The organism is Pseudomonas sp. P42, assembly GCF_017973755.1.
GTDB lineage: Bacteria > Pseudomonadota > Gammaproteobacteria > Pseudomonadales > Pseudomonadaceae > Aquipseudomonas > Aquipseudomonas iridis.
In genome coordinates, this window is record NZ_JACOPU010000005.1 from 343,682 (window position 1) to 401,352 (window position 57,671).

General features: G+C 60.1%; 48 protein-coding genes and 1 riboswitch (2 of these 49 running past the window's edge). Of the genes, 35 read left to right on the top strand and 13 right to left on the bottom strand.

Annotation, left to right across the window (positions count from 1 at the left end):
* Nucleotides 1–679, bottom strand: the start of a protein-coding gene (gene aceE / locus H8B20_RS18330; RefSeq protein WP_042557322.1) for a pyruvate dehydrogenase (acetyl-transferring), homodimeric type. 1,967 nt of this gene lie to the left of the window's left edge; the window shows 679 of its 2,646 coding nt (coding positions 1–679); it begins with the start codon at nucleotides 677–679; the stop codon falls past the left edge of the window.
* A 384-nt stretch (nucleotides 680–1,063) separates the two neighbouring features.
* On the opposite strand from aceE, the gene glnE reads away from it, so the two are divergent.
* From glnE to H8B20_RS18385, 11 genes are all read left to right on the top strand, one after another.
* The gene (gene glnE / locus H8B20_RS18335; protein WP_210624114.1) at nucleotides 1,064–4,003 is read left to right on the top strand and encodes a bifunctional [glutamate--ammonia ligase]-adenylyl-L-tyrosine phosphorylase/[glutamate--ammonia-ligase] adenylyltransferase; all 2,940 of its coding nucleotides are present in this window, start codon (nucleotides 1,064–1,066) and stop codon (nucleotides 4,001–4,003) included.
* Between the two features lie 327 nt (nucleotides 4,004–4,330).
* Nucleotides 4,331–5,365 carry a lipopolysaccharide heptosyltransferase II gene (waaF, locus tag H8B20_RS18340; RefSeq protein WP_210624115.1) on the top strand — a complete coding sequence of 345 codons (1,035 nt, stop codon included), beginning with the start codon at nucleotides 4,331–4,333 and terminating at the stop codon, nucleotides 5,363–5,365.
* A gap of 1 nt (nucleotide 5,366) precedes the next feature.
* Nucleotides 5,367–6,428, top strand: a complete 1,062-nt coding sequence (waaC, locus tag H8B20_RS18345; protein WP_210624116.1) for a lipopolysaccharide heptosyltransferase I — start codon at nucleotides 5,367–5,369, stop codon at nucleotides 6,426–6,428.
* Nucleotides 6,428–7,549, top strand: coding sequence for a glycosyltransferase family 4 protein (locus H8B20_RS18350; protein WP_210624117.1), 1,122 nt, complete (start codon nucleotides 6,428–6,430; stop codon nucleotides 7,547–7,549). Before waaC ends, H8B20_RS18350 begins: the two co-directional genes overlap by 1 nt.
* Nucleotides 7,550–8,356, top strand: a complete 807-nt coding sequence (gene rfaP / locus H8B20_RS18355) for a lipopolysaccharide core heptose(I) kinase RfaP (protein ID WP_210624118.1) — start codon at nucleotides 7,550–7,552, stop codon at nucleotides 8,354–8,356.
* Entirely contained in the window at nucleotides 8,356–9,090 is a 735-nt protein-coding gene (locus H8B20_RS18360) for a lipopolysaccharide kinase InaA family protein (RefSeq protein ID WP_210624119.1), read from the top strand. Before rfaP ends, H8B20_RS18360 begins: the two co-directional genes overlap by 1 nt.
* Nucleotides 9,087–9,839, top strand: a complete 753-nt coding sequence (locus tag H8B20_RS18365) for a lipopolysaccharide kinase InaA family protein (RefSeq protein WP_210624120.1) — start codon at nucleotides 9,087–9,089, stop codon at nucleotides 9,837–9,839. The genes H8B20_RS18360 and H8B20_RS18365 overlap by 4 nt, the downstream gene beginning before the upstream one ends.
* Nucleotides 9,839–11,290, top strand: coding sequence for a lipopolysaccharide kinase InaA family protein (locus H8B20_RS18370; RefSeq protein ID WP_210624121.1), 1,452 nt, complete (start codon nucleotides 9,839–9,841; stop codon nucleotides 11,288–11,290). Before H8B20_RS18365 ends, H8B20_RS18370 begins: the two co-directional genes overlap by 1 nt.
* A gap of 346 nt (nucleotides 11,291–11,636) precedes the next feature.
* Nucleotides 11,637–13,391, top strand: a complete 1,755-nt coding sequence (locus tag H8B20_RS18375; RefSeq protein ID WP_047299460.1) for a carbamoyltransferase family protein — start codon at nucleotides 11,637–11,639, stop codon at nucleotides 13,389–13,391.
* Nucleotides 13,384–14,292: a glycosyltransferase family 2 protein gene (locus tag H8B20_RS18380; protein ID WP_210624122.1), complete on the top strand. Its 909-nt coding sequence runs from the start codon at nucleotides 13,384–13,386 to the stop codon at nucleotides 14,290–14,292. Before H8B20_RS18375 ends, H8B20_RS18380 begins: the two co-directional genes overlap by 8 nt.
* Nucleotides 14,293–14,366: 74 nt before the next feature.
* On the top strand, nucleotides 14,367–15,806 hold the full coding sequence (locus H8B20_RS18385) for a hypothetical protein (protein ID WP_342345712.1): 1,440 nt from the start codon (nucleotides 14,367–14,369) through the stop codon (nucleotides 15,804–15,806).
* A 3-nt stretch (nucleotides 15,807–15,809) separates the two neighbouring features.
* On the opposite strand, the gene H8B20_RS18390 is transcribed toward H8B20_RS18385, so the two are convergent.
* Entirely contained in the window at nucleotides 15,810–16,463 is a 654-nt protein-coding gene (locus H8B20_RS18390) for a protein kinase family protein (RefSeq protein ID WP_042557334.1), read from the bottom strand.
* Between the two features lie 124 nt (nucleotides 16,464–16,587).
* On the opposite strand from H8B20_RS18390, the gene msbA reads away from it, so the two are divergent.
* From msbA to H8B20_RS18425, 7 genes are all read left to right on the top strand, one after another.
* Entirely contained in the window at nucleotides 16,588–18,408 is a 1,821-nt protein-coding gene (gene msbA, locus H8B20_RS18395) for a lipid A export permease/ATP-binding protein MsbA (RefSeq protein WP_210624124.1), read from the top strand.
* Nucleotides 18,402–19,298, top strand: a complete 897-nt coding sequence (locus H8B20_RS18400) for a GNAT family N-acetyltransferase (RefSeq protein ID WP_210624125.1) — start codon at nucleotides 18,402–18,404, stop codon at nucleotides 19,296–19,298. Before msbA ends, H8B20_RS18400 begins: the two co-directional genes overlap by 7 nt.
* Before the next feature lie 4 nt (nucleotides 19,299–19,302).
* Complete coding sequence (locus H8B20_RS18405) at nucleotides 19,303–20,703, top strand: PIG-L deacetylase family protein (protein ID WP_210624126.1); 1,401 nt, start codon at nucleotides 19,303–19,305, stop codon at nucleotides 20,701–20,703.
* Between the two features lie 64 nt (nucleotides 20,704–20,767).
* Nucleotides 20,768–22,189, top strand: a complete 1,422-nt coding sequence (gene hldE / locus H8B20_RS18410) for a bifunctional D-glycero-beta-D-manno-heptose-7-phosphate kinase/D-glycero-beta-D-manno-heptose 1-phosphate adenylyltransferase HldE (protein ID WP_042557338.1) — start codon at nucleotides 20,768–20,770, stop codon at nucleotides 22,187–22,189.
* 130 nt (nucleotides 22,190–22,319) lie between these two features.
* On the top strand, nucleotides 22,320–23,294 hold the full coding sequence (locus H8B20_RS18415) for a glycosyltransferase family protein (protein WP_210624127.1): 975 nt from the start codon (nucleotides 22,320–22,322) through the stop codon (nucleotides 23,292–23,294).
* Complete coding sequence (locus tag H8B20_RS18420; protein WP_210624128.1) at nucleotides 23,295–23,981, top strand: hypothetical protein; 687 nt, start codon at nucleotides 23,295–23,297, stop codon at nucleotides 23,979–23,981.
* Between the two features lie 52 nt (nucleotides 23,982–24,033).
* Complete coding sequence (locus H8B20_RS18425) at nucleotides 24,034–24,834, top strand: hypothetical protein (protein ID WP_210624129.1); 801 nt, start codon at nucleotides 24,034–24,036, stop codon at nucleotides 24,832–24,834.
* 7 nt (nucleotides 24,835–24,841) lie between these two features.
* Here H8B20_RS18425 and H8B20_RS18430 read toward each other — a convergent pair whose 3' ends face one another.
* The 4 genes from H8B20_RS18430 to H8B20_RS18445 form a co-directional block, all read right to left on the bottom strand.
* Nucleotides 24,842–25,804: a hypothetical protein gene (locus tag H8B20_RS18430; protein WP_047299465.1), complete on the bottom strand. Its 963-nt coding sequence runs from the start codon at nucleotides 25,802–25,804 to the stop codon at nucleotides 24,842–24,844.
* A 31-nt stretch (nucleotides 25,805–25,835) separates the two neighbouring features.
* Entirely contained in the window at nucleotides 25,836–26,648 is an 813-nt protein-coding gene (locus H8B20_RS18435; RefSeq protein WP_210624130.1) for an aldo/keto reductase, read from the bottom strand.
* Nucleotides 26,645–27,820 (bottom strand): NAD(P)/FAD-dependent oxidoreductase, encoded by a 1,176-nt coding sequence (locus H8B20_RS18440; RefSeq protein WP_042557344.1) that lies wholly within the window; start codon nucleotides 27,818–27,820, stop codon nucleotides 26,645–26,647. Before H8B20_RS18440 ends, H8B20_RS18435 begins: the two co-directional genes overlap by 4 nt.
* Before the next feature lie 201 nt (nucleotides 27,821–28,021).
* Nucleotides 28,022–28,354, bottom strand: a complete 333-nt coding sequence (locus tag H8B20_RS18445; protein WP_042557345.1) for a DMT family transporter — start codon at nucleotides 28,352–28,354, stop codon at nucleotides 28,022–28,024.
* Between the two features lie 102 nt (nucleotides 28,355–28,456).
* Here H8B20_RS18445 and H8B20_RS18450 point away from each other — a divergent pair, with 102 nt between their 5' ends.
* Together H8B20_RS18450 and waaA are read left to right on the top strand one after the other, a co-directional pair.
* Complete coding sequence (locus H8B20_RS18450) at nucleotides 28,457–29,359, top strand: LysR family transcriptional regulator (protein ID WP_210624131.1); 903 nt, start codon at nucleotides 28,457–28,459, stop codon at nucleotides 29,357–29,359.
* A gap of 11 nt (nucleotides 29,360–29,370) precedes the next feature.
* Nucleotides 29,371–30,645 carry a lipid IV(A) 3-deoxy-D-manno-octulosonic acid transferase gene (gene waaA, locus H8B20_RS18455; protein ID WP_210624132.1) on the top strand — a complete coding sequence of 425 codons (1,275 nt, stop codon included), beginning with the start codon at nucleotides 29,371–29,373 and terminating at the stop codon, nucleotides 30,643–30,645.
* 84 nt (nucleotides 30,646–30,729) lie between these two features.
* On the opposite strand, the gene H8B20_RS18460 is transcribed toward waaA, so the two are convergent.
* On the bottom strand, nucleotides 30,730–32,163 hold the full coding sequence (locus tag H8B20_RS18460; RefSeq protein WP_115145951.1) for a TolC family outer membrane protein: 1,434 nt from the start codon (nucleotides 32,161–32,163) through the stop codon (nucleotides 30,730–30,732).
* A 196-nt stretch (nucleotides 32,164–32,359) separates the two neighbouring features.
* Nucleotides 32,360–32,465, top strand: a riboswitch (TPP riboswitch).
* A 146-nt stretch (nucleotides 32,466–32,611) separates the two neighbouring features.
* On the opposite strand from H8B20_RS18460, the gene thiC reads away from it, so the two are divergent.
* Together thiC and cytX are read left to right on the top strand one after the other, a co-directional pair.
* Entirely contained in the window at nucleotides 32,612–34,501 is a 1,890-nt protein-coding gene (gene thiC, locus H8B20_RS18465; RefSeq protein ID WP_042557350.1) for a phosphomethylpyrimidine synthase ThiC, read from the top strand.
* Between the two features lie 139 nt (nucleotides 34,502–34,640).
* Entirely contained in the window at nucleotides 34,641–35,933 is a 1,293-nt protein-coding gene (gene cytX, locus H8B20_RS18470; RefSeq protein ID WP_047299470.1) for a putative hydroxymethylpyrimidine transporter CytX, read from the top strand.
* On the opposite strand, the gene H8B20_RS18475 is transcribed toward cytX, so the two are convergent.
* Nucleotides 35,902–36,648 (bottom strand): RsiV family protein, encoded by a 747-nt coding sequence (locus tag H8B20_RS18475; RefSeq protein WP_042557352.1) that lies wholly within the window; start codon nucleotides 36,646–36,648, stop codon nucleotides 35,902–35,904. The two genes, cytX and H8B20_RS18475, sit on opposite strands and share 32 nt — an antisense overlap.
* 228 nt (nucleotides 36,649–36,876) lie before the next feature.
* On the opposite strand from H8B20_RS18475, the gene H8B20_RS18480 reads away from it, so the two are divergent.
* The 10 genes from H8B20_RS18480 to H8B20_RS18525 all read left to right on the top strand — a co-directional run bounded on the left by H8B20_RS18480 (nucleotide 36,877) and on the right by H8B20_RS18525 (nucleotide 47,662).
* Entirely contained in the window at nucleotides 36,877–37,494 is a 618-nt protein-coding gene (locus tag H8B20_RS18480; protein ID WP_115145950.1) for an NUDIX domain-containing protein, read from the top strand.
* A complete protein-coding gene (locus tag H8B20_RS18485; protein ID WP_210624133.1) occupies nucleotides 37,485–37,937 on the top strand; it encodes a DUF1249 domain-containing protein in 453 nt (150 codons plus the stop codon). Before H8B20_RS18480 ends, H8B20_RS18485 begins: the two co-directional genes overlap by 10 nt.
* A gap of 163 nt (nucleotides 37,938–38,100) precedes the next feature.
* Complete coding sequence (locus tag H8B20_RS18490; protein WP_210624134.1) at nucleotides 38,101–39,393, top strand: FAD-dependent oxidoreductase; 1,293 nt, start codon at nucleotides 38,101–38,103, stop codon at nucleotides 39,391–39,393.
* 80 nt (nucleotides 39,394–39,473) lie between these two features.
* Nucleotides 39,474–40,289 carry a 3',5'-cyclic-AMP phosphodiesterase gene (gene cpdA / locus H8B20_RS18495; RefSeq protein WP_414704606.1) on the top strand — a complete coding sequence of 272 codons (816 nt, stop codon included), beginning with the start codon at nucleotides 39,474–39,476 and terminating at the stop codon, nucleotides 40,287–40,289.
* Between the two features lie 146 nt (nucleotides 40,290–40,435).
* Complete coding sequence (locus H8B20_RS18500) at nucleotides 40,436–41,044, top strand: YqiA/YcfP family alpha/beta fold hydrolase (RefSeq protein ID WP_210624136.1); 609 nt, start codon at nucleotides 40,436–40,438, stop codon at nucleotides 41,042–41,044.
* A gap of 41 nt (nucleotides 41,045–41,085) precedes the next feature.
* Nucleotides 41,086–42,990: a DNA topoisomerase IV subunit B gene (gene parE, locus H8B20_RS18505; protein WP_042557357.1), complete on the top strand. Its 1,905-nt coding sequence runs from the start codon at nucleotides 41,086–41,088 to the stop codon at nucleotides 42,988–42,990.
* Nucleotides 42,990–43,979 (top strand): esterase-like activity of phytase family protein, encoded by a 990-nt coding sequence (locus H8B20_RS18510; RefSeq protein WP_210624137.1) that lies wholly within the window; start codon nucleotides 42,990–42,992, stop codon nucleotides 43,977–43,979. The genes parE and H8B20_RS18510 overlap by 1 nt, the downstream gene beginning before the upstream one ends.
* A complete protein-coding gene (locus tag H8B20_RS18515; protein WP_042557359.1) occupies nucleotides 43,976–44,500 on the top strand; it encodes a retropepsin-like aspartic protease family protein in 525 nt (174 codons plus the stop codon). Before H8B20_RS18510 ends, H8B20_RS18515 begins: the two co-directional genes overlap by 4 nt.
* Nucleotides 44,501–44,507: 7 nt before the next feature.
* Nucleotides 44,508–46,772 (top strand): DNA topoisomerase IV subunit A, encoded by a 2,265-nt coding sequence (gene parC / locus H8B20_RS18520; protein WP_047299474.1) that lies wholly within the window; start codon nucleotides 44,508–44,510, stop codon nucleotides 46,770–46,772.
* Between the two features lie 176 nt (nucleotides 46,773–46,948).
* A complete protein-coding gene (locus tag H8B20_RS18525; RefSeq protein WP_042557361.1) occupies nucleotides 46,949–47,662 on the top strand; it encodes a PqiC family protein in 714 nt (237 codons plus the stop codon).
* Nucleotides 47,663–48,016: 354 nt separating this feature from the next.
* Here H8B20_RS18525 and H8B20_RS18530 read toward each other — a convergent pair whose 3' ends face one another.
* Nucleotides 48,017–49,528, bottom strand: coding sequence for an AhpA/YtjB family protein (locus tag H8B20_RS18530; protein WP_210624138.1), 1,512 nt, complete (start codon nucleotides 49,526–49,528; stop codon nucleotides 48,017–48,019).
* A 134-nt stretch (nucleotides 49,529–49,662) separates the two neighbouring features.
* Between H8B20_RS18530 and serB the strand changes: the two genes are divergently transcribed.
* Nucleotides 49,663–50,877: a phosphoserine phosphatase SerB gene (gene serB, locus H8B20_RS18535; RefSeq protein ID WP_047299476.1), complete on the top strand. Its 1,215-nt coding sequence runs from the start codon at nucleotides 49,663–49,665 to the stop codon at nucleotides 50,875–50,877.
* Nucleotides 50,878–51,006: 129 nt separating this feature from the next.
* Here serB and H8B20_RS18540 read toward each other — a convergent pair whose 3' ends face one another.
* The 4 genes from H8B20_RS18540 to H8B20_RS18555 all read right to left on the bottom strand — a co-directional run bounded on the left by H8B20_RS18540 (nucleotide 51,007) and on the right by H8B20_RS18555 (nucleotide 56,186).
* Nucleotides 51,007–52,758, bottom strand: coding sequence for a molecular chaperone (locus H8B20_RS18540; protein WP_210624139.1), 1,752 nt, complete (start codon nucleotides 52,756–52,758; stop codon nucleotides 51,007–51,009).
* Nucleotides 52,759–52,910: 152 nt separating this feature from the next.
* Nucleotides 52,911–53,771 (bottom strand): archaetidylserine decarboxylase, encoded by an 861-nt coding sequence (gene asd / locus H8B20_RS18545; RefSeq protein WP_210624140.1) that lies wholly within the window; start codon nucleotides 53,769–53,771, stop codon nucleotides 52,911–52,913.
* 18 nt (nucleotides 53,772–53,789) lie between these two features.
* Nucleotides 53,790–54,605, bottom strand: a complete 816-nt coding sequence (gene rhdA / locus H8B20_RS18550; protein ID WP_210624141.1) for a rhodanese-like domain-containing protein — start codon at nucleotides 54,603–54,605, stop codon at nucleotides 53,790–53,792.
* 42 nt (nucleotides 54,606–54,647) lie between these two features.
* Nucleotides 54,648–56,186, bottom strand: coding sequence for an HDOD domain-containing protein (locus H8B20_RS18555; RefSeq protein WP_210624142.1), 1,539 nt, complete (start codon nucleotides 56,184–56,186; stop codon nucleotides 54,648–54,650).
* 166 nt (nucleotides 56,187–56,352) lie between these two features.
* Here H8B20_RS18555 and motA point away from each other — a divergent pair, with 166 nt between their 5' ends.
* Together motA and motB are read left to right on the top strand one after the other, a co-directional pair.
* Nucleotides 56,353–57,204 (top strand): flagellar motor stator protein MotA, encoded by an 852-nt coding sequence (motA, locus tag H8B20_RS18560; protein WP_042557368.1) that lies wholly within the window; start codon nucleotides 56,353–56,355, stop codon nucleotides 57,202–57,204.
* Nucleotides 57,205–57,207: 3 nt separating this feature from the next.
* A protein-coding gene (motB, locus tag H8B20_RS18565; protein ID WP_210624143.1) for a flagellar motor protein MotB crosses the window boundary here: on the top strand, nucleotides 57,208–57,671 show its beginning. It continues 604 nt past the right edge of the window; the window shows 464 of its 1,068 coding nt (coding positions 1–464); it begins with the start codon at nucleotides 57,208–57,210; its stop codon lies beyond the right edge, outside the window.

The window sequence follows — 57,671 nt, forward strand, 5'->3', positions numbered from 1 at the left end:
CGCCGTCGCCCAGGAAGCACCAGACTTTTTGCTTGCCTTCCGGGATGAAGCCACGAGCTTCCAGGTACTTCATGAAACGTGCCTGGTAGATCGCCTGGATCGGACCCAGACCCATCGATACGGTCGGGAACTGCCAGAAATCAGGCATCAGCCAAGGGTGCGGGTAGGACGACAGGCCCTGACCGTCTACTTCCTGGCGGAAGTTGTTCATCTGGTCTTCGGTGATGCGGCCTTCCATGAATGCACGGGCGTAAACGCCTGGCGAGGTGTGGCCCTGGAAGTAGATCAGGTCGCCGCCGTGTTCGTCGGTCGGGGCCTGGAAGAAGTAGTTGAAGCCGATGTCATACAGGGTCGCACTGGAAGCGAAGCTGGAGATGTGACCACCCAGGTCAGAATCTTTCAGGTTCGTACGCATTACCATGGCCATCGCGTTCCAGCGTACCAACGAGCGAATGCGGCGTTCCATGAACAGGTCGCCAGGCATGCGTGCTTCGTGGGTCACGGGGATGGTGTTGCGGTAAGGCGTGGTGATGGCGTAAGGGAGCTGCGAGCCGCTGCGGGTCGCGAGTTCACCCATACGGGTCATCAGATAGTGAGCACGGTCTTCGCCTTCTTTGTCGAGAACCGATTCCAGGGCGTCCAGCCATTCCTGGGTTTCGACGGGATCGAGGTCTTGCATGGCTTGCTCCAGGGCGGAAAGGCTTCCAGAATCGGTTGCCTGAGTTTGCGACTGGCCTTGTGGGCAGACGATTTAAAATTCTTGGATTGCCGACAGGTTGTTCCGGCGGCGTGTAGTTTTACTACAAATCTTCCGGCATTTCAGCCTTTCGAATGTATAGACGAGTAGTAAAACTACAGATGAAAGGCTTGTGGCCTCCGACTACGTTGTGAGAATAATCGTTAAGGTTGGTCGATTGCCATCCGAAAAAGGTGAAAGTTTGATGCTGGCTGCCAAAGAAAAAGAAATATCAGCTATTTCTAACTTTTGTTCGACAGTCCTTCAGGTAGCGGGTTTTCACCGTTCACTACAAGCGGCCATTTACACGCCGATCAAGGATAGACCATGACCCTGCCCGTGCTTGCCGAACTGCCCGCCATTCTCCTGCCGTTGGTCACTCGATCCGAGCAGTCGTTCCGTACGGCCGTCGCCGCGCTTGAAGACGATCATGGCTTCTCGAACTGGACATCCGAACGCTGGGCGCAATTTGCCCGCGTCACCGGCGCCAGCGAGTTCGTCATTGAACAGAGCGTTCGTGACCCTTTGATGTTATTGACGCTGGTGCAGTCCGGTGAGCTTGACCGGCCGTTTGCCCCCGGCGAATTGTGCGCGCAAATAGCCGCTGCAGTGGCGGCCGCCCAGACCGAAGATGAGCTCGGTCACGTCCTGCGCCGTCAGCGCGCACGCCATCAGGTGCGGATCATCTGGCGTGATCTGACCCGCCAGGCCGATCTCGTGCAGACCTGCCGTGATCTGTCGGACATGGCCGATGCCTCTATCGATCAAGCCTATCAATGGTTGTACAGCCGCCATTGTCAGCAGTTCGGCACGCCGACCGGGCGTCGCAGCGGTTTGCCACAGCAGATGGTCATTCTTGGCATGGGCAAGCTCGGCGCTGTTGAGTTGAACCTGTCCTCGGACATCGACCTGATCTTCGCCTACCCCGAGGGCGGCGAAACCGTTGGCGTGAAGCGCGCGCTGGATAATCAGGAATTCTTCATCCGACTGGGCCAGCGCCTGATCAAGGCGCTTGACCCGATGACCGTCGATGGTTTCGTGTTCCGTGTCGACATGCGTCTGCGTCCCTATGGTTCATCGGGCGCGCTGGTGCTGAGCTTCAATGCGCTGGAGCAGTATTACCAGGATCAGGGTCGCGACTGGGAACGCTACGCCATGATCAAGGCGCGTGTGGTGGCCGGCGATCAAGTGGCGGGTGCGCAGTTGCTCGATATGCTGCGGCCGTTTGTTTACCGGCGTTATCTGGACTTCTCGGCAATCGAAGCGCTGCGCACCATGAAGCAGCTGATTCAGCAGGAAGTCCGGCGCAAGGGCATGGCCGACAACATCAAGCTCGGTTCGGGTGGGATCCGCGAGGTCGAGTTCATCGCCCAGGCTTTTCAACTGATCCACGGCGGGCGCGATCTGAGTCTGCAACAGCGTCCTCTATTAAAGGTGTTGAGCACGCTGGAAGGGCAGGGTTATCTGCCACCCGCGGTGATCAGCGAGTTGCGCGAGGGGTATGAATTTCTGCGTTACACCGAGCACGCGATCCAGGCGATTGCCGACCGCCAGACCCAGATGCTGCCGGATGGCGCTCAGGATCAGGCGCGTATCGCGTTCATGCTCGGGTTTCCCGACTGGGAAGCCTTCCACGAAAAACTGATGTTCTGGCGCGGCCGGGTGGCCTGGCACTTCGCGCAGGTGATCGCTGATCCTGATGAGGAAGAGGGCGCCGAAAGCGAAGTGGTGGTTGGCGGTGAATGGCTGCCGTTGTGGGAAGAGGCGCAGGACGAAGAGGCTGCCTGCCGTCAGTTGGAGGAGGGTGGTTTCCGCGATGCACCGAAAGCGCTGAAGGCCCTGGCCGGGCTGCGCGGCAGTCCGCAGCTGCGGGCGATGCAGCGTCTGGGGCGCGAACGTCTGGATTTGTTCATCCCGCGCCTGATTGCCCAAGCGGTTGAGCATGACAACCCGGATCTGGTGCTGGAGCGTGTGCTGCCGCTGGTTGAAGCAGTGGCGCGGCGCTCGGCGTACCTGGTGTTGCTGACGGAAAACCCCGGTGCGCTGCGTCGCTTGTTGACGTTGTGTGCGGCAAGTCCGTGGATTGCCGAACAGATCACCCGCTTTCCGCTGTTGCTCGATGAATTGCTCAACGAAGGACGCTTGTTCAAGCCGCCATTGGCGCCGGAACTTGCCGCTGAATTGCGCGAGCGTCTGACGCGGATTCCCGAAGACGACCTCGAACAACAGATGGAAGCCCTGCGCCATTTCAAACTGGCGCACCGCTTGCGCGTCGCCGCGTCGGAAATCGCCGGCAGTTTGCCACTGATGAAGGTCAGCGATTATCTGACCTGGCTGGCCGAGGCAATTCTTGCGCAAGTGCTGGCGCTGGCCTGGCGCCAGACCGTGGCCAAGTACGGCACGCCGTTGCGTACCGACGGTACGTTGTGCGATCCCGGGTTCATCATTGTCGGTTACGGCAAAGTCGGCGGCCTGGAATTGGGGCATGGTTCGGACCTCGATCTGGTATTCATCCACGACGGCGATCCACAGGCAGAAACCGATGGCCCGAAACCGATTGATGGCGCGCAATTCTTCACGCGGCTGGGGCAGCGGATCATCCACTTGCTGACGGCGCAGACTAACTCCGGTCAGCTTTATGAAGTGGATATGCGTTTGCGGCCGTCCGGTGCGTCGGGGTTGCTGGTGAGTTCGCTGGGTGCGTTCGCCCGCTATCAGGAAAACGAAGCCTGGACGTGGGAGCATCAGGCGCTGGTGCGGGCGCGGGTGCTGGTCGGCAGCCAGGATGTCGGGCAGGCCTTCGAGAAGGTTCGCGCCCAAGTGCTGGGTAAAACCCGGGACCTGGCCAAGCTGCAGCAGGAAGTCAGCGAGATGCGCGCGAAGATGCGCGATAACCTCGGCAGCAAGAGTACCTCAGCCGGCACAGGCGCTAACGCCTTCGAGGCCACGGCGCCGTTCGACCTCAAGCAGGATGCCGGAGGTATCGTCGATATTGAATTTATGGTGCAATACGCGGCTCTGGCGTGGTCGCAAAGCCACCCGCCATTGCTGCGCTGGACCGATAACATCCGCATTCTGGAAGAGCTGGAGCACGAAGGGCTGATGCCTGCCGAAGATGCCAGTCTGTTGCGTGAGGCCTATAAAGCCTACCGCTCCGCCGCCCACCGGCAGGCCTTGCAGAAGAATGCCGGGGTGATTGCAGGCGACCAGTTTGCTGAAGAACGGCGACAGGTTTTGCGAATATGGCGTGAGCTGGGGCTAAGCTGAAAAAGGCCAGTGAGGGCTGTGAGATTCAAATGCGGGAGCGAGCCTGCTCGCGAAAACGGAGTGTCAGGCGACATTGATGCTGGATGTGCCGGCCCTTTCGCGAGCAGGCTCGCTCCCACAGTGATCTGCGGTGAATCGCAGATGTGTGACCGGATGCAAAACCCTGTGGGAGCTGGCTTGCCAGCGATAGCGGAGTATCAGACGACAATAATGTTGAATGTGACGACCCCATCGCGAGCAAGCTCGCTCCCACAGTAGATCTACAGTGTTTGTAGAATTCTCGAGGCGGGGAGGCATTGGCCTCCCCGGTTCGTTTTTGGAAACCACATGAATATTCTGATCGTTGGGCCCAGTTGGGTCGGTGACATGGTGATGGCGCAGACACTGTTTCAGTGTCTCAAGCAACGCCACCCGCAATGCGAAATCGACGTGCTGGCCCCCGAGTGGAGCCGTCCGATCCTTGAGCGCATGCCTGAAGTGCGCAAGGCCTTGAGCTTTCCGCTCGGCCACGGCGCGCTTGAATTGGCGACCCGTCGACGGATCGGCAAGTCCCTGCGCGGCCAGTACGACCAGGCGATCCTGCTGCCAAACTCGCTGAAATCGGCGCTGGTGCCATTTTTTGCCGGCATCCCGAAACGCACCGGCTGGCGCGGCGAGTTCCGTTATGGCCTGCTCAACGACGTGCGCACGCTTGATAAAGAGCGCTATCCGCTGATGATCGAGCGTTTCATGGCCCTGGCCTATGAACCGAACGCCGAACTGCCGAAACCGTATCCACGCCCAAGCTTGCAAATCGACTCGGTCACCCGCGAAGCGGCGCTGGCCAAGTTTGGCTTGAGCCTCGACCGCCCGGTGTTGGCTCTGTGCCCAGGCGCCGAGTTCGGCGAATCCAAGCGCTGGCCATCCGAGCATTACGCCAAAGTTGCCGAAGCGCGGATTCGTGAAGGCTGGCAGGTGTGGCTGTTCGGTTCGAAAAACGATCACTCGGTCGGCGAAGACATCCGCGCGCGGTTGATTCCCGGCTTGCGTGAAGAGGCGGTGAATCTGAGCGGTGGCACCTCGTTGGCCGAAGCCATCGACCTGCTGTCCTGCGCCGACTCGGTAGTCTCCAATGACTCCGGCCTGATGCACGTCGCCGCCGCGCTGAACCGCCCGTTGGTGGCGGTTTATGGTTCGACCTCCCCGGGCTTTACCCCGCCGCTGGCCGAGCACGTCGAAATCGTCCGTTTGGGCCTCGATTGCAGTCCGTGCTTTGACCGTACCTGCCGTTTCGGCCATTACAACTGCCTGCGCCAGCTGATGCCGGACGCGGTCAACGATGCCTTGCAGAAATTGCACGGCTCTGTGGTCGAGGTTCATTAAGTTGCGGGTATTGCTGATCAAGACTTCATCGCTGGGCGACGTGATCCATGCGTTGCCGGCGCTGACCGACGCGGCCCGGGCCATCCCCGGAATCAAGTTCGACTGGGTGGTGGAAGAAGGCTTCGCCGAGATTCCGACCTGGCACCCGGCCGTTGACAAAGTGATTCCGGTGGCGATCCGTCGCTGGCGCAAAAGTCTTTGGAAAACCATCACCAGCGGCGAGTGGAAACGCTTCAAGCAGAGCGTGCGCGCGAACCAATACGATTTGGTGATCGACGCGCAGGGCTTGCTGAAAAGCGCCTGGCTGACCCGTTACGTCAAAGCACCGGTGGCCGGTCTCGACAAAGGCTCGGCCCGTGAACCGATGGCTGCGCGATTCTACGATCGCAAGCTGGCCGTGGCCCGCGGTCAACATGCCGTTGAACGCGTGCGTCAGTTGTTTGCCATCGCTCTCGGTTATGACCTGCCCAAAGGCCTGGGCGATTATGGTCTCAACGTCGAGCGTCTGGTCGAGCTGCCGCGCAAGAACGCCTTCGTGGTATTTCTCCACGGTACGACGTGGGACACCAAACACTGGCCGGAAGCTTACTGGCGGGAGCTGACCGAGCGTGTCGGTTATCTCGGCGTTGGCGTGAAACTGCCATGGGGCAACCCGCTGGAAAAGGCTCGCGCCGAGCGTATCGCCGCCGGTTTCAAACACGCCGAAGTCCTGCCGAAACTGAATCTGGCCGGGGTCGGCAAAGTCCTTGCCGGCGCACAAGCCTGTGTGGCGGTGGACACCGGTCTCGGCCACTTGGCGGCGGCGCTGGACGTGCCGACCATCTCGCTGTTCGGCCCGACCAACCCGGGCCTGACCGGCGCCTACGGCAAGTTGCAGATTCACATGGCCAGCGACTTTCCATGCGCGCCGTGCCTGCAGAAAAAATGCACTTATCAACCGACCGAGCAGGATGCCCGTCAGTTTGACCTGAAGCGTGAACAGCCTCTGTGCTTCACGCGTCTGAACCCCGAGCGTGTCGCCAGCCGACTGAGCACGTTGTTAATGGCTGAGGAGCTGCGCTGATGCAATTGGCATTCGTCCTGTACAAATATTTCCCGTTCGGTGGCTTGCAGCGCGATTTCATGCGCATCGCCCTCGAATGCCAGAAGCGCGGCCACCAGATCCGGGTCTACACGCTGATCTGGGAAGGCGACGTGCCGCCCGGTTTCGAAGTGCTGGTGGCGCCGGTCAAGGCGTTCTTCAATCACCGTCGCAACGAAAAACTCAGTGCGTGGATGGAAGCGGATTTGGCCAAGCGCCCGGTGGATCGCCTGATCGGGTTCAACAAAATGCCCGGTCTGGATGTGTATTACGCCGCCGACGGTTGCTTCGAAGACAAGGCGCAGAACCTGCGCAATTCGCTGTACCGTCGCTGGGGCCGCTATCGCCACTTCGCCGAGTACGAGCGCGCGGTGTTCGCCAAAGAGGCGAAAACCGAAGTGCTGATGATTTCCGAAGTGCAGCAGCCGCTGTTCATCAAGCACTACGACACGCCACTCGAGCGCTTCCATTTGCTGCCGCCGGGCATTGCTCAGGATCGTCGCCGTCCGGCGGATGCCGATGAGATTCGCGCCGGTTTTCGTGCCGAATTCAAGCTCAAGGACGACGATCTGCTACTGGTGCAGATCGGCTCCGGATTCAAGACCAAAGGCGTTGATCGCAGTCTTAAAGCCCTGGCCGCATTGCCCGCCGAACTGAAGAAACGCACCCGGCTGTTTGTAATCGGCCAGGATGACCCCAAATTGTTCCAGATGCAGAGCGCCACTTTGGGCCTGGGCGACAACGTGACGTTCCTCAAGGGCCGCAGCGATATTCCGCGGTTCCTGCTCGGCGCCGATCTGTTGATCCACCCGGCGTACAACGAAAATACCGGTACAGTGCTGCTCGAAGCGCTGGTCGCAGGCCTGCCTGTGCTGGTCAGTGCGGTGTGCGGTTATGCCCACTACATTGCCGAGGCGGATGCCGGGCGAGTGCTGGACGAGCCGTTCGATCAGGCGCAATTGACGCGATACCTGACCGATATGTTGAACGACGACGCTGCACGCGCGGCCTGGAGCCGCAATGGTCTGGCGTTCGCCGAAACAGCCGACCTTTACAGCATGCCGCAACACGCGGCGGATGTGATTCTGGCGGAGCACGCTTAAATGAAGTTGATGCTGGCTGAACCGTTCAAGAGCCTCTGGGCCGGACGCGATCCGTTCGCCGAAGTCGAGGGCTTGCAGGGCGAGGTGTACCGCGAGCTCGAAGCGCGCCGGACGCTGCGCACTGAGGTCGACGGCCATGGATTTTTTGTGAAGATCCATCGTGGCATCGGCTGGGGTGAGATCTTCAAGAACCTGCTGACCGCCAAGCTGCCGGTACTCGGCGCGGGTCAGGAGTGGAAAGCCATCCAGCGCTTGCAGGAAGTCGGCGTGCCGACCATGACTGCCGTGGCGTATGGCGAAAAGGGCAGCAACCCGGCCGATCAGCATTCGTTCATCGTCACCGAAGAACTGGCGCCGACCATCAGCCTCGAAGACTTCAGCATCGACTGGCTCAAGCAGCCACCGCAGCCGAAACTCAAACACGCGCTGATTGCCGAAGTGGCGCGCATGACCGGCATGATGCACCGCGCGGGCGTCAATCACCGCGACTGCTACATCTGCCACTTCCTGCTGCACACCGACAAACCGGTGACGGCGGATGATTTCAAACTCTCGGTGATCGACCTGCACCGCGCCCAGACCCGCGTCAGAATCACGCAACGCTGGCGCAACAAGGATCTGGCGGCGCTGTACTTTTCCGCCCTGGACATCGGCCTGACGCGTCGCGACAAGCTGCGATTCCTCAAGGGCTATTTCCAGCAGCCGCTACGGCAGATTCTGGCTGAAGAAGCGCCGCTGCTTAACTGGCTGGAAGGTAAAGCCAGCAAGCTCTACGCACGTAAACAGCGTTACGGGGATGCGCTCTGATGGCGGGTTGGACTCTTGAGCCGCCGTACAGCGATCTGGCCGAAGATTTCGGCAGTCTGGAAGCCGTATTTGCCCTGCAAGGCGAGCGGCTTACGCGCGATCCGCTGTCCGAAGTGGTTCGCGTGCAGCGCGGTGGCGTCAACTATTACGTCAAGCGCTACGTCGGTGCAGGCAAGGGCCTGCGCCGTTACCTCGGTAAACCGCGCGTGAAGATGGAATGGCAGAACCTCAAACGGTTCGCCAAATGGGGCATTCCCACGGCTGAAGTGGTAGCGTGGGGGCTTGAACGACGCGGCGCGGCTTACGACCGTGGTGCGATGATCACCCGCGAACTGCCCAATACCGAAGACCTCGCCGCACTTGCCGAGCGCAAGGATCCCAAGCTCAAGGATCGCGCCTGGGTGGACGCCGTCAGCCAACAGTTGGCCGGTTATACGCGCACGATGCATGATCACCGTTTTACCCATAACGATTTGAAATGGCGCAACCTGTTGATCGACGACCAGGCGCGCATATTTCTTATCGATTGCCCCAATGGCGAGTTCTGGCGCGGCTTTTGGCTCAAGTATCGGATCACCAAGGATCTGGCCTGTCTCGACAAACTCGCCAAATATCACCTGTCCAATACCCAACGCCTGCGCTTTTATATGCAATACCGCCAGTGCGATCGGCTCAATACTGCCGACAAGAAACGGATTCGGCACGTGGTGAGATTTTTCGAGGGACGCGAATGACTGATTTTCTCGCCAATGAAGACCGTGCGTTGCTTGAGCGCCACGGCCTAGGCACTTTTGACGCCCTGTGGGCCAAACAGCTTGAAGCAGTGGACGAGCCTAATACCGCCCGTGGCGGTTGGAGCAGCGTGTTCCGTCTCGATCTCGAAGGTCAGGGTTTCTACCTCAAGCGCCAGAGCAATTACCTGACCCGCACCTTGCATGCGCCGTTCGGCGAACCAAGCTTTGCCCGCGAATTTCGTAATATCAGCCGCTACCGCAAGCTCGGTATTCCGGCGTTGCAAGCGGCGTTTTTCGGTGAGCGTAAAGTCGCTGGCGAAGTCCGCGCGATTCTGCTGACGCGGGCGCTGGATGGCTGGAGCGACCTGGAGTCGCTGCTTGCGCGCTGGTCGCAGCTCAGCGCTGGGCAACAGTCGGCCATCCTCAAGGCTTGCGGGTTGCTGGCGCGGCAGTTGCACGGCGTGCGTCAGGTGCATGGCTGTTTCTATCCCAAACACATTTTTCTTCAGGTCTGCGGCGACGGGTATCAGGCGCAATTGATTGACCTGGAGAAAACCAGGCCGCTGTTGTTCGGCATGCGTGACCGGATCAAGGATCTGGAGCCGCTGCAGCGCCGCGCACCGCAGTGGAACGAGGCGCAACTGCGCGAGTTGCTGTCGGCCTATCTCGATCAACCTGTGGACAGCTCGCTGCTCGACAGCTGGCTCGCGCGGCTGACTGCGCGCCGCAGTCACAAGGAGACTCGCTGATGCAATTGTCCGAGCTGGCCGCTGTCGGGCGTACCCCGCAATTGCCGCTGACAGTCACCCTGGCCGATGCGGCCGGTGCTGCGGATTTGCAGTTGCTGAGCCTGCTGCGCGTGTTGCCAGGGCAGCGTTACGTCGGTGCCGGTGTTTGGCGTGGTCGTCCGGTATTGGCCAAATTGCTGGTCGGCAGCAAGGCTGCTCGCCATTTTCAGCGTGAACTGGAAGGCGTGCGCCTGTTGGCCGCACAAGGTCTGACGACACCGCTGCTGCTGGCCGATGGCCTGAAAAACGGTGAGGGTGGCTGGCTGCTGTTCGACTTCCTGGAAGGCGCGCAAAGCCTTGGCGATGCCTGGGCGCAAGTCGAGGCGCTGCCGCCGCTGGCGGATGAACAAACCGCGGTGCTGGCCGAGGCGCTTGCCGCCATTGGCCAGTTGCACGGCAAAGGGCTTTGGCAGGAAGACCTGCACCTGGACAATCTGCTGCGCCACGGCGGTCAGTTGTACTTGATCGACGGTGCCGGCATTTGCGTGGAAACCGCCGGTCAGCCGCTGTCGCGGGAAAAAGTCCTGGAAAATCTCGGCGTGTTTTTCGCCCAGTTGCCCAAGGCGTTGGAGCCGTTCACCGAAGAGCTGCTGGTGTATTACCTGCTGAGCAACAGCGAGCACGCTTTGCCGCTGGAAGCCTTGCAGAAGCAGATCGACAAGGTACGCCGCTGGCGCCTGAAGGATTACCTGATCAAGGTCGGCCGCGAATGCACCCTGTTCAGCGTCCGCCGTGGTGCGTTTGGCCTGCAGGCGATTCGTCGCGAGGAAGAAGCGGCCATGGTTCCGGTGCTTGAACAGGCGGATGCGCTGCTTGAGCGCGGCCGTCTCTACAAGACCGGCGGCGCGGCAAGCGTCGGCAAGGTCGAAGTGGGGGCGCGCCAATTGGTGATCAAGCGCTACAACATCAAGGATTTTGCGCATTGGCTCAAGCGGTTCTGGCGTCCGAGTCGTGCCTGGCATTCGTGGCGCGAAGGCAATCGCCTGGCGTTTCTCGGGATTGCCACGCCCAAGCCTCTGGCGGTGCTGGAAAAGCGCTTCCTGTGGTTGCGCAGCCGTGCCTATCTGGTGACCGAGTTCCTGCCGGGGCCGGACATTATCGAGCGCTTTGCGCCGTACGTTGAAAATGGCGAAGCACCGGAATCGGAGTTGCAGGCACTGAATCGGTTGTTTGCCCGATTGATTGCCGAGCGCATCAGTCATGGCGATTTCAAGGGCCACAACCTGTTCTGGCACAACGATCGCTGGGCGCTGATCGATCTTGACTCGATGTGTCAGCATGGCTCTCCGGGCAGCTTTGCCTCGGCCTATGCGCGGGACCGGGCGCGATTCATGCGTAACTGGCCCCAGAGCAGTGCGTTATATCAAGTGATCGATCAGCGATTGCCGAAAGATATTTCGAGTGGTGTCTGAGTCGGGTGAGAGATAAGGGCTTTGAAGTGTCTTGCAGTTTGTTCGCAAGCCATGAGCTGTGCCCACAACGGCCTCGGTGCTGATTTTCAGAGATTGCCATCAGTAGCCCGGGACGAAAATCAGTAGAAAGCAGCACGATCGCATCGAAAATTTCGACGCGTGGGCGGTTATAGAGTCAGCGGACGAGGAATATGCAAACCATTCACCCCGGGGCAATTCGCACAGGGTAATTCCCGTCACGTTTACGCTATAATCCCGCTCTTTAGCTGTCTATCGCCTTATGCGAGGACACATCAATTTAAAAGGCGCATCGCGCCTGCACGCAGACTAAAGAGGCTAGACCCCTGTGGCATTGACGATTCTTGGCCTGTCCGGCGCCCTTAGCCACGATCCTTCAGCAGCCTTGTACATCGACGGCAAGCTGGTGGCGGCGGCTGAAGAAGAGCGCTTCGTACGCGATAAGCATGCAAAGAACCGCATGCCCTACGAGTCGGCGAAGTTCTGTCTTGAACAGGCCGGCATCAAGCCGTCCGATGTCGACGTAGTGGCAATCCCTTTCGCGCCGATCAGTCTGTTCGGCAAGGCCCGCTGGCACTATGCCAAGCGCTACTGGTACGCCCCGGACCGCGCGCTTGATGCGATCCTGATGGGCAATCGTCGCTACAAGCGCTACCGCAACAAGATCGTCTGGTGCCTCGAACAACTGGGTTTTGATCCGAAAAAGATCAAGATCGAACCGGTTGAGCACCATTTGGCCCACGCCTCCAGCGCTTACCACTGCTCCGGTTTCAAAGAGAAAACCGCGATTCTCGGTATCGACGGCAAGGGTGAGTACGCCACGACCTTCTTCGGTTACGGCGAAAACGGCAAGATCCACAAGATCAAGGAATTCTTCGACCCGGACTCCCTCGGCGGCCTGTACGGCGCAATCACCGAGTTCCTCGGTTTCGAGATGCTCGACGGTGAGTTCAAGGTCATGGGCATGGCGCCCTACGGTGACGCCAGCAAATACGATTTCTCGCGTCTGGCGTCGTTCGAAAATGGCGAACTGGTGATCAACACCGACTACGCCAACGTCATCGGCCTGCGTCGCTACAAAGAGAAGGGCAAAGGCTTCTACTTTTCGCCGAAGCTGATCGAATGGCTGGGCCCGAAACGCGAAGGCGACATCGCTGACGAACCTTACATCCACTACGCCGCGAGCATGCAAGCGCTGTTCGAAAAACTGGCGTTGCAGATGATCGACCACTACTTGGGCGACGTGCTCAAGGAAACCGGCAAACTGGCTTTCGCCGGCGGCTGTGCGTTGAACGTCAAGCTGAACCAGAAAATCATCGCCCGCGATGACATCAAGGAACTGTTCGTGCAGCCGGCGTCCGGCGATGCCGGCACCGCGGTTGGCGCAGCAGCCTATGTGTCACACGCTCGCGGCGTTCCGGTCGAGAAGATGGAACACGTCTACCTCGGCCCGTCATACAGCAACGAAGACGTGATCGCCGCGTGTGCCCGGCACGAGAGCAAGCCTGTCTGGCGCAAGCTCGACAACATGCCGGAGCAGATCGCCAAAATCATGGTCGAGGGCAATCCGGTGGCCTGGTTCCAGGGTCGCATGGAGTTCGGTCCGCGCGCATTGGGCGGTCGTTCGATCATCGGCTGCCCAAGCGTGGCCGGCGTAGCTGACCGGATCAACCACCAGATCAAGTTCCGCGAGCGCTGGAGGCCTTTCTGCCCGTCGATGCTCGACACTGTCGCTCCACAGATGATCAAGATCGATCACCCGGCACCGTTCATGACGTTCACCTTCGAAGTATCTGAAGAGTGGAAGACCCGTGTGCCCGAAGTTGTCCACGAAGATGGCACTTCTCGCGCCCAGGTGCTCAAGCGCGAATACAATCCGCGCTACTATGACATGATGAAAGCGCTGGAAAACCTGACTGGCAACGGCGTGTCGCTGAACACTTCGCTCAACCGTCGTGGCGAACCAATGATCTGCTCGCCGACTGACGCGCTGAACATGTTTTTCGGCTCCGATCTGGAGTACCTGATCATGGAAGATATTCTGGTCGTTAAAGAGGGTGTAAAAGGATACGCAATTGACTGAAACCCTGATCAGCGTCGTGATCCCCGTTTACAACTACGCGCGAACCCTGCCCCGCGCAGTGGAGTCGGTGTTGGCGCAGTTGGATGAAGCGACGGCGGATTTGCTGGTCATCGACGATGGGTCGACGGACGAGACGCCTGAGGTAGTGGAATCGCTGTTGCTCAAGCATGGCGGGCGTTTTCGCGCGCTGCGCAAAAGCAATGGCGGGTTGTCTACGGTGCGCAATCTGGGGCTTGAAGAAACGACCGGGAAATATCTGGTTTTTCTCGATTCCGACGACGAAATGGCACCTGGTGCACTGGCCGCGCTTTCGCAGCATATTGCCAGCAACCCGCAAACTCTGATGATCATTGGCGCGCATTGGTCGGTATTTGCTGACGGCAGGCGCAGCTTGCAGAGCGCCAAGCCTTTGCCGTTGACGTCTCGGCAGCGTTTGCAGGGTTACCTGCTGGACAAGACTGTATCGATATCAAACGGCGCCTGCGCAATGCATCGCGATGTATTCGCTCCGGGCAATTACCCGGAACATTTGCGCAACGTTGAGGATCTGCCGGTGTTTGCCCAGGTATTGGCGCGCTATCCTTGCACCGTTCTCGACAAGCCTCTGGCACTGATCTACAAGCACGCCGACAGCATGCGTCACGATTTGCGCCAAAGTCTTGCTGCCGGTACGGAGCAGGTCGTCAGCGAGGTGTTTTCGAGTCGACGCATGCCAAAGGAGATGCACGACCTGCGCCAGGCCTTTTTGGCACAGCGTTGCTTGTCGCTGTTTCGCGATTGTTACTCACATGGCGAATACAGTCTGGCAAAGGGCTTCTATTTTCAGGCACTGCGTGCAGACTGGCGCACGTTTTCGCGCTGGTCCTACACTCGCAAGGCTTTGCGTTTGCTGTTTCGATAAATGGTCCGCCGTGACTGCGCGTACCTTGTAATGAGTGTTGGTGAGGTGGCTGGGTGAAAGGCAGGAGCGGGAAAGTGGGTACTCAGGTCTCCAGAATCATCGACGAATACCCGGTATGGCTGGCATTTTTTGGCAGTTTGCTGCTATCGCTGATAGCGGTCATGGGGACTGCGACAGTAGGGCGTGATGCCGCGCTTTACATCGATGTCGCACAACAAGCCACCGAGCATGGTCCCAATGTCGCCTGGGCCTCCTTCGACTGGCCGTGGTTTTCCCTTCTGCTTGCCGCTACCCATTCCATCCTGCGGTTGCCATTGGAGCTGAGCGCCTACCTCTGGTGTGCTCTCTTCTTTGCCGGCACCAGCGCGTTGATGGTGGACTGCGTCCGTCAGCGTTCGCCCGACATCACCCGTTGGGCCTGTCTTGTCATGCTGGCAATGCCGGCGGTCAATGCCTTTCGAAATGACATCATCCGTGAGTGCGGCTTCTGGTTTTTTTGCACGCTGGCGCTGTGGCTCGCGTTGCGCTGGCAGGCACGTGGGGGCTGGTTGCGTGCGGCATTCATTCATGTGGCAATTGTCGCGGCAGCCTTGTTTCGGCTGGAGGCGCTGTTGTTGATACCGGCGTTGGCGCTGTGGCAATTGCCCAGTCTGTGGTCGTCGAGCCGACGCCTGTCGTTCTTTCAGTTTTCGTTGTTGCCGGTTCTTGGGTTGCTGGTCGTGTCGGTGACAGGCGTGCTCATGTCGGCGCGCGTGGTGCTGTATCTGGACATGATTGAGCCGCGTGGTGTGTTCGCCTCGTTCCAGATGCTCTGCGATCAGTTCGCCAACTCACTCATCAACAAGTATTCCCAGGATGAAGCGGGCCGGATCATTTTCTTCGGCATCCTTGCGACCATGACGATTACTTTCGTCAAGTTGATGGGGCCGTTTGCCGTCCCGTTCATATTGCGGCGCAACTGGGGCGTGCTGGGCATCTATTGGCGCGACTATCGTCCTTTCGCCTGGGTAGCATTGCTCTACCTGGTGGTATTGGTACTGTTTTTCATCAAGCAACAGTTCATGAACGCGCGCTACATGAGTTTTCTGAATCTGTTGTTTGTGCCTGTGCTGGCGATGGGGTTGGCAGCGTTTGCTCGCGAATTTCCGCGTATGGGCAAGGGACTGGTGGTGCTGGCGCTGCTGGTGATGCTCTCGAACGTCATCTCCACCGGGGCCGGGAAAACCCACTATATCGAGGCCGGCCGCTGGATGTCCTCCCATGTCGAATCGGACGCGCCGACTTACTTCACGGATGGGCGGATCAGCTATTACGCGGGTCGCGGCTACGTGTTGCCAGTCCTGACGCAGGAAGAGGCAATATCGCCAGCGCATGCTGGCGACTACCGATATTTCGTGATCGAGGCGAAGGGTGACGAGCCATGGCTGAACGAGTGGCTGGCAGCACACAAACTGCGCATCCTTGAGCATTTCGCCAACCGCAAAGGCGCGACCGTTGTAGTGATTGGTCGCTAGGGTTCAAGCAAGCAGTGGGCGCAGGCGGGAGATCAGCGGCGCTTGCCGGTTACTCGGCAGGGCCTGTCGGTAACCTTCGATAAAGGTGTCGCCGGCGTCCTGGCCCAGCAACCATTGCCGATCTTCCTTGTAGCGCAGCAGGTGAGCGAAATTGCGCAGGCGTTTGCTGTCGCTGAGCGAGCGCTTCTGGCAGCGCAGGTCGGCGATGTCGATCAGGCCCAGATGGCCGTCGGGGGTCAGCACCACGTTGCCGAAGTGCAGCGATCGAAAGTACACACCCTTCTCGTGCAATTGAGCAAAGTACCCGCCCAGTTGGAATCTCAGTGAGTCAGTCTCTTCGCTGGTGCCTTGTAACTGGCGCACGGTATTGCCCGCCAGCGGACTGTAATACACACAATCACGCTCGATGCTCGGGATGCGGTACACCGCGATGACTTTGGGGCAGAGGATGCCGCGTTGTTCAAGGGCCCGGGTGTTGTCGGCAAAGCGTTGCGCGTAGGGGTAGAACAGCGCAGAGCTGAGCAGCCGCTTGCGACGGAACAGTTTGAGCATGCGTCCATCGGCCAATCTGAGCACCTTGTCGCCGGAGCCGTCGGCTTCCAGTACGTGTGCACCTTCGCGCAGTGCCTCGTAAGTGCTGTGATCAATCGATTGCATATCTGGCTCCCATCATTAGCGGCGTATCTTAACCGACTTGCTCCAAGGCTGGCGTGAAGTCATGTTTATCGGGGGAAAAACGCGTGTGATATCATCCGCGCCTCACTGAATTGTGCGGATCACCATGAGCAGTCCTGAACCGAAAGCCCAGTCAACGCTGGCGATCTATTTCCGCCTTTTGGCTTACGTGCGGCCTTACGCCGGTCTCTTCCTTCTCAGCATCGTCGGGTTCCTGCTCTTCGCATCGACCCAGCCAATGCTCGCTTACATTCTCAAGTACTTTGTCGACGGTCTGGCCAATCCTGAAGCCAGTCTGTTTCCGGGCAACCCTTATCTGGGCAAGTTGCAGTTGCTCGAAACCGTACCGCTGATGATTGTGTTCATCGCCGTGTTGCAGGGTGTGGGTTCGTATCTCGGCAACTTCTTTCTGGCGCGGGTTTCTCTGGGCCTGGTGCATGACTTGCGGGTCGTGCTGTTCAACAAGTTGCTGGATTTACCCAACCGCTTCTTCGACAAGAACAACTCCGGTCATCTGATTTCCCGAATCACCTTCAACGTGACGATGGTCACGGGGGCGGCGACGGATGCGATCAAAGTGGTCATCCGTGAAGGCATGACCGTGATTTTCCTGTTCTGCACCCTGTTGTGGATGAACTGGAAACTCACCCTGGTGATGGTCGCTATCCTGCCGGTGATCGGCATTATGGTGAACAGCACCAGCAAGAAATTCCGCAAGCAAAGCAAAAAGATCCAGGTGTCCATGGGCAACGTCACGCACGTTGCCTCCGAGACCATTCATGGTTATCGCGTCGTGCGCAGTTTCGGTGGCGAAGTCTACGAAAAAGACCGCTTTCGCGACGCCAGCCAAAGCAACACCGACAAGCAGCTGACGATGACCAAGACCGGCGCGGTTTACACACCGATGCTGCAACTGGTGACGTACAGCGCCATGGCCGTGGTCATGTTCCTCGTGCTTTATCTTCGCGGTGACGCATCGCCGGGTGATCTGGTGGCCTACATCACCATGGCCGGTCTGTTGCCCAAGCCTATTCGCCAGCTCTCCGAAGTCAGCTCGACCATCCAGAAAGGCGTGGCTGGTGCCGAGAGTATTTTCGAGCAACTGGATGAGCCGGCGGAAGTGGATCAGGGCACGGTCGAGCGCGATCGTCTTGAAGGTCGTCTGGAAGTGCGCAATCTCAGCTTCCAGTACCCGGACACCGACAAAAAGGTGCTCAACGACATCAGCTTTGTCGTCGAGCCTGGGCAGATGGTTGCTCTGGTCGGGCGTTCGGGCAGCGGCAAGTCGACGCTGGCCGGGTTGATTCCGCGCTTCTACCAGCATGAGCAGGGTCAGATTCTGCTTGATGGCGTAGAGGTTCAGGATTTCACCTTGCGCAGCCTGCGTCGCCAGATCGCCCTGGTTACCCAGGCCGTCACGCTGTTCAACGATACGGTGACCAACAACATCGCTTACGGCGATCTGGCTGGCGCGCCTTTCGAAGAGGTCAAACGCGCGGCTACCGAGGCTTATGCTGACGAGTTCATCGTCAAGATGCCGGAGGGTTACGAGACCATGGTCGGCGAAAACGGCGTATTGCTGTCCGGCGGCCAGCGTCAGCGCATCGCGATCGCCCGGGCCCTGCTCAAGGATGCACCGTTGCTGATTCTCGACGAGGCCACGTCGGCTCTCGATACGGAGTCGGAACGGCACATTCAGGCAGCACTGGATCATGTGGTGCAGAACCGCACGACGCTGGTCATCGCTCACCGTTTGAGCACCATCGAGAAGGCCGATCTGATTCTGGTCATGGATGAAGGCCGCATCGTCGAGCGTGGCACTCACGCGCAGTTGCTCGAGCAGAACGGCTACTACTCGCGTCTGCATGCCAAAGAGTTTGAAGAGGGTGACGAACCTCAGCCGGCCCACGTGACCAACGTATGCTGACAATGTTTCGCAGCTTTCGTGAGCGCGGCTGGACTGAAATCGACCGGGATGCGTACGCGGGTACCTGGCAGCGTTTCGGTGGCAGTTTCGCGACACACCCCGAGGTGGTCGAACGGCTTTCCGCCTTCGTTGGCATCGAGCTGCGTTACCTGGGCTGGATCGTTGGCGGTGAGGTGCTTGCCGCCATTCCTTGCTGGGGGCGCCACGTCGCCTTGTCCAAGGAAGTGCTCAAACGTGAGGGCAAGCGCGGCTTGCTGGACATGGGCAATGCAGAAATCATCCTGCCGATCGCACCCGATATCGTCGTGCCGGTCCGTCAGCGCATGGCCTATGTCTCCCAGCTGAATGCCGAGCAGATCAGCACCTTGAAAGCGCAGCCGGAGGGCCTGGCCCTTGCCCGGTTGCCGGAAGAGTATTCGAAGAAATTTCGTTACAACCAGCGTCGCGAGCAGCGCTTGCTGGAAGAGGCGGGTGGCTCGCTGGTGCCGATGTCCGACTTTACCCCGCAAGAGCAGGCCGCCGCTTACGGCGATCTGTTTCAGCGTCGCTGGGGCTTTGAGGTGCCGGGCAAGGCCGGGCTGGTCGAGGTCTTCACACTGTTGCGCGAATTCATGACCGGCTCGGTGGTCATGCTCGAATCGGCCCCCGTGGCCATTCAGGTTTTGTATCGCGTCGAGGCGCCCGAGTGGGTGTCGCTTGAGTACGTCAATGGTGGCGTCGACCCGCAGAGCCGCGAGTTCAGCCCGGGCAGCGTCCTGAGCTTCGTCAACACCCAGCAGGCCTGGGCAGATGCGCAGGCGCTGGGCAAGCCTCTGCGTTATTCATTCGGTCGTGCCGACCGTGAGTACAAGGATCGCTGGTGCCACACGGTGCCGGTCTACAAGGTCTGAATTCATGAGCGCTCGCAAGCAACAGCTACTCAAGGCCCATCGACGTAACAAGCGCATGTTCCTCGTAGCCTTTCTGGTCGCGCTGCTTGTGATCGGGTTACTCATCGCCTGGTGGCTGGTGCCGCTGTTGCTGGTGCTGGCCTGGGTCGCCCACGAGGCGTGGTTTGCCGATCATTTGTTCTATCGGCCCTCTGACGATTATCAATACGCGTTTCCTGCAGACACGGCGCGTCAGGCGGTGAGCCTGAGCGCTGGTGTTGTGCGTCTGAGCGAGCCGTTGGCAGCAGGCGAGACGCTTATTCTCGAACTTGATTTGAAGGCCGGCTGGCTGGGGCGCTGGCTCGATCCTTACGTTCAGGTCGGCGATGATCGCCAGGATTTTGAGCGCGGGGTCAGCGGACGGCGCTTTCTGAATCTGTCCGGTCAAGCCGAGGCATTGCAGCAGGGATCACTGACCCTGCGCGGCCGTTATTGTGCAGCGGGTACCGCCGGCACATTGTGGGTCATGGCCAGCCCTGACTACAGCCGCCAGCGTGTGATGGTCGTCGCGCCCCATGCCGATGATGCCGAGTTGGCAGCGTTCGGCCTGTATAGCCGCTGCGAGGACGTCAGCATCGTCACTCTGACCCAAGGCGAGATCGAGGCTGAAGATTTCCAGCGCCTGGGTCTGGATCAAGCTGCGGCTGCCCGGTTGAAGGGGCGTTTGCGCAGTTGGGACAGTCTGGCGATTCCGCAATGGGGCGGGGTGCCCGCCGAGCGTTGCGTGCAACTGGGTTATTACTGCCTGCAATTGCCTGCGATGGCTGCCGAACCGGGCAAGGCGTTCGGCTCCCGGGAGTCGAAGGAAAGCGATGTGCGCAGTGTGCGCCGGCATAATCCGCTGGCCTTGCCCGGTGATGTCGATGGTCAGCCGACCTGGCAGAATCTGGTCGGCGACCTGGCGAAACTGCTGGAACACTATCGTCCCGAGGTGCTGGTCACGCCGCATCCTGAGCTCGACCCCCACAGCGATCACGTCGCCTCCACTCAAGCCCTGCTTGAAGCCATTGCCCTGAGCAACTGGAAGCCGACGACGCTCCTGATGTACGCCAATCACCTGCATGACAACGACCGCTGGCCGATGGGGCCTGCCGGTGCCGGTATCGCCTTGCCGCCCGCGATCGAGCCGTTGCCGGCTGACCGCTTGTGGAGCCCGTTGCTGTCGGCGGATACGCAGCTGGACAAGGCCATGGCACTGGCGATGGAGCATGACTTGCAGGGCGGGCAAGTGTTCAAGCGCCAATTGCGTCGCTGGATCCAGCAGGCTCTGGCCGGGCGCCGCTGGCCTGTAACGGGCAGTAACGAATTTTTCCGCAAGGCTGTCCGGCGCCACGAATTGTTCTGGGTGCGCGACCTTTCAGATTGAGGCGGACGGCGCTTTTCCCTGTGTTAATATCGCGCCCCTGTTCATTTTGTATGTGGGTTGCTCCATGAAGTTGTCCATGCCGCGTTTCGATCAAGCCCCGGTCTTGGTAGTCGGCGATGTCATGCTCGACCGTTACTGGCATGGCGGAACCTCACGGATCTCCCCTGAGGCCCCGGTGCCGGTCGTTAAAGTCGAGCAAATCGAAGATCGTCCGGGCGGTGCCGCGAACGTTGCCTTGAACATTGCCGCGCTGGGTGCGCCGGCGTCCCTGGTCGGTGTGACCGGTGACGACGAAGCTGCCGACAGCCTGAGCAACAGTCTCAAGGGCGCGGGCGTACGTGCCTTGTTCCAGCGCATTGCGCACCAGCCAACCATCGTCAAGCTGCGGGTCATGAGCCGGCACCAGCAATTGCTGCGAATTGACTTTGAAGAACCGTTTGCCACCGATGCCCTGGCCCTCGCCTCGCAGGTCGATGATCTGCTGGAAGGCATCAAGGTGCTGGTGTTGTCCGACTACGGCAAAGGCGCGCTGAAAAACCATCAGGCGCTGATTCAGGCTGCCCGCGCCAGAAATATCCCGGTGCTGGCCGACCCGAAGGGCAAGGATTTCTCGATCTACCGTGGCGCCAGCCTGATCACCCCCAACCTCAGCGAATTCGAAGCCATCGTCGGCGGTTGCGCCGATGAGCATGAGCTGGTGAGCAAGGGCGCTGCGCTGATGCACGACCTTGAGCTCGGTGCGCTGCTGGTGACCCGTGGCGAACACGGCATGACCCTGCTGCGTCCTGACCATCCGGCGCTGCACCTGCCGGCCCGTGCGCGAGAAGTGTTCGACGTCACCGGTGCCGGTGACACGGTGATCTCGACGCTGGCTGCTGCCATCGCCGCCGGCGAAGAGCTGCCCCATGCCGTGGCGCTGGCCAATCTGGCCGCAGGCATTGTGGTCGGCAAACTCGGTACGGCGGCCATCAGTGCTCCGGAACTGCGTCGCGCCATTCAGCGTGAAGAAGGCTCCGAGCGCGGTGTGCTGGGCCTGGAGCAGTTGATTCTCGCGGTGGCCGATGCCCGGGCGCATAACGAAAAGATTGTGTTCACCAATGGCTGCTTCGACATTCTGCACGCCGGCCACGTAACCTATCTGGAACAGGCGCGCGCCCAGGGCGATCGTCTGATTGTCGCGGTCAATGACGATGCTTCGGTCAGTCGCTTGAAGGGGCCGGGTCGTCCGATCAACAGTGTCGACCGCCGCATGGCAGTTCTGGCAGGGTTGGGCGCGGTGGACTGGGTCATCAGTTTCCCTGAAGGCACCCCGGAAAACCTGCTGCGTGAGGTCAAGCCGGACGTGTTGGTCAAGGGCGGCGATTACGGGATCGACCAAGTGGTCGGCGCCGACATCGTGACGTCTTATGGCGGTACCGTGAAAGTGCTGGGGCTTGTGGAAAACAGCTCGACGACCGCAATTGTCGAAAAAATCCGCAGTCGCTGATCAGATGAATTTTTACCTTTGTGTACTGCGTGTGAACGGATTTTGCCATGGGGATCTAGCCGTTTCCGTTGATGTCGGCAGGTTTGAATCCGATGCGCTTGCCTGCCTACGTCGCGTGGTCAATTAACCTATGAAAGTCATGCTACTGGTGATGGACGAGCAGCGGGTCATTCTCGACCGGCTCTACGACATCGTGCAGCAGAACTGTGATGAATGCGTCATCTTCCGTCTGAGCAAGCAGCAACAGATGAATCTCGGGCCGTTTCTGGCCTCGGTTGACTATCAAACGTTCGACCGCGTGGTGATCTTCTCTCGGGTCAAGCGCCTGGCCACGCAATTGCGGGTGCTCAAGTGCATTCCCGGGCTGGTGTTCCTCGAGCACGACGCCTACCAGAACTACATGCCCGCCAGTAAATACCGTGGCGTGTATTCGCGTCTCTACAGTCGTCTACCGAGCTGCCGCGCGCTGGTGTCCGGCGCCGTGGTTGCCCGAAAAATGCTCGCTGAAGGCATCGACACAGTCTTCGTCTCCAAGGGTTACGACGAGCAGATGCTGCGCAATACCGGCGCAGTGCGCGATATCCCCATCGGTTTTCTGGGCAGCCTGAAAAGCACCGAGTACGCCGAGCGCAAGGCAATGCTTGAGTCGCTCGCGCAACGTACCGGCATGCTGGTGACTCGCACGAAATCGGGTACGGAATATCTCGAAACACTCAATCGCATCAAGATTTTCGTCAGTGCTGACATCGGCATGAACGAGTTCATGATCAAGAATTTTGAAGCCATGGCCTGTGGCTGCGTGCTGCTGGCCTGGAGCCAGGGCGAAGAAGACCAGTTGCTCGGCTTCGAAGACATGCACAACACCGTGTTTTACCGCAGCGCAGACGAGGCCGTTGCGAAGATCAAACTGCTGCAGGACGACCAGGAGCTGGCGCAGCGTATCGCCATGAAGGGGCAGGAGTTTGCGCAAAGTCGCTATTCTTTCGCTCGCGTTGGCCAGACCCTGGCCACGGAAATCCAGCGTGAAATGCGCCCATGGCAGCCGCCTTCGGCGTTCACGCAGTTCTGGGTCAAGCTACGCCACGGGATGAAGGTGCCGACCTGAATGAAGGACGAACACATGGCGCTGGATGCGCTGCCTGGCGGTGACCAGTCTGTTCTGGAGGCGCTGCCCGCGCCGTTGCAGGCATGCCTGAGCCGTGCGCCTCGGGTCGTATTGATTGCCAACAATCCAGCCATTACGGCGGCGGACTTTCAGGCGTTGAACATTGGCGCCGATGACGTCGTGGTCAGCTTCAATACCTGCATCAAGGCGTCCCTGCTCGACTCTCGAAGCGTGAACGTCGTCGTGCATGGCTATAACGCCCAGGACGCGTACTTTTTTGGCCTGCCCTTGGGGCCGGACGTGCAGCGGCTGTTTGATCAGGCGGGTGAGCGCTGTTTCACCATGCTGGTCGGCTGTGCCGCACCGATGAGTCCGCTGACTCGGGTGGCCATGTACTGGGATCGCATTCCGCTGCCACCGCTCTGGAACTATCCGGTCGACCGGCCGGGCGGCAAGCGCTACGTTGGCCCCTCCACCGGTTTCAACACGCTTGTGTTGTTCGACTGGTTGCGCGGTCACGTCGGGTACACCTATCAGCTCATGACCCTGGGTTTTTCCAACGAAGCTGGAAAACTGTGGGGTGGGCATGCCTGGGATTACGAGCGCGACTGGCTGCAGAAATCGGACGTCATCGTCGTGCCGCTGCAACCCCGCCGCTGGTGGCATAAGTTGTTTCGCCGCAAATAAGCGAGTCCGTGGTGCCGGCCGACCCGTACAACTTTCGAAAAGGTGCTGTTGAGTGTTGAAAATTGCCGTGGCTTTTTTCGGTATCCCGAGAAACTCGCCGATTTGTTTTCCTTCCATCGAGCAGAACGTACTGGCGCAGTTACCTGCGGGCAGCGACGTGAAGTGCTTTTATCACCTGTACAAAATCGATGAAGTGCAGAACTCCCGTTCAGGCGAGAAAGGCGAGCTGGCGGCGGACAACTACCAGCCATTCGAGTCGATGACCGGGACGCTGACCTCGACCGAAGGCGTGCTGGAGCGTTGGGATTTCGAGCAAGTCAAAGCACAGGGCGATACCTGGGCGGATGATTTTGCATCGTTGCGCAACCTGACCTATCAGCTGAACTCACTGCACACTGTCACCAGCATGATTGAATCCTTCAATCCCGATTTCGTGGTGTTCGTGCGTCCGGACAATTTCTTCCACAACTCGCTACCTGCTTATGTGTTCAATCATCCAGAAGCGCGGCGGCACAATGTCTATATTCCCGACTGGCAATGGTGGGGTGGATTGAACGACCGCTTTGCCATTTGCGGTCGCGATACTTACGTCGCGTATGGCAAGCGGATCGAGCGCATCTTCGAGTTCTGCAAGGTGACGGGGAGGAAGCTGCATTCCGAACGTTTGCTCAAATTCGCGTTGCAGCAGGCCGGCGCCAAGATTTGCACACTGAAGACCCAGGCTTCGCGAGTGCGTATTACCGGCGCCTTTGCCGAGGAGTCGTTTTCGCCCAAGCGCGGCATGGGCAAACGCGAGAATCGATACTTCCACTTCTTCGCCACGTTGCGTACGTGGCTGGATCGCCGGCGCTAACCGGCAGTCAGCGCGCGCGCTTTTTGCCCAGGCCAACAAGGCGCAACGCCTTGAGACTTAGCTGCTTGAGGCCTGCACGAGGGGGCTTTGCCGGTTGCAGGCCCTGTTGCACGAGCCAGTCTTTCCAGCGAATCCGCTCTTCGCGCACTACCCAGCCTTCTTGATTCGCAAAGCTCTCGGCCAGATACAGTCCGCGTGTGCTGGCCGGTAGCAGTTTGTCGCGCTTGAGGGTGTACAGCTCGGCCAGTGGCGCGCCGTCCTTGAGTGGCATCAAGTACAGATCGGGGCGCTTGCGGTCGAGCCGCGCCACCAGTTGATCGCCTTCCAGACGCTCATCGACGTGGAACAGGCTCAGGGACTTGGCTTCCTTGGGCACGTCCAGGCGCAAGTCGTAGATCAATTGCAGCGACGCTGTCGGCAAATGCACATAGGCCCGCGGCCGCTCCAGCAATTGCAGATTGGCGCTACGAATGGGGCGTGCCGAACCGGACAGCGGCGTCAACCGAAACGGCAAAGCCTCGCGATAGTGCAGGGCGGAGGAGTAGGGCGCCGGCAGCCAGGTGTCGTTGAAGCGCCCGCCAAGCCAGCCTTCGGGGGTTTCCAGCAAACACTCTTCGGCGATTTCCTGAATGGCCGTGTGCAGCGGAATATTCAGTTCGTGAGCCGGTACGTAACCGGAAATCAACTTCAGCACCACATCGCCGCGATCCTGCCGGCGCTGGCGCACCAACACCCAGTAGTCGCGATTCTGCCAATGCAGGGTCAGGCGCACCGAGACTCCCAGATTCGCCAGTTCCAGCGAGAAGCGCTCGGCGTCGGCCACGCTGACCGGTTTGCGTCGCTGCAAGGTCTGCGTGAAATTCAGCGGCATCCCGACGCTCTGATACGTCAGGCCTTCGGGCGTAGCTTCGACGAACAGTGGCAGAGTCTTGAAGTTGCTCGGGTTCTTTCTGATGAGCGTGCGCGGCATATCGGCTCCTGCTTAAGGCCGCGGGGCGGCGTCAGTGACTACGAAGGACTTGGGCAACGGTCGCAACGTTGTGGGCGAGGTGCAGCGGATTGATCGTCCCGACGATAGCACTGGCGACGCCAGGTTGCGCGAAAAGCAACTCGAAGCTGGCGCGCACCGGATCCACGCCCGGGCTCAGGCAAACGTGGCCGCTGGCCAGGGCCTTCTTCACCAGAATGGCTTTGCCGTGCGCAGCAGCATAGTCAATGACAGCCTTCTCGTTTTGTTCGTTCAGATTGTAGGTGACCATCGCGCAGTCGCCTTGCTCCAATGCTTTGAGGCCACCTTCGACGGTCTTGCCGGAAAAACCGAGGCCGCGAATCTTGCCCTCGGCCTTGAGCGCGGCGAGTGTGGCATAAACCTCTTCGTGCTCAAGAATGGCCAGGTCGTTGCCATCGGAATGCACCAGCACCAGATCGATAACGTCCGTTTCCAGACGTTTCAGGCTGCGTTCGACCGACAAACGCGTATGCGCCGCGCTGAAATCGTGTCGCGAGAGGCCGTCGGCAAACTCTTCGCCGACTTTGCTGACGATCACCCAATCCTGACGCTGGCCGCGCAACAGCGGGCCAAGACGCTCTTCGCTGCGACCGTAGGCCGGGGCAGTGTCGATCAGGTTGATGCCCAACTCGCGCGCCTGCCTGAGCAGCATCCGTGCTTCGTCGTCATCGGGAATCTGGAAGCCGTTGGGGTATTTCACCCCCTGATCGCGGCCAAGTTTGACCGTGCCCAGGCCCAGCGGTGAGACCGTCAGGCCGGTACTGCCCAGCGGGCGGTGAAAGTCATGCAGGGTGGCAATGCTCATGGCAACAGTTGCTCCCAGGCCGGAACGCCCATCGGTGGTTTTGGCAGCGACGGCAACGGTTCGCCGGGTTGCGGCTGGATACCGTCGCGCTGCAATGAGGCCATCACTCGGTCAGCAAAGTCCGGCGCCAGCGCCAGTTTGGTCGGCCAGCCGACCAGCAGGCGACCCTCTTCGGCGAGGAACGCGTTGTCCGGGCGCGTCAGGCCGGTTTGCAGCGGCTCGGCACGGTCGACGCGCAACGTCGCCCATTGCGCGGTGCTGAGGTCGATCCACGGCAACAACTGGGCGATTTCTTTTTGCGCGGTAGCGATCTGTTCGGCGGGTTCGCGGTTCACGCCTTCACTTTCGGCAATGTCGCCACCCATGTACCAGACCCACTGACCATCAGCCGCCGGATGCGTGGTGACGGTAATGCGCGGTTTGGTGCCGCCACCCAGGCAGTGGGCGTACAGCGGTTTCAGGCCTGGGCCTTTGGCGAGGATCATGTGCAGCGGCCGGCGCTGCATGGCCGGTTTGCTCAGGCCCAGGTGCTCGAGCAAATGCGCGGTGCCTTCGCCAGCACTGAGCACGATGCGCTGGGCGCGGATCTCGCGACCGTCGACCTTCAGGCCCACCAGCACGCCTGCTTCCAGCAACGGCTCGATGGTCTGCCCGGCGAGCAGACCGTCACCGGCCAGATCGGCCAGACGCTGGATCAGGCTCGGCACATCGACCACCAATTCGGCCAGGCGATAGACCTTGCCCTTGAAACGCTTGTCTTGCAGGGCTGGCGGCAGTTGATCGCCCTTGACCTGATCGACGCGGCCGCGCACGGCTTTACTGGCGAAGAAACTGGTGAGGTTGCCGGCGAGGGTGCCCGGCGACCACAGGTAATGGGCTTCGGAGAGCAGGCGCACGCCACTCAGATCCAGCTCGCCGTTGCCGGCCAGCGCCTCACGCCAGCGTCGCGGCATGTCGGCGATGGCTTCCGAAGCACCGGTCAACGCGCCATGCAGCGCGTACTTGGCGCCGCCGTGGATGATGCCTTGGGATTTCACACTCTGCCCGCCACCGAGGCTGGCACTTTCCACCAGCACGGTCGAAAACCCCTGACGGCGCAGGCGCGCATTCAGCCAGAGGCCGGCGACACCAGCGCCGACAATCAGAACGTCGGTGGAAATAACGGATGGCATGCAGCGACCTCAGTGTTCAAGACGAGGGCGCAGTATACAGACTCGGGAAAGAGGCGGATTTGTCGATGATCAACAGGCGGGATGCAAAATCAAATGTGGGAGAGAGCCTGCTCGCGAAAGCGCTGTGTCAGGCAATATCGTTGTCGACTGACATGCCCTCTTCGCGAGCAGGCTCGCTCCCACAGGTACTGCGATTGGTTTTTAATGGCCGGCAGTTTTCGAGAACAGTTGAATCACCACAACGCCCAGAACAATCAAGCCCATCCCCAAGATCGCCGGTACATCCAGCTTCTGCCCATAGATGAACAGCGCCGCGATACTGACCATCACAATGCCCATCCCGGCCCACACCGCGTAAGCGACACCCACCGGAACCGTGCGCACTACCAGGATCAGCATCCAGAACGCGATGGCGTAACCCACGATCACTACCAGCAGCGGCAGCGGTGTACTGAAGCCTTTGACCGCTTTCATCGAAACGGTGGCCATGACTTCGGCGCAGATGGCGATGGCAAGGTAGGCGTAGGCGTTCATGTGTAATCCTCGTGTGTAGCGTTACTTTCTGAGGTCGGCATTTTAGAGGTTGTTCAGATGCGGTAAAGTCATTACCTATCTGTTTGGGAGATGGGTGGCGCGATGAGTATGCAGTGGAATCTGGATCAGTTACGCGTGTTTATCGCGGTCGCCGAGCAGCGTTCGTTCTCCGCCGTAGCCAGGCAGCAGCGCAAGGCGCAGTCGGCGATCAGCAGTGCCATCGCCATGCTCGAGGACGATCTGGGCGTGAGCCTGTTTGAGCGTAGCAGCGGTCGTCAGCCGAGGCTCACCGAAGCGGGGGAGGCGCTGCTCGAGGAGGCGCGAGAAGTCTTGCGCCAGTGTGAGCGCCTGAATGGCCGGGCCATGGCGATGATGCGCGGCCAGGAAGCGCAACTGCGCGTGGCGCAGGATGAGGCGATGCCCTATCAGGCGCTGGTGGAAAGTTTCGGCGCGCTGGCCGATCAATTTCCCAGCCTCGAAGTACAACTCACCAGCGCTGCTCAAGGCGAAGTCGCACGCAAACTCGTCGAGCGCCGCGCTGATCTCGGGCTGCTGTTCTATCACGATGAAATCCCCGAGGCGCTGGAACGACGAGTGCTGGGTAGCGTGGAAATGCTCACGGTCTGCGGGATCAATCATCCGTTGGCGACGCAGCCCTACGTCACCTGCCAGCAACTGGCGCAACACCGGCAACTGTTGATGTCGACGCAAACCAGCGTCTACCCCGGCAACGAGCCGGCCAGCCCACAGGTGTGGCGTGCCGACAGTTTTTACGTGATGGCCGAATGGCTCGTGCGCGATCTAGGCTGGGCGTGGCTGCCCAGGCACGTGGTGCAGTACTCGGCCTATCAGGGCTTGATGGTCGAACTCGCCAGCGAATGGACGCCGCCAGCGCTGGTGGTGGAGTTGGTCTGGCGGCGTGACGAGCCGCTCGGCCCGGCTGCGCGTTGGCTGGCCGAGCGTTTTGCCGTGCACTTGCGCGCGATCGACGGAAAAAGTCGATAAACTCCGCCGCCATGAATAGAACTCTCTACACCGCGCTGTTTTACCTGGGGCTGCCATTGGTGGCGATTCGGCTATGGCTGCGGGCGCGCAGGGCGCCGGCGTATGCCAAGCGCATTGGCGAACGTTTCTCTTACGCGATGCCAGCGCTGCAACCCGGCGGCATCTGGGTACACGCGGTGTCGGTGGGCGAAAGCATCGCCGCCGCGCCGATGATCCGCGCGTTGCTGCAACGTTATCCACAGCTGCCGATCACCGTGACCTGCATGACGCCGACCGGCTCGGAGCGGATTCAGGCACTGTTCGCCACCGAGCCGCGCATCCAGCATTGCTACCTGCCCTATGACTTGCCATGTGCAGCGGCGCGCTTCCTTGATCGCGCACAGCCGAAACTGGCCGTGATCATGGAAACCGAACTGTGGCCCAACCATATTCATCAGTGCGCCCAACGCGGCATCCCGGTGGCGCTCGCCAACGGACGATTGTCCGAACGGTCGGCCAAGGGTTATGGCCGCTTCAGCAAACTGACCGCGCCGATGCTCGCCGAGATGAGTTTTTTTGCCGTGCAGACCGAGGCCGAAGCTCAGCGCTTCCGCGATCTGGGTGCGCGTCCGGAGACCGTCGAAGTCACTGGTTCGATCAAATTCGACCTGACCATCGACCCGCAATTGCTGCAACGCGCCGCCCAATTGCGTGGCCAGTGGCAGGCGCTGGAGCGACCGCTGTGGATCGCTGCCAGCACCCATGAAGGCGAGGATGAAGTGGTGTTGAACGCCCATCGGCGTTTGTTGGCCAATCATCCGGATGCGTTGCTGATTCTGGTACCGCGTCACCCGGAGCGCTTCAACTCGGTGTTCGAACTGTGTCAGCGCGAAGGTTTTGCCACACTGCGTCGTTCGACCGCCGCCAATGTCGATGCGCAAACTTCGGTGCTGCTCGGCGACACCATGGGTGAGCTGCTGTTTCTCTACGCCTTGGCCGACAGCGCCTTTGTCGGCGGCAGCCTGGTGCCGAATGGCGGACACAATTTGCTGGAGCCCGCCGCACTGGCGAAACCGGTGATCAGCGGCCCGCACCTGTTCAACTTCCTCGACATCGCCGCGCAGTTGCGCGAGGCCGGGGCGTTGGTTGAAGTGGATGACGCTCAAGGGCTGGCGGTGCAAGTGCAGCGCCTGTTCGAGTTGCCGCGCGATGCGCAGCGCATGGCCGACGCCGGGCTGGCGGTGATGCGCCGCAATCAGGGCGCGTTGCAGCGATTGCTGGATGGCTTGGGCAGACTGATCAAATAAAGCAAAAAGATCGCAGCCTTCGGCAGCTCCTGCATGGAAATGCATTCCAATGTAGGCGCTGCCGAAGGCTGCGATCTTTTGCTTTTAAGGGCGGGCCCTGAGCTGCGCCTCGGCAGCCTTGGCCAGATCCGGCGGCAGGAAATCCTTGTCCGGGTTGTAATCGGCCTTCAGGTAACGGCGCAGATCCTCCAGATCACCCGGGTTCAATGTCCCCGCGGCCTGCTTCAAGCGCAGGTTGTCGAGGATGTAGTCATAACGCGTGTTGTTGTAGTTGCGCACCGAGGTATACAACTGGCGCTGCGCATCGAGCACGTCGACGATGTTGCGCGTGCCCACCTGATAACCGATTTCCGTGGCTTCCACCGCGCTCTGGTTTGAGATGATCGACTGGCGACGCGCCTGCACCTGCTCGACGTCGGTGTTCACCGCGCGGTGCAGGTTGCGAGTGTTTTCGACGACTTGCCGGCGCAGGGCTTCGCGCTGCTGCTCGGTTTGGTCAAGCCGCGAGTAGGACTCACGCACCTGGGAGCTGGTCAGCCCGCCGCTGTAAAGCGGAATGTTCAGTTGCAGGCCCAGCGTGCTTTGCTCGACGTTGCCACCGTAGGGTGTGCCAAAGGCGTTCGGGTTGGCGAAACCGAGGGCGTCGTTGTCACCTTTTTCGTACTTGGCCACGGCATCAAGGGTCGGCAAGTGGCCGGCCTTGCGCTGTTTCAGGGTCTGTTCGGCGGAGCTGACAGCGTAGTTGCTGGCGAGCAGATTGAGGTTCTGTCGGGCGGCGGTGTCGACCCACGACTTGGCGTCGTTCGGCGCCGGCGGCAGGATCGGCAGCGTATGGACAATGCCCTGAATCGAGTTGTACTGGCGGTTGGTCAGGGTGATCAGCGCTTCGAACGCATCATCGACCTGACGCTGCGCGACGATCCGGTTGGCGCGCGCGGTGTCGTAGCTGGCTTGCGATTGCAGCACGTCGGTCTTGTCCGACAGGCCGACGTCGAATCGCTCGTTGGACTGGTCGAGCTGGCGCTTGAACGCGGCTTCTTCAGCCTTGGTCGAGGCCAGGTTGTCCTGGCTGCGCAGCACGTTGAAGTAGCTCTCGGCCGATTGCAGGATCAGGTTCTGCTCGGTGGCCGACAGTTGCAGCGCGGCTTGTTCGTTGACGTCTTTGGCAGCCTGGTACTGGAACCAGCGATCGGCGCGGAAAAGCGGCTGAGCCAGGGTCGCCTGATACGAGTGAGCGCTGCGGTTGGCGATGGCTGAAGGCTGGTCAAGCGAAGTGCGCACGTCAGCGACTTCGGCGCCACCGGACAGATTCGGCAGCAATCCGGCGCGAGCCTGCGGTACCACTTCTTTCTGTGCACCGTACTGGGCGCGGGCAGCGGCCAGGTCGGCGTTGTTGTCGACCGCTTCCTGATAGACGCTGACCAGATCGGTTTTGGTCGACAAGGGCGCTTCTGCTGCCCAGGCCATTGCGTTGGACGCACAAGACACGGCAAGAGCCAGTGAAAGTTTGCGCAGCATGAGGCGATCCCTAGCATGAATATTATGGAAGTAATCCGGGCGCCAAAGGTAAGGCGCACCCCCCGTAGCGTCAAGGCTCGGCGGGGCAGAGCGAGTGTAGTTGCGCCTGCGTTCGGCAACAATCCGTTAATTGCGCCATTCATCATGGTGTTTGCCGCGGTGTTGGCGTTCTTTGCCGGTTGTGTCTAGACTGGCCGGGTTCTTGTCGGGGTGCCTTGCTATGAGGCTGAGATCGAATAATTTCGGATCCCGTTGAACCTGATCAGGTTAGCGCCTGCGTAGGGAACAAGATTTCTCGTCACCCGGCGAGTCCTCTTGTGCTTCGTCCGGGAAATTGTTCGACAATCGAACGCTCGACGACGATGCACAGCACCAGTCCTGGTGCGTCCGTGCCTTTCAGGTTCTGCTCCGACAATCCACTGCCTGGATGATGTCTGGAGAGCCCGTGATGACTACAAAACCAAAAAACGCGATCAACCTGAGTGACTCGGCCAAGGTCGACGAGCAATCGGTCAAGCCGTTCACCCGTTCGCAAAAAGTCTACGTTCAGGGTTCGCGCCCGGACATCCTCGTGCCGATGCGCGAAATCAGTCTCGACGTGACCCCGACCGACTTCGGCGGCGAGATCAACGCGCCGGTCGTCGTGTACGACACCTCGGGCCCGTACACCGATCCCAACGTCATCATCGATGTGCGCAAAGGCCTGGGCGATGTGCGTTCGGCGTGGATCGAATCCCGTGGCGATACCGAGCGCCTGCCTGGCTTGAGTTCCAATTTTGGCCAGGAACGCCTGGCCGACGCCGAGCTGACCAAACTGCGCTTTGCCCACGTGAACAACCCGCGCCGCGCCAAGGCCGGGGCCAACGTCAGCCAGATGCACTATGCGCGCAAAGGCATCATTACTGCCGAGATGGAATACGTCGCCATCCGCGAAAACATGAAGCTCGAAGTGGCTCGCGCCGCCGGCCTGCTGGACCAGCAACACGCCGGGCACAGCTTCGGTGCCAGCGTGCCGAAAGTCATCACCCCTGAATTCGTTCGAGAAGAAATTGCCCGTGGTCGCGCGATCATTCCGGCCAACATCAACCACACCGAACTGGAGCCGATGATCATCGGCCGTAACTTCCTGGTGAAGATCAACGGCAACATCGGCAACAGTGCTTTGGGTTCGTCCATTGAAGAAGAAGTGGCGAAACTGACCTGGGGCATCCGCTGGGGTTCGGACACGGTGATGGACCTGTCCACCGGCAAGCACATTCACGAAACCCGCGAGTGGATCATCCGCAACTCGCCGGTGCCGATCGGTACCGTGCCGATCTACCAGGCGTTGGAAAAAGTGGGCGGCGCCGCTGAAGACCTGACCTGGGAGTTGTTCCGCGACACGCTGATCGAGCAAGCCGAGCAGGGCGTCGACTACTTCACCATCCACGCCGGCGTGCTGTTGCGCTATGTGCCGCTGACCGCCAAACGTGTGACGGGCATCGTTTCCCGTGGCGGTTCGATCATGGCCAAGTGGTGCCTGGCGCACCACAAAGAGAACTTCCTCTACACCCATTTCGACGAAATCTGCGAAATCATGAAGGCCTACGACGTCAGCTTCTCGCTGGGCGACGGCCTGCGTCCGGGCTCGATTGCCGACGCCAACGACGAAGCGCAATTCGGCGAGCTGGAAACCCTCGGCGAGCTGACCAAGATCGCCTGGAAGCACGACGTGCAGTGCATGATCGAAGGCCCGGGCCACGTGCCGATGCAGTTGATCAAAGAGAACATGGACAAGCAGCTGGAATGCTGCGACGAAGCGCCGTTCTACACCCTTGGCCCGTTGACCACTGACATCGCGCCGGGCTACGACCACATCACCTCCGGTATCGGTGCGGCGATGATCGGCTGGTTCGGTTGCGCCATGCTTTGCTACGTGACGCCGAAGGAGCACTTGGGTCTGCCGAACAAGGATGACGTGAAGACCGGGATCATCACCTACAAGATCGCCGCGCATGCAGCGGACTTGGCCAAGGGGCACCCGGGCGCACAGATCCGCGACAACGCCTTGAGCAAGGCGCGTTTCGAATTCCGTTGGGAAGACCAGTTCAACCTCGGCCTCGATCCGGATACCGCGCGTTCGTACCACGATGAAACCTTGCCGAAAGACTCGGCCAAGGTCGCGCATTTCTGCTCGATGTGCGGGCCGAAATTCTGCTCGATGAAGATCACTCAGGAAGTCCGCGAATACGCGGCCAACCAGCGGATCGAAGCGGTCGACGTGGACGTCGCCCAAGGCCTGGCGGAACAGGCTGAGCGGTTCAAGAAGGAAGGCAGTCAGCTGTACAAAAAGGTTTGATCTGACCTGAAAGGGTGGGCCTGCAAGAGCCCCTTCGCGAGCAGGCTCGTTCCCACTTTGGAATGCATTCAAATGTGGGAGCGAGCCTGCTCGCGAATGCGATCAACACAACAACAAATGTCCCTCTGAGATAACACCCTTGAGCATTCAACCCGGTACCTACTCCCCCGATCTCGCCGTGCCCGCCGACAGGCGTGTATTCGGCGGTCGCGATCTGTTTTCCCTGTGGTTCTCCCTCGGCATCGGCCTGATGGTGCTGCAGACCGGCGCATTGCTCGCGCCGGGTCTGGGCTTGTCCGGTTCGCTGCTGGCCATTTTCCTCGGCACGCTGGTCGGCGTTTTGCTGCTGGCGGCCGTCGGCGTGATCGGCAGCGACACCGGTCTGTCTTCGATGGCTGCACTCAAACTCAGCCTCGGCAGCAAAGGTGCGAGCTTGCCGGCGCTGCTCAATCTGCTGCAACTGATCGGTTGGGGCTCGTTCGAAATCATCGTCATGCGTGATGCGGCCAGCCTGCTCGGCACCCGCGCATTCAGCGAAGGTTCGCTGTGGTCCAATCCGGTGTTGTGGACGCTGTTCTTCGGCGCTCTGGCAACCCTGCTTGCCGTCAGCGGGCCGCTGACGTTTGTCCGGCAGATCCTGCGCAAATGGGGGATCTGGCTGCTGTTGGCTGCGTGCCTCTGGCTGACCTGGAACCTGTTCGCCAAGGCGGATCTGACGGCGCTCTGGGCGCGTGCCGGTGACGGTTCGATGCCATTCGCCGTGGGCTTCGACATCGCCATCGCCATGCCGCTGTCGTGGCTGCCGCTGATCGCCGACTACTCGCGTTTCGGCAAGCGTGCGAAGAACGTTTTCGGCGGCACTGCCGTCGGTTTCTTTATCGGCAATTTCTGGCTGATGAGCCTTGGCGTCGCCTACACCCTGGCGTTCGCGCCGAGCGGTGAAGTCAATGCGTTGCTGCTGGCACTGGCCGGTGCCGGGTTGGGTATTCCGCTGCTGCTGATCCTGCTCGACGAATCGGAAAACGCCTTCGCCGACATTCATTCGGCAGCGGTGTCCAGCGGGATTCTGTTGCGCCTGAGAGTCGAGCATCTGGCGCTCGCCATCGGCGTCATCTGCACGCTGATCGCACTGCTGGCGCCGTTGGCGCAATACCAGAATTTCCTGCTGCTGATCGGCTCGGTGTTTGCGCCATTGTTCGGCGTGGTGCTGGTGGATCACTTCATCCTGCGCAAGCGCCGGGGGCAGGTCGCATCAGCCGCGTTGCGCTGGCCGGCGTTGTTGGCGTGGCTGGGGGGTGTCAGCACCTATCACTTGCTGGCGAATCTGTATCCGGACATCGGCGCCACCCTGCCGGCGCTGGTGCTGGCAGGGCTGCTGCAATTTGTGCTCGGTCGGGCCTTCAGTTACGGCCGGGAAACAGCTCAGGCTTGAGAATGCCGTTCAGACGTGGATAAGGGATCTTCAGTTCGACGTGGCCCAGCGCGTAAGGCGCGATGGTGCTCACTTCGTACTTGAGGATCACCCCGCCGTAGGTCAACGCCACGTGCGGGGTTTTCACGAATGGCCAGCTCTTGACGAACTCGGGCTCCTGATCGAGCTTGGTGCTGATCAGCCAGCTGTTGTGCGCCACTTGCGCAGCCTTCCAGAACGCCTCTTCCTGCCCCGGCATCAGCATGTCGGACAGGTTCAGCACTTTGTGCTGCTGGCGCGAATAGTTGATGAAACCGCGACCCGGTGTGCCATGGGCGCCACCGGTGTCGAGGTAGCTCGACAATTCGATGATCACCAAGCCGTCATGCTGCTCACGTACTTTCGCTTGCAGATAGCTGCTGTTGCGCGGGCCGGCGTTGGCCAGGAACTGCTCGCGATAGGCCGCCAGCGTCGGTGCAACAGGCGCGCCCGGCTCGGTGCGGGTCATCTGCAGCAGGCGTTTTTCGATGATCGGGTCCAGCGCGGGCTCTGCCGGGAAACGCAGGGTGTCGATGTTCACCAGTGGGCAATCAGGGGTGGAACATCCCGGTTTCAGCTGTTCCGACGCATCACGGGTGGTTTCCAGCGGCGTGCGATAGTTGGGCTGGAACAGGCTCGCGCACGCGCCCAGGGTCAGGGCAATGGCGGCCACGGAGGCAATTTTGAAAAGCGACATGGGCGTCCTTTCGAAAGCAGGGGAAGGCAAAAAGTTACCGCTTCGACTCTCAACGAAGCAGTCAGTTCGCCACTAAGCTAATTAGAGTGGGTTTCGCCGCCACCGTCCATCCCGATGACGGTAAAGGGGCTGCATCAAACGGTACGGGCGCGTTAGGATGGCGCGAAGTCGAGGTTGCCAGTCAGGATAAGCAACCTCGTAATGGATTCGCAGTAAACGAGGATGCTCATGACTGATTTTGCCAACGCCATTCCGACCGCCGTCGACATCGTGCGCCGCGAGAGCTGCTATCAGGGCTTCTACAAGCTCGACCGTGTGCACCTGCGCCATGAGCTGTTCGCCGGCGGCATGAGTCGCGAGATCAATCGTGAAGTGTTCGTGCGTCACGATGCCGTGTGCGTGCTGCCGTACGATCCGCAGCGCGACGAAGTGGTGCTGATCGAGCAGTTTCGCGTCGGCGCGATGGGCAAGGCTGACAATCCGTGGCTGGTAGAACTGGTCGCTGGTCTGATCGACAAGGATGAACAACCGGAAGAAGTTGCTCACCGCGAGGCGCAGGAGGAAGCTGGGCTGGACATCAAGGCCCTGTGGCCGATGACCAAATATTTCCCGTCACCGGGCGGCAGCAACGAGTTCGTGCATCTGTATCTGGGGCGTTGCAGCACCGATGGCGTTGGCGGCCTGCATGGGCTGGAGGAAGAGGCAGAAGATATCCGCGTCACGGTCTGGGCCTTTGAAGATGCCTTGCAGGCCGTCCGTGACGGACGCATTGCCAACGCGGCGAGCATCATCGCTTTGCAGTGGCTGGCGCTCAATCGCGCCGAAGTGAGGGGGTTATGGTTGTAAACAAGCTGCGCGATCGTTATCGAGTCGACCTCGTGGGGCTACAGGCTGCCTGCGAGGCCAACTACGCGCGCCTGATGCGACTGGTGCCGGACATGCGCAACGAGCCCGAGGCGCGGCGCATCGCCGTGACTCAGGGCGAGCAGATGCTCGGCGTACTGGCCCTCGAAGTGCTGCAAACCTGCCCGTATACAACCACGTTGCAGGTGCGCCAGGAGCACAGCCTGCCGTGGCTGCCGGTGCCGCAACTGGAAGTTCAGGTCTATCACGACGCGCGTATGGCTGAAGTGATCAGCGCCGAACATGCACGACGCTTTCGCGGCATCTATCCTTACCCGAACGCAGCGATGCATCAGCCCGATGAAAAAGCTCAGCTGAATCTGTTCCTGGGGGAATGGCTGAGTCATTGTCTGGCGCTGGGGCACGAATACGCCGCTGTGCGCTAGTGCTGCAATTCGATACGTTCATCCTTGTGTTCTTGTAGGAATATTCTGTAAGCGCCGCGGAATGCTCTCTCTGTGCAGCGCCTCTGTAATGGGCACCGATCTCCTTCCTCTAGTGGGCCGCAGCCATCGCATGCCGCGAGGCTCCACGAAAGGGAACGCCGTAATGAAGATTGCAGTTGTCGGGGCTGGCTGGAACGGGGCTCATTGTGCATTGGAGTTGGTAACCGCGGGTCATCAAGTCGTATTGCTCGATAAGCATCCGGATATTTTTCAGGGCGTTTCCGGTGATTTCGGGATACGTCTGCACAAAGGCCCTCACTACCCGCGCTCCAGAAATACAAGAGAGAGCTGCCTGGAAGTGTTTGATCGCTTTCGTGAGACTTATCCTGAACTGGTCGTGACTCACGACTCGGCGATTTACGCGCAAGGCACGAGGGACGCGCTGGGTAATCGCTCCAAGGTCAGTAACGATGCTTTTGCTCATGTATGCCACGAGTCGCCGGAGTGCCGCGAGGTGGACCTGAGCTCCAGTGCCTTCGCTGGGCTGGAATCAGCGTTCGATCTCGATGAGCCGAGTGTGGTGCTGGGTGATCGATTGCGCAGTTATTTTCGCGAAAGGCTGGCGGTAGCGGGTGTTCAGATACACAGCGGATTTTGCGTCGAGAAAATAGTCCGTAAGGCGAACCAGAGCCTTGTATACAGGGATGACGGCAGTGTTCTGGCGTTTGATCTGGTGATAAACACGACCGGGTTCCAGTCATTGCTTCCAGCGCACTTTGAGCGGGATTTTCCTTTCGATGTAGAGGTGGTCTACCAGCCTTGTCTTGCGTTGTGCTACCAGGATCGGCAGCCGAGTGAAAAGCTGTTCTCATTTATCGTAATGGACGGCTGGTTCCCATGCCTGATGCCGGCTATTACAAGCCAGGGAAGTTTTCCGGCGAACTACATCCTGACGCATGGCAGCTACACCATCATGGGTTCTTTCCCCACGGTCGCCCAGGCTGATTCGCTGCTGGAAGGGCTGACGGATGAGTTTGTCGCCGCGAAGGTCAAGGCGTTTGCCGAAGCTGAAATGTGTCGATTCTGGCCTGAGTTTTCTCGCCGGTTTCACTACACCGGCTGGAAAGGTTCGGTAATGGCCAAATTGAAAACGCGTTCCGAATTCCGCAGCGCCGTCACTTTCGAAAATGAGGGCGTCATTTACGTTTTTCCCGGCAAGATCAGCAATGTCTTCAATGCGGCTGATGAGGTGCTGGCGCTGATCGCCAATCGCTCCAGTATCGAAAAAAACGGTTTCAGATATGCGGCACAGGGCGTGCTGGACATCGCGCACTGCGAAATGACGCAAAAGCCCGAGTTTGGTGAGCAGAACACCTGTAATTTGCAGACCTACACCCAACTAGGTGGACGAAAACAGGCGAGTCAGCCTCAAACAGTAGAAGCTACATGTCATTAGTGTGAACTCTCCCGCGTCTCCAGGTTTGCTCAGATGCAAGCCTGCAACCATAATCGACTACCTTTTGCTGATATTCATTTGTGCCGAGCATGCCTACTTTGCCCACTGATGCCACCGTTATGTTGGTGCAACTATCCGACAGCCATCTGTTCGCCGAGACGAACGGCACGCTGTTGGGCATGAACACCCGTGACAGCCTGCAAAAGGTCATCGAGTTGGTCCTGGGGCAGCAGCCACGGATCGATCTGATGCTGGCCACCGGGGACATTTCCCAGGACGGCACGCTGGAGTCCTATCAGCAGTTTCGTGAAATGACCGCGCAGATCGATGCGCCGGCGCGCTGGATTCCCGGCAACCACGACGAACCGATGATCATGGCTGAGGCCGCCGTGCAAAGCGCGTTGCTCGAATCGGTGGTCGATCTCGGCAACTGGCGTGTGACGATGCTGGATTCGGCGGTACCGGGTTCGGTGCCGGGGTATTTGCAGGACGATCAGTTGCAACTGCTGGCCCGCTCGTTGAGCGAAGCGCCGGAGCGTCATCATCTGGTGTGTTTTCACCATCATCCGGTGTCGATCGGTTGTGCGTGGATGGAGCCGATTGGTTTGCGCAATCCAGAGGCGTTTTTCGAAGTGCTGGATCGTTTTCCGCAGGCGCGGGCGGTGCTGTGGGGGCATGTGCATCAGGAAATCGACCGCGAGCGCAATGGCGTGCGGCTGATGGCATCGCCTTCGACCTGCATTCAGTTCGAGCCGGGGAGTGAAGACTTCAAGGTCGGTGAGCAGGCACCGGGGTATCGCTGGTTGCGGTTGTTGCCGGATGGACGGCTGGAAACCGGCATTGAGCGCGTGACTGATTTCGCCTTCACCGTCGACTACGGCTCCAACGGGTACTGAGAGCGAATCAACAGCCCCTCACCCCAGCCCTTTTCCCGAGGGTGAGGGTCGCCCCTGCTGAATGACCAATTTCTCGAAACCACCCCCAATCCGCTCTTCGCTCCCTGTAAACTCCGCAAACCCAAACCGACACCCAGGGAGCTCAAATGTTCGGTTCGATCCTCTATATCCACGGTTTCAACAGCGCTCCGACCTCGAAAAAGGCCTGTCAGCTGGTGGCAGTGATGGAACGGATGGGTTTGAGCGAGCAATTGCGTGTTCCGGCCCTGCATCACCATCCGCGTGAAGCCATCGGTCAGTTGGAACAGGCGATTGCCGAGCTAGGCCAGCCGTTGCTGGTGGGAAGCTCACTCGGCGGCTACTATGCGACTCACCTGGCCGAGCGCCATGGCTTGAAAGCCCTGCTGGTCAACCCGGCGGTCAGCCCGCACCGGATGTTCGACGGCTATCTGGGCACGCAGAAAAACCTGTACACCGATGAAACCTGGGAATTGACCCACGACCACGTTGCGGCCCTGGCCGAGCTGGAAGTGCCGGCGCCCCAGGATGCGCAGCGTTTTCAGGTCTGGTTGCAGACCGGCGATGAAACATTGGATTATCGCCTCGCCCAGCAGTATTACCGCGCCTGTGCCTTGCGCATCCAGGCCGGCGGCGACCACAGTTTCCAGGGTTTCGCCGGGCAATTGCCGGCGTTGCTGAGTTTTGCCGGCATTGGCGCCGATTTGTATCAGGCAATCGATTTCACCGCACTGTGAAGTCTTGCCCCTATTTCATGAATGACTGACGACGAGACCCTATGGCCACTCCCAGCGCTAGCTCTTATAACGCCGACGCCATCGAAGTCCTCTCGGGCCTCGACCCGGTGCGTAAACGCCCCGGCATGTACACCGACACCAGTCGGCCGAACCACCTCGCCCAGGAAGTCATCGACAACAGCGTCGACGAAGCCTTGGCCGGCCACGCCAAATCGGTGCAGGTCATCCTGCACGCCGACCACTCGCTGGAAGTCAGCGACGATGGCCGCGGCATGCCGGTCGACATCCACCCTGAAGAAGGTGTGTCGGGTGTTGAGCTGATCCTCACCAAGCTCCACGCGGGCGGCAAGTTTTCCAACAAGAACTACCAGTTCTCCGGCGGTCTGCACGGGGTGGGTATTTCCGTGGTCAACGCCTTGTCGACCGAAGTCCGGGTGCGCGTGAAGCGTGATGGCAACGAGTACCAGATGACGTTCGCCGATGGCTACAAGGCCACCGAACTTGAAGTCGTCGGCACCGTTGGCAAGCGCAACACCGGCACCAGCGTGTATTTCGCGCCGGATCCGAAGTATTTCGATTCACCAAAATTCTCCATCAGCCGCCTCAAGCACGTGCTCAAGGCCAAGGCTGTGTTGTGCCCGGGCCTGCTGGTCAGCTTTGAAGACAAAGGCACCGGCGAGAAAATCGAGTGGCATTACGAAGACGGCCTGCGCTCCTATCTGGTCGACGCTGTCAGCGAGTTCGAACGCCTGCCGAACGAACCGTTCTGCGGCGCTTTCGCCGGTAATAAAGAAGCGGTCGATTGGGCATTGCTGTGGCTGCCGGAAGGTGGCGACGCGGTGCAGGAAAGCTATGTCAACCTGATCCCGACGGCGCAGGGCGGTACCCACGTCAACGGTCTGCGTCAGGGTCTGCTCGATGCGATGCGCGAATTCTGCGAATTCCGCAGTCTGCTGCCGCGCGGCGTGAAGCTGGCGCCGGAAGACGTCTGGGAGCGCATTGCCTTCGTTCTGTCGATGAAGATGCAAGAGCCGCAATTCTCCGGCCAGACCAAAGAGCGTCTGTCGTCCCGTGAAGCGGCGGCGTTTGTCTCCGGTGTGGTCAAGGACGCGTTCAGCCTGTGGCTCAACGCCAACCCGGAAACCGGCCTGGCGCTGGCCGAACTGGCGATCAACAACGCCGGCCGTCGCCTCAAAGCGAGCAAGAAAGTCGAGCGCAAACGCGTCACCCAGGGGCCGGCACTGCCGGGCAAACTGGCCGACTGCGCCGGGCAGGACCCGATGCGTTCCGAACTGTTTCTGGTCGAAGGTGATTCCGCCGGCGGTTCCGCCAAGCAAGCGCGGGACAAGGAATTTCAGGCGATTCTGCCGTTGCGCGGCAAGATCCTCAACACCTGGGAAGTCGACGGCAGCGAAGTGCTCGCCAGTCAGGAAGTGCACAACATTGCCGTGGCCATCGGTGTCGATCCAGGCTCGGCCGACATCGCCCAGCTGCGCTACGGCAAGATCTGCATCCTCGCCGACGCCGACTCCGACGGTCTGCACATCGCAACCTTGCTCTGCGCGTTGTTCGTCCAGCATTTCCGCCCGCTGGTGGACGCCGGTCACGTCTACGTCGCGATGCCGCCGCTGTACCGCATCGACCTGGGCAAAGAGATCTACTACGCCCTCGACGAGGCTGAGCGTGACGGCATTCTCGACCGTCTGGTGGCCGAGAAGAAACGCGGCAAGCCACAGGTCACCCGATTCAAAGGTCTGGGTGAAATGAACCCGCCGCAACTGCGTGAAACCACCATGGACCCGAACACTCGGCGTCTGGTGCAGTTGACCCTGGAAGACTTCGACGCGACCTCGGAAATGATGGACATGCTACTGGCGAAAAAACGCGCCGGTGATCGCAAATCCTGGCTGGAATCCAAAGGCAACCTGGCCGAGGTTCTTGGTTGATGCGGGTTGGCTTTGCCCTGGCGTGTGCGTTACTCCTGACCTCTGTTTCGGCGCTTGCCGAGCCGGTGCCGGAGTTGCGCGTGCTGTCCGAGCATCCGGTAGACGGCATGCGCGGCGGCAACCTGTCGGGGCTGGCGCAGTGTGGCAACGAGTTGTGGGCGGTGTCCGATCGCGACGATGATCAGATCTATCGCCTTGATACGCGGCAAACCACCTGGCAGGCCGAAACCGTGCACATCGACGTGCCTGAGTTACCCGAGACCGGGCTGCCCTGGGGTTTGCGTTCGCGCAACTGGGCGGCGTCATTCGTGCGCGGCGGCGATCTGGATTTCGAAGGCATCAGTTGCGACAGCGCCGGCAATCGCTACATCGTCAGCGAGGGGCATTCGGCGGTTTTGCAACTGCCTGTGAGCGGCCCGGCGAACTGGCTGAAGATCTCGCCGATTGTGGTTCGCGAAGCGCGAGCCAAGGGCATGTTGCAGAAATTCAACGCGATATTCGAAGGTCTGGCGATCAATCCGGCGGGGGATCAGATGTGGTTGGCTGCCGAGCGCCAAAGCCGTGGCTTGCTGTTGATCAAACGCCAGCAGACGGTGTGGGATTGCGACGGTCGCTGTGTGCTGCTGAGCGAAGGCGGCAAGGAAATGCAGCCGGCGCAGTTTCCCAATGCCAAAGCGGTCGACCGGGATTTTTCCGACCTGTCATTTTTCGACGGCAAGCTGTTCACCCTCGAGCGCAACGCCTTTCAGATTTGCCGTCGCGATCCGCTGACGGCCAAGGTCGAGCGCTGCTGGTCGTATGCCGCCGAACTGTTGCAGGAAAATCGCCGTTATTCACAGGACTATGGGCTGGAAGAAGCGTTGATCGTCGATGCCGACGGTGCGTGGATTGGCGTCGACAATAATTTCGGCCCGCGTGCCGATGGCGAGAACCGCCCAATTGTCTGGCGCTTCGCAGCGCCGGAAGGTGGCTGGAGCGCCAAGCCATGAGCCAGCAACCGCCGGGCAAGCGCGCCGGTCGGGTGCTGATGATTCTGGCCTGGTGCGCAGCGCTGTTTCTGGCCACGCGGTTTTTTGGCCAGTGGGAACAACGCCAACAGAATCCGAACGTCGTCGTGAGTTCGGAACAGGGCGCAGGATTTATCGAAGTGAAACTGGCGAGCAATGCCCAAGGGCATTTTGTCGCCAGCGGTCAGATCAACGGCGAACCGGTGGAGTTCATGCTCGACACCGGCGCGACCGATGTCGCGATCCCGGCGGATCTGGCCAAACGTTTGAAGCTGGAAGAAGGTTTCGGTGTGACCCTGAGCACGGCCAATGGCCTGAGCCAGGGCTATCGTACAAAAATCGCTCGCCTGCAACTGGGCGACATCGTGTTGCGGGATGTCCGCGCACTGGTGGCGCCGGGGTTGCATGGTGATCAGGTGCTGCTCGGAATGAGCGCCCTGAACAAACTTGAATTTACTCAGCGCGGTGGCACCATGCTGCTGCGCCAGACAACGAACCGATGAGGCCTGCATGAGCAATCCCCTTGATCTTAGCCTGGACGGTGTTGAACGCCGCTCGCTGGCTGACTTCACCGAAAGTGCCTACCTCAACTACTCCATGTACGTGATCATGGACCGTGCCCTGCCGCATATCGGTGACGGCCTGAAACCGGTGCAGCGGCGGATCATCTACGCGATGAGCGAGTTGGGGCTGGACGCCGATTCCAAGCACAAGAAATCGGCGCGTACCGTCGGCGACGTGCTCGGCAAGTTCCACCCGCATGGTGACTCGGCGTGCTACGAAGCGATGGTGCTGATGGCCCAGCCGTTCAGCTATCGCTACACGCTGGTCGACGGTCAGGGCAACTGGGGTGCGCCGGATGATCCCAAATCCTTCGCCGCCATGCGTTACACCGAAGCGCGTCTGTCGCGATATTCCGAAGTGCTGCTCAGCGAACTGGGCCAAGGCACCGCGGACTGGGGCCCGAACTTCGACGGCACCCTGCAGGAGCCGCTGGTGTTGCCGGCGCGCCTGCCCAACATTCTGCTCAACGGCACCACCGGTATCGCCGTGGGCATGGCCACCGACGTACCGCCGCACAACCTGCGCGAAGTCGCGACCGCGTGCGTGCGCTTGCTCGATGAGCCCAAAGCCACGGTCGAACAGCTCTGCGAACACATTCAGGGCCCGGATTATCCGACCGAAGCGGAAATCATCACACCGCGCGCCGACCTGCTGAAAATGTACGAAACCGGCAAGGGCTCGGTGCGCATGCGCGCCGTGTACCACGTCGAGGACGGCGACATCATCGTCACCGCGCTGCCGCATCAGGTCTCCGGGGCCAAAGTGCTGGAGCAGATCGCCGGGCTGATGCAGGCCAAACCGTCGAAAGCGCCGCAGATTGCTGACCTGCGTGACGAATCCGACCACGAAAACCCGTGCCGCATCGTGATCATTCCGGTCAACAGCCGCGTCGATCACGAAGCACTGATGCAGCATCTGTTCGCCAGCACCGAGTTGGAGTCGACCTACCGGGTCAATGTCAACATCATCGGTCTGGATGGCAAGCCGCAGCTGAAAAACCTGCGCGCATTGCTGGTCGAATGGCTGGAATTTCGCGTGCAGACCGTGCGTCGTCGCCTGCAATTCCGCCTCGACAAAGTCGAGCGTCGTCTGCACCTGTTGGACGGTTTGTTGATTGCCTACCTCAACCTGGATGAAGTGATCCACATCATCCGTACCGAGGAACACCCGAAAGCCAAGCTGATCGAGCGTTTCGCCCTCAGCGAAATCCAGGCCGACTACATTCTCGACACGCGTCTGCGGCAATTGGCGCGACTGGAAGAGATGAAGCTGCGCGATGAGCAGGACGAACTGCTCAAGGAACAAGCCAAGCTGCAAGCCCTGCTGGGCAGCGAAGCCAAGCTGAAGAAACTGGTGCGCACCGAGCTGATCAAGGATGCAGAGACCTATGGCGACGACCGCCGCTCGCCAATCGTCGAGCGCGCCGAAGCCAAAGCGCTGACCGAGCACGATCTGCTGCCAAACGAGAAAGTCACCGTGGTGCTCTCGGAAAAAGGCTGGATCCGTTCTGCCAAGGGGCACGACATCGACGCCACCGGCCTGTCGTACAAGGCTGGCGACGGCTTCAAGACCTCGGCGGCGGGGCGTTCCAACCAGTCTGCCGTGGTGATTGACTCCACCGGCCGCAGTTATTCGGTTGCCGCACACACCTTGCCGTCGGCTCGCGGCCAGGGCGAACCCTTGACCGGTCGTCTGACACCGCCGCCGGGTGCGACGTTTGAATGCGTGCTGATGCCCGAAGACGATGCGCTGTATGTCATCGCCTCCGACGCCGGGTATGGTTTCGTGGTTAAAGGTGAAGACCTGCAAGCCAAAAACAAGGCCGGTAAGGCGCTGTTGAGCCTGCCGAACAACGCCAAGGTCATCGCGCCGCGTCCGGTGGCTGATCGTGAGAACAACTGGCTGGCCTCGGTCACGACCGAGGGTCGCCTGCTGATCTTCAAAATCAGCGATCTGCCACAATTAGGGAAGGGCAAAGGCAACAAGATCATCGGTATTCCCGGTGAGCGTGTCGCCAGTCGCGAAGAATATGTAACGGACATCGCCGTCATTCCGGAAGGCTCGACCTTGGTATTGCAGGCCGGAAAACGCACGTTGTCGCTGAAGGCCGATGACCTCGAACACTACAAAGGTGAGCGTGGGCGTCGCGGTAACAAGCTTCCGCGTGGCTTCCAGCGAGTGGATGCGCTGCTCGTCGAAAACCTCAATTAGGCGTCCTAGAGAGCTCGATCTACGATTTAACGCGTAGATCGACGCTTTGGCGCTGGAGTCGGAACGCATATTCACGGATGATATGGCCTTTCAAGCGCCGGCGTGGCCGAGCGTTCTTCATATTTATTGAGTATTTTCACTGTGGTCAGCTTTGTGGCGGCCACCTGGACGGGATGATGACTGCGCTGCGCCTTCCAATTATTTTGTTACTCGCCGGCGTTCTTGGCCTGGCGGGTTGCAGCGTTCACCAGCCGGTGTCGCTCTATCAACTGGACAGCGGAAGTCCGGTTCAGCCTGCGCAAAGCGCGGGCATGGCGGTTTTGTTGGGCCCGGTAGTCGTAGCCGATTACCTGCAACGTGAAACCCTGCTGCAACGTCAACCGGATGGCAGTCTGCAAGCAGCGACCGACGGTCGTTGGGCTGGCAGCCTTTCGTCGGATATTGATCAGTTGCTGATGCGTCAGGTTGCCGGTCATCTGGACAGCCAGCGTGTCGTGCTAGCACCGGCCACTGGCGGGTTTACCCCGGATGTGCAGGTGTTGCTGACTATCACGCGTCTGGACTCCGGTGCGAAACAACCGGCGATTCTCGATGCGCAATGGCGCTTGATCGACCGTCGCGGCAAGGTGCGCGATAACCGCATCGTTCATCTGCAAGAGTTGCATGCGGGCAGCACGGCGTCGCAGGTAAAGGCTCAAGGCATTCTGTTGCAACGTCTGGCCGAGCAACTGTCGGTAGCGCTCAAGCCATTGGCCAATCAGCCTCCTGTGGCAGAAGTACCGCGTAAAGCGGCGCAGAAACCGGCAGCGCGGGCCGACGAAGCCGAGAAGCAGCCGAAGATCCCGATGGCATCGCCGATTCGTACAGACATGGAAGTGTTTCGCTTCTAAGGCTGGATCGAGTCAAGACAGAGCCCGCCCTTGTGCGGGCTTTGTTGTGTCTGGGGTTCTGTAGAAGATCAAAAGCCTCTCACCCTAACCCTCTGCCAGAGTGAGAGGGGACTGACCGAGGTGTCTTTCGCCATGCATCGACCTGAAAGACCCCGCCGATAATTGATCTGACAAGCGAAGTCAGGGTCGATAGTGGATTCGGTGCGATACGTTCAGGTCGGCGGATATGTCGAGCATCCCCCAATCAGTCCCCTCTCCCTCTGGGAGAGGGTTAGGGTGAGGGGCTTTTATAGGGCAACAAAAAGCCCGCAGACAATCACTCGTCTGCGGGCTTTTGCGTATCAGGGCTAGGGCTTAAGACCGACGCTCATGCATCCGCGCCAGTTGCCGCTCCAGCATCGATGGATAAGGCTCCATCAACCGCTCGACACAGCAAGCGCCCTCAGGGCTGGCTATCGGCCGGATCCGCGCACGCTGGCGGATCAGCGCGTCATCACTGATCTTGCGCTCGACCAGCAGCAGGTTGCGGCTGTGTTGCGACAGGGCCAGGGCATCCTGCGCCGAATCAGTCAGCAGCAGATCGATCTGACTCAAACCGAACAATTCATCGCCAAGGGTCAGGCCCAGTTGCAATTGCAGCGTGATGCCGCTGTCGGCGACTTCGATTTGCAACTGATGACCCAGTGCGCGCAGCAACTCGCCGCAGCAAATCGCGTTGGTCAGGTAGTCGTCGCCGCTGTCTTCGGTGTGGAACAGCATCAGCGTGCTGCCGTCGTTCAGGGTTTCGATTTCGCCCTGGTACAACGAAGCGGCTTGATCCAGGCAGTCGCGGTAGCGCGCCTGCAATTCTTCCAGACGTGCCCTAGGCAAACGGCGCAGTTGCTCTTGCGAGCCCAATTGCACCGCCAGCACTGCCGTGTGTTGCGGTACGTTCGGCGTTGCTTTGCGCACGGCCGGTTGCGCGACGGCAGTCAAAGACTCGTCGCGCAGGTCGGCGAACGCGTCGTCGTCATCATCGTCTTCGACGGTGCTGACCACATGGCGCGGAGCAGGCTTGTGCGCGGCCAACGGGCGGGTTTCGTCAAAGCTCGGGTCGCGCAGATTGCGTACTTCGAACTCCGGTTCGTCTTCTTCGTCCTCGAACTCAGGTTCCGGCTCAGGCTCGGGCGCAGGTTCCGGCGCGTAGTTGGCGTGCAGTTGCCGCGCCAGATCGCCAATTTCATCCTGACGCTCTATGCCCGGCGTGTGCTCGTCGATCCGGCGCAGCCAGACGCGTAATTGCAGCAATGGTGTGGACAGATAACGACCCATGCGCAGACTCAAGGCCAGCGACAGCGCCAACAGAATTGCACTGAGAATGCCCATGCTCTGCAAGCTGATGGTCATTGGCTGCTGGAACTGATCCATGTCCAGGCTGATGCGCAGTTGCCCGGCCGTCACGTCCTGGAAAGTGATCTTGCTCTCGTACATGCCCTCGGCTTCGCCTAACAGGCTGTGCTTGGGGCGCTGGCCGGATTCGGCGAGGATGCGGTTATCCACGCTATAGATAGCCGCGTGGGCCACCAGTTTGTTCTTGGTCAGATTATTGAGCAGCACGTTAAGGCTGAGGATGTCGTTGGACACCAACAGCTCCGTGGCGGAGGTGGCGGTCTGCGTGGTCAGGCTTTCGCCCAGCGCATCGGCCTGCTCGTGCATGGCCTGCTTGAATTGCAAACCCATCACGCCGGCATAGATCACCAGGGCCAGAGCGACCAGGATCACGTTATGGCTGGCAATGCGCAATGCTATCGGTACACGGCGGTGGCGCAGTGCACGGAAGATCAGCAGGAAGAAGTTATCGGTTTTGACTGGCGTAGGCCGGTTCACTGAGCTCGGCTCTTTTGTCCGTGAAGTTGACGCGCAGTATAGCGACAGGCCCTAGACCGGCAAAGCGCTCGCTGTGCCCGATGGTCACTGAAAGTGGGTAGAATGCGGTTTTTTTCCAGTTGCGGGGGTGCGCGTTGCGCGAAATCGTCCTGATTAACATCACGGGAGTCGACCGTCCTGGTCTGACGGCGGCCATTACGGGTGTTCTGGCCCAAGGTGGCGTGAACATTCTCGACATCGGTCAGGCGGTGATCCACGACACCCTGTCGTTCGGCATCCTGGTTGAAATTCCCGACTCCGAGCAAGGCAAATCCGTGCTCAAGGACATCCTGTTCAAGGGCTACGAGCTCGACCAGCAGGTGCGCTTCACTCCGGTGTCCGAAGAGGATTACCAGCAATGGGTGGGCAATCAGGGCAAGAAACGCCACATCGTCACCCTGTTGACCCGCAAAGTGACGGCCGGCCAATTGCAGGCTGTCAGCTCGATCACGGCCAAATACGGCCTGAACATCGATCACATCGACCGTCTGTCGGGTCGCATGCCGCTGGACACCCCGGCCGACAAGGGAAAGGGCTGCATCGAGTTCTCCGTGCGTGGCGAAGCGGCCGATCCGCAGGCCTTGCGTGCCGAGTTTCTCAGTGTCGCGCACGAATTGAACGTCGACATCGCTTTCCAGGAAGATTCGCTGTTCCGTCGCAACCGTCGTCTGGCGGTGTTCGACATGGACTCGACACTGATCGAAGCCGAAGTCATCGACGAACTCGCCAAGGCGGCCGGCGTTGGCGAGCAGGTTTCGCAGATCACCGAGCGCGCGATGGCCGGCGAACTGGATTTCCGTGCCAGTTTCAAGGAGCGTCTGGCTTTGCTCAAAGGCCTCGACGTCAGTGTGCTCGATTCGATCGGTGCTTCGCTGCGCCTGACCGAAGGTGCCGAAACCCTGTTCGCCGAACTCAAGCGTCTGGGCTACAAGACCGCCATCCTGTCGGGCGGCTTCACCTATTTTGCCAAGCAATTGCAGGCCAAACTCGGCATTGATTACGTGTTCGCCAACGAGCTGGAAGTGGTCGACGGCAAGTGCACCGGCGTGGCGATCGAGCCGATTGTCGATGCGCAGCGCAAGGCTGATCTGCTGAGAGAGTTGGCGCATAAGGAAGGTCTGCGTCTGGAGCAGACCATTGCGGTCGGCGACGGCGCGAATGACCTGCCGATGCTGGCGATTGCCGGGTTGGGTGTGGCGTTCCGCGCCAAGCCGCTGGTGAAGCAGTCGGCGAAACAGGCGATCTCCACGCTTGGGCTGGACGGTGTCCTGTACCTGCTGGGCTTGCGCGATCGCGACGGACAGCTGTGAGTTCTCGATAACCTGAGCGGGCCCCTTCGCGAGCGGGCTCGCTCCCACATTGGATCTGTTTCGTTCAAAAGTTTCCTGTGGGAGCGAGCCTGCTCGCGAAGGCTGCACCGCCGATTTATCGTCGAATACCTAAAGCGACTTCCAGAGAGAATCAAAATCCTCCTCGCTCCCGCCATTTTGCGCAGGCTCCAGCGAGCGATAAGCAAACTGATTGAAGCTGTGCGTACTCGCCACCCGTCGGTCCAGCCCGGCGCAGTGTTCCTCGCCATGGGTGTTGATCAGCACTTTGCTGCCTTCTTGAAACGGCAAGCGTGGTGCCAGTAACGTGGCTGGCAGATCGATCGCGCTGATCTGCGGCAACAGCAATCCACGTAAGTATTGGCTGTGATCGTCCCGCGAGCGCACCAGTTGCAGGCCGCACGGCTCGGCATGCGGCGCCACCAGTTCGATGCCCATCTGCGTACCACTGCCGCGCACCTGACGAATCCAGCGAATCACCGCAATGCTCCAGCCAAGACTCACGCTGTCCTGAATCCCGAGCATTTCCCCGGCCTGTAATTCGGCGGGCGCTTCTTGCGGCCAGCCCAGGCAATACCCGCCGGGGCTGTGATTGATCACCGGCAACGCATAAGTCGGGTAGTGCGTCGTGCTGTCGGTGCTGGTTTCGTCCTCGAGCAGACGGTCGTACTGGATTTCTTCGTAGGGTAAAAACTCGTCAGCCTTGCTCTGCGGCGCGGCGTCGAACGCCTGGCTCCAACTGTCCTTTTCACCCTTGGCGACGACGCTGCTGAAGTTTGCGGCACGGGTGCCAGGATGTTTCAGCAGATCGCTGAACGTACGCTCGCCACCCAGGAAGAAGTGCAGGGCGCTCATGCCGACGCACACGGTCAGGCTGCCCTGACCCACGGTGCGCTGAAAACTGCGCTCGGCCGCCTGACCCCAGGTCGCGTGCAAATGTTGCAGGGTGTCGAAACTGAGCCCCGACGGGACGGGCAACGGCGTCGAGGTGTCCTGGCGCAGCAGTTGCGCTTCGATGGCATTCACCAATAGCTGAGGATCAAAGCCGAGCAGTCCGGCCTTTTGCTCGCTGCGGAACATATTGCGATAGCGCGGACCGGCGTCGATTTCTGCGCTGACCGCAAACAAGCCATCGTCGGGGCTGCCGGGGTGGAGCTTGAGCAGCGCACTCCACGACTCCAGGATTTCCGCGAGCCGCGCGATCTGGTTCTGGCGCAGTTGATTGCAGCGGGCACTGCCCAATAACAAAGTGGCGATGTAAGTCTGTTCGACGCTCAGTTCGGTTGTCAGGCTGGCGAGATCATCGTGTACGCGACGTTGTTGCAGCTGCAACGCGCACGCGGTGCGATACAGCTGATGCAGTTCGAACCACAGATGCTCCGGCGGCGAACTGTATAACTGCGTCGCGCGCACCAGTTGTCCTTTGAGCGCATGGGTCGCCCGTTGCAGGGCGAGGCTGAGCAATGCCGCACGGTCCTTGCTGTATTTCGGCGCGATGCGCAGGACGATCTGCTTGTAGCCGATGGCCAGATGACTTTGCAGTGCCTGACACAGGTTGCTGACCTTGCGTGAGCGCTCGTCGAGCATGATCGCCTGATGCAGAAAGTGCCGCTCCAGATGCTGGCAGACGAAATACACCTCGGGCCGCAGCAGCTCGAGCAGTTGCAGGCGATTGTCGCTGGGGGTCAGCAATTGGTTGAGTTCGCCGAGGCCTTGGTACAACTGACGGGCCGTTTCGCCGATGTTGGCCTTGGGCAGGCCGGCGATCCAGCGCTTGAGATCGCGCGTAGTGGCTTCGCAAAACGACAGGCGCGTTTGCGTCGGGGTAGTGGCGCGTAGCTGGGGGGAAATGGTCTGGCTCATGCCAAAAACCATAGCAGCAAAAATTGGGGTCTGTCGCTACGGCGAACACTGTAGGAGCTGCCGAAGGCTGCGATCTTTTGATTTTGTATTAAAACCAAGATCAAGAGATCGCAGCCTTCGGCAGCTCCTACACGGCGCGGTGTTTCGTCGGATCAGGCTTTCGGCAGTGCCAGACCCTGGCCCATCTGTACTGGCGAACCGGCAACCAGTGGTTCAGCCCACTTCACTTGATCTGGGCCGAACAGCACGATCGCGGTAGAACCAAGCTTGAAGCGACCCAGTTCCGCGCCTTTTTCCAGATGAATCGGCGCACGGGCGGCTTCGTCGTAGCGGAAGGTTTTCAGCTCACGCTTCGGCGGCGTGACCAGGCCAGCCCACACAGTTTCGATCGAAGCAACGATCATTGCGCCCACCAGCACGACAGCCATCGGCCCGCGCTCGGTGTCGAAAATGCACGCCACACGCTCGTTGCGGGCGAACAGCTCCGGAACGTTTTCGGCGGTGGTCTGGTTGACCGAGAAGATCCGGCCCGGGATATAAACCATTTCACGCAGGGTGCCGGCCAGCGGCATGTGCACGCGGTGGTAGTCCTTGGGCGACAGGTAGATGGTGGCGAAGTCGCCGCCCATGAACGGCGCGGCATTGGCCGCGTCACCGCCGAGCAGTTCCAGCACGCTGAAGCTGTGGCCCTTGGCCTGGAACACGCGACCGTGTTCGATCGGGCCGAGTTGGCTGACCGCACCGTCGGCCGGGCTGAGGACCGCGCCCGGGGTTTCGTCCAGCGGCCGTGCGCCGTCTTTCAGGGCACGGGTGAAGAAGGCGTTGAAGTGCTCGTAAGCGGTCACGTCTTCAACCAGCGCCTGCGACATATCGACTTGATAGCGCTTGGCGAACCAGGTGGTGAAAGCATTTTTGAACCAGCGCACGCGGCACTCGGCAATGCAGCCGGCCAGGCGCGACAGCAGGTGATGAGGCAGCAGGTATTGGCTGAGGATAAACAGACGCTCTTTCATTAGTTGTCCTTAAAAACCTTAAATCTCGACTGGCGTGTCAGGGTGGTTGCCCCATTCGCCCCAGGAACCGGCGTAGCCTTTGACCCGCGGATAACCGAGGGACTTGGCCACCAGATAGGTGAAGCCCGACCGGTGATGGGTCTGGCAGTGGGTAATGATTTCTTTGTCCTTGGTGATCCCCAGGTCTTCGAGGATCTGCGGCATGTCAGTGCGAATGCGCAACTGCCGCGCCTTGTCCATGCCGGCAGTCCACTCGAAATTGACCGCGCCGGGAATATGGCCTGCCTTGGCAGCCAAAACCTTCTCGCCGGAATACTCCAGCGGCCCGCGTGCATCCCAGATCGCCAGATCGGTAGCGCCAAGGCGGCTTTGCAGGTATTCGCGAGTGGCGGTCGGCTCTTCATGCAGGGTCAGGGCGACCGGGCCACCGACGGCGGGTGGCACCTGGATCGACATCGGCGAACCTTCCGCCAGCCAAGCCGGCAGTCCGCCATCAATATAGTGGTACTTGTCGTGTCCGATCACGTCGAGCAGCCAGATGAAGCGCCCGGCCCAGCCACCGCCCTCGTCGTCATAGACCACGTAGACCGCGTCCTTGCGGTGGCCCAGCTCACCGAACAGCGCTTCCAGATCGGCTTTCCCCGGCAGCAGCCCCGGCGCCGGCGTGTGGCCGAGCTGGGTGCGTTTCGGATCGACAAAGCGTGCGCCGGGCAGATGACCCTCGGCATAGCGGGCGGGACTGGTCAGGTCCACCAGGATGAGTTCGCTGGCATCGAGACGAGGGAGCAGGTCGCTCGGTTCGATAACGAGCGGCAAGCCAGAGAAGTCAGACATGTGAGGTCTCCAGAGCACAAAGGGGGGGATTGTAGCGCAGCCTCATCGGCCACGGCTGCTAAAGCTGTGCAGGGCTTTTTCGATGCACTGCGCGGTTTTGCCAAAGGCTTGCACGGTGATGTCGGCGAACGGCCCGCCGCCCTGATCGGCAACGACGATCATGATCACCCGGCCGTTGTTGACCAGTGAACGCAGGAACAGATGCTCGCCACGAAACAGGGTGCGCAGGCCCGGCGGCAACAGCGCGGAGAACTGCGCGTTGTTTTCTGGATTGATCCGCACCAGTGCCTGCTGCGCGAGCAACCGTTGCAGGACTTTGCTCTGGCTGACGACAAAATTCAGCGCGGCAGCTTCTTTCGGCAGGCCAACGGTTTGATGTACGCGCAGATTGGACTGCGTGCGATCAGCCATCAGGATCATCACCCGCCGCATACCGCTGGCCACCAGCGCATCCCGAGCGGCGACGGTCAGGCTCATTGCATTGGTGAAACGACTCGGCTCGGCCAACAGTTCGGCGCATTGCCGGCGCCACTGGGTCAGATTATCGGCATTGGGCGCCGCAGCAGGCAGCATGCCAGCGGGCAAGCGACGCGTGCCCCACGGCCACAGCAATGAAACCGCCGGGTGCCACAGGTCAGGCATCGCATGCTGACGCGCACTGTTGGCGGCTTGCTGGTGCAGTTGTTGTTGCACCTCGTCCATCGAAATCTGCAGATAAAGACTGGTCAGGTACTGCCAGCGCTCACTGTGCGGGCTGTCCCACGCCTGCTGCGCCGACAGCGCCAGCCCGTTGGCCAGCAACACGGTATTGGCTGGCTGATTGAGCCAGCGGCGCAGAGTCGGATCATCGTCCAGGCGGTTTTGCTGGCGCAGCGGATGTTCGCTGTCGCGGGCGATGCGCAGCACTTTGACCAGTTCGCGTTGCTCGCTGAGCAACAATCTATAGCCCTGTTGCACCCAGATCGGCAGATGCCAGACAGCGACCAATGCTTCAGCGATTTTCAGCAGACGCACGCCAAACAACTGCTTCTCGACAGTGCGCGCCGATTCGCCCTTGTGGATAACGCGCAGCTCCCACTCTTCAAGCAATTGCGGATAAGTCAGCGCCAGCGGCCACAGTGGCGAGAGGAACAGGAGACTGCCCCAATGAATGTCCTGCCACAGCCGCGCCAGGCGACTGGCAAAAAAACCGTTGGCCTGCTGCGTGGCGTGCTGGCTGATCATTTGCAGTTGGCGCAGGGCCTTGGGGATCTGCATCTGCGCAACGGCGGGCAGGCGCGAGAGCAATTCTTCGGTGCGGGCGAGGCCGAGGCGATTGATCGCCACTTCCAGATTTTCTGCCGGCGTGGCCATGTTGCCGTGGGTGTGACGATTGGCCTCACGGATGATGCTCAAGGCCAGCGCCGGGCTGTCCTGCATCAGGTCGGCAATGTCACGAAGCGAGCTGCGATTGTCGCGGATCGCGCGGCAGACCTTGTCGTGCGCCTCCTGCGGTACGGGCAGGGGGACGCTGTCGAGCAGCTTGACCCAGCCGTCGAGGGTGGTCGGTTTTGCGTGTGGGACGTTCGTTTCATTAGCCATGTCTGGACAAGATCTTCACTGACTGTAGACGCGCCCGGCATGGGCTAAATTGGCTTTTCGCCTGAACTGGCTATAGTCTGGCGCAGTTTTGCCGATAAGTAGAAGAAGAGATTTTTTAACTTCCGAATATGACCTTGAACCCGACTTAAATAAGTACTTTCTACCTATGGCTAAAATTATCGGCATCATCGTCGTATTCGCGAGCGTGCTCGGCGGATACGTGCTTTCCCACGGCAAGATCGCGGCCCTGATCCAGCCTTTCGAGGTGTTGATCATCGGCGGTGCAGCACTGGGCGCTTTCCTCCAGGCCAACCCCAGCTATATGACGATGCACGTGCTCAAGAAATCCCTGAGCATGTTCAGTTCGCGTTTCACCCACACGTTCTATCTGGAAGTGCTGGGGCTGATCTACGAGATCCTCAACAAGAGCCGCCGCGAAGGCATGATGGCCATCGAGGGCGACATCGAAGATGCCGCCGCGAGCCCGATCTTCGCCAAGTACCCGGCGGTGCTTAAAGATGAACGCATGACCGCGTTTATCTGCGACTACCTGCGCATCATGTCCTCCGGCAACATGGCTCCGCACGAACTGGAAGGCCTGTTCGACATGGAGTTGTACAGCCTGAAGGAAGACCTTGAACACCCATCGCACGCGGTGAACGGCATTGCCGATGCCATGCCGGGTTTCGGTATCGTTGCGGCGGTACTCGGTATCGTGGTGACCATGGCCTCCCTGGGTGACGGCGATCAGAAATCCATCGGCCTGCACGTCGGTGCGGCACTGGTGGGTACCTTCTTCGGTATTCTGGCGGCGTACGGTTTCTTTGGTCCGTTAGCGCACTCCCTGGCCCACGATGCCAAGGAAGAACTGAACGTTTATGAGGCCATCAAGGCCTCGTTGGTGGCTTCGGCTTCCGGCATGCCGCCATCGCTGGCGGTCGAGTTCGGTCGCAAGGTTCTGTACCCGGCCCACCGTCCAAGCTTTGCCGAGCTGGAACAAGCGGTTCGCGGTCGCTAAGTCATGGAAAATAATCAGCCGATTATCATCAAGCGCGTCAAGCGCATAGCCGGCGGGCATCACGGCGGGGCGTGGAAAATCGCCTTCGCCGACTTCGCGACGGCGATGATGGCGTTCTTCCTGGTGTTGTGGCTGCTGTCTACCGCAACCCCGGAGCAGAAGATTGCTATCGCCGGTTACTTCAAGGACCCGGTCGGCTTCTCCGAAAGCGGCACGCCGTACATCATCGATCTGGGCGGTACGCCGACGCTGGCGCCGGAAAACACCCTCAATCCCGAGGTGAAATCCCAGCCGCAACCGGACAAGGTCACCGTCGACACCGAACAAGTCGAAGGCATGGCCGAAATGGTCGAGAAAGAACGCCTGGAACTGTTGCTGCAAGAACTGCAGAACAAGGTCGACGAGAACCCGCAACTGCAGAAATTCAAGGATCAGATCCTCTTCGAGATCACGCCGAACGGCTTGCG

Coding starts and splice junctions, on each gene's coding strand:
- glnE (WP_210624114.1), top strand. CDS start 1,064: ATGACCCTGCCCGTGCTTGCCGAACTGCCCGCCATTCTCCTGCCGTTG.
- waaF (WP_210624115.1), top strand. CDS start 4,331: ATGAATATTCTGATCGTTGGGCCCAGTTGGGTCGGTGACATGGTGATG.
- H8B20_RS18350 (WP_210624117.1), top strand. CDS start 6,428: ATGCAATTGGCATTCGTCCTGTACAAATATTTCCCGTTCGGTGGCTTG.
- rfaP (WP_210624118.1), top strand. CDS start 7,550: ATGAAGTTGATGCTGGCTGAACCGTTCAAGAGCCTCTGGGCCGGACGC.
- H8B20_RS18360 (WP_210624119.1), top strand. CDS start 8,356: ATGGCGGGTTGGACTCTTGAGCCGCCGTACAGCGATCTGGCCGAAGAT.
- H8B20_RS18365 (WP_210624120.1), top strand. CDS start 9,087: ATGACTGATTTTCTCGCCAATGAAGACCGTGCGTTGCTTGAGCGCCAC.
- H8B20_RS18370 (WP_210624121.1), top strand. CDS start 9,839: ATGCAATTGTCCGAGCTGGCCGCTGTCGGGCGTACCCCGCAATTGCCG.
- H8B20_RS18390 (WP_042557334.1), bottom strand. CDS start 16,463: ATGCAATCGATTGATCACAGCACTTACGAGGCACTGCGCGAAGGTGCA.
- msbA (WP_210624124.1), top strand. CDS start 16,588: ATGAGCAGTCCTGAACCGAAAGCCCAGTCAACGCTGGCGATCTATTTC.
- H8B20_RS18400 (WP_210624125.1), top strand. CDS start 18,402: ATGCTGACAATGTTTCGCAGCTTTCGTGAGCGCGGCTGGACTGAAATC.
- H8B20_RS18405 (WP_210624126.1), top strand. CDS start 19,303: ATGAGCGCTCGCAAGCAACAGCTACTCAAGGCCCATCGACGTAACAAG.
- hldE (WP_042557338.1), top strand. CDS start 20,768: ATGAAGTTGTCCATGCCGCGTTTCGATCAAGCCCCGGTCTTGGTAGTC.
- H8B20_RS18415 (WP_210624127.1), top strand. CDS start 22,320: ATGAAAGTCATGCTACTGGTGATGGACGAGCAGCGGGTCATTCTCGAC.
- H8B20_RS18420 (WP_210624128.1), top strand. CDS start 23,295: ATGAAGGACGAACACATGGCGCTGGATGCGCTGCCTGGCGGTGACCAG.
- H8B20_RS18430 (WP_047299465.1), bottom strand. CDS start 25,804: ATGCCGCGCACGCTCATCAGAAAGAACCCGAGCAACTTCAAGACTCTG.
- H8B20_RS18435 (WP_210624130.1), bottom strand. CDS start 26,648: ATGAGCATTGCCACCCTGCATGACTTTCACCGCCCGCTGGGCAGTACC.
- H8B20_RS18440 (WP_042557344.1), bottom strand. CDS start 27,820: ATGCCATCCGTTATTTCCACCGACGTTCTGATTGTCGGCGCTGGTGTC.
- H8B20_RS18445 (WP_042557345.1), bottom strand. CDS start 28,354: ATGAACGCCTACGCCTACCTTGCCATCGCCATCTGCGCCGAAGTCATG.
- H8B20_RS18450 (WP_210624131.1), top strand. CDS start 28,457: ATGAGTATGCAGTGGAATCTGGATCAGTTACGCGTGTTTATCGCGGTC.
- waaA (WP_210624132.1), top strand. CDS start 29,371: ATGAATAGAACTCTCTACACCGCGCTGTTTTACCTGGGGCTGCCATTG.
- H8B20_RS18460 (WP_115145951.1), bottom strand. CDS start 32,163: ATGCTGCGCAAACTTTCACTGGCTCTTGCCGTGTCTTGTGCGTCCAAC.
- thiC (WP_042557350.1), top strand. CDS start 32,612: ATGACTACAAAACCAAAAAACGCGATCAACCTGAGTGACTCGGCCAAG.
- H8B20_RS18475 (WP_042557352.1), bottom strand. CDS start 36,648: ATGTCGCTTTTCAAAATTGCCTCCGTGGCCGCCATTGCCCTGACCCTG.
- H8B20_RS18480 (WP_115145950.1), top strand. CDS start 36,877: ATGACTGATTTTGCCAACGCCATTCCGACCGCCGTCGACATCGTGCGC.
- H8B20_RS18485 (WP_210624133.1), top strand. CDS start 37,485: ATGGTTGTAAACAAGCTGCGCGATCGTTATCGAGTCGACCTCGTGGGG.
- H8B20_RS18490 (WP_210624134.1), top strand. CDS start 38,101: ATGAAGATTGCAGTTGTCGGGGCTGGCTGGAACGGGGCTCATTGTGCA.
- H8B20_RS18500 (WP_210624136.1), top strand. CDS start 40,436: ATGTTCGGTTCGATCCTCTATATCCACGGTTTCAACAGCGCTCCGACC.
- parE (WP_042557357.1), top strand. CDS start 41,086: ATGGCCACTCCCAGCGCTAGCTCTTATAACGCCGACGCCATCGAAGTC.
- H8B20_RS18510 (WP_210624137.1), top strand. CDS start 42,990: ATGCGGGTTGGCTTTGCCCTGGCGTGTGCGTTACTCCTGACCTCTGTT.
- H8B20_RS18515 (WP_042557359.1), top strand. CDS start 43,976: ATGAGCCAGCAACCGCCGGGCAAGCGCGCCGGTCGGGTGCTGATGATT.
- parC (WP_047299474.1), top strand. CDS start 44,508: ATGAGCAATCCCCTTGATCTTAGCCTGGACGGTGTTGAACGCCGCTCG.
- H8B20_RS18525 (WP_042557361.1), top strand. CDS start 46,949: ATGACTGCGCTGCGCCTTCCAATTATTTTGTTACTCGCCGGCGTTCTT.
- H8B20_RS18540 (WP_210624139.1), bottom strand. CDS start 52,758: ATGAGCCAGACCATTTCCCCCCAGCTACGCGCCACTACCCCGACGCAA.
- asd (WP_210624140.1), bottom strand. CDS start 53,771: ATGAAAGAGCGTCTGTTTATCCTCAGCCAATACCTGCTGCCTCATCAC.
- rhdA (WP_210624141.1), bottom strand. CDS start 54,605: ATGTCTGACTTCTCTGGCTTGCCGCTCGTTATCGAACCGAGCGACCTG.
- H8B20_RS18555 (WP_210624142.1), bottom strand. CDS start 56,186: ATGGCTAATGAAACGAACGTCCCACACGCAAAACCGACCACCCTCGAC.
- motA (WP_042557368.1), top strand. CDS start 56,353: ATGGCTAAAATTATCGGCATCATCGTCGTATTCGCGAGCGTGCTCGGC.